The sequence below is a fragment of the Acinetobacter sp. YH12100 genome (assembly GCF_013419135.1).
Lineage (GTDB): Bacteria > Pseudomonadota > Gammaproteobacteria > Pseudomonadales > Moraxellaceae > Acinetobacter > Acinetobacter pseudolwoffii.
This window is the reverse complement of sequence record NZ_VPAQ01000014.1, coordinates 1-57,671: the sequence shown is the minus strand read 5'-3', so window position 1 is coordinate 57,671 and position 57,671 is coordinate 1. Positions and strand designations below refer to the sequence as shown.

Sequence of the window (57,671 nt, the reverse complement as noted above, 5' to 3'; positions counted from 1 at the left end):
ATCGAACGCCCTGACCGCTTTAAAACCGACTTTGTTTTTGAAGAATGGGAAAAAGAAGCAACCCTAGTTGGATTCTTTAAATATTTTACTGCCGAGACTTTTAGCGACAAAGGTACCGAAATTAAGAAATTAATTCCTAAAATCGGCAACCTTACAGTTCCCATGGATATTAGCCCTGACTTTAAAAAAGTGAATGCAAGCATTTACATTGATATTGAACAAAGACGTAAATGGCCTCAACTTCACTACTTTGTCGCTATCGGAGATTTTTCTACGGCTAGAAAGCTCATTGAAGCTGGTGCAAACATAAATGCATTAACTTCAAATAAAGAAAGTATTGTACTTTTGGCATTGAACCACATTGCCGCTAAATCCGATGAAACGTACGCATTCATCCAATATGTATTCGAATGTGGTTTTGATAAAGAACTTTTAAATGAGCGTACAGCGAAAAAGCAGACTTGCCCTTTAAACCACGCTATTGAGGAAAATCTACCAAAACTTGCAAAATTGTTATTAGAGAATGAGGCTAATCCTAATGTTACAGGTCTCTATGGTATTTCCATACTTTACCAGAATTTAGGTGTGATCGGCATATTGAATGGTCATAAAGTTGAGCAAGCAAATGATAAATATCTTGCAGATTCGATTAGACGTCATTCTAACGGTGGTAGCGATATTGAAAGTTATAAGCAACTCCAGAGCCTACCAAGCCATGAGCCTAGAAAGGTATTATTTGAAGAGGTGAAAAAAATCTCTCTTGGAGACAAAAAAGTTTGCGATGCCTACGAGATTTTCGAGTTACTTTTACAATATGGTGCCGATCCAAATCAAAATACAGCTCAGTATCCAATAAAAGGCTATACACCCTTCATGCTAGCTGTTGAAAAAGATAATGCTTATGCTGTCGATCTTATGCTCAAGCATGGGGCTCAATTGGAACAAAGCTATGTAAAAGCAGATGAAGGACGTCGTGTGTTTTTACAGGAAATAGCTGAGTATTCTAAAGCTAATCAAGTTAAAACATTAATTGGAATTTGTTAAAATAAGTCTCCCCCCTTTAGCTTAAACTTAAGGGGGCATTTAGTAAAAAAACTACCATTTTTTACTATCCTTATAAAACATTCTCACATCACACAATCAACTAATTAAAGTTTACTTTTTCAATTTATTGATCTCTCTACTAAAAGTTGATCCAGGTAATCTTAGAAAATGATCAACCTGAAAATACATATCCTCTAACCATTTTAAATTTTCATCTGGTTTGTCATGTCTATATTTCCTAACCATAGTTTGAAAAATTTGCTGTGCTAAGCGTTCATTTTTATTTTTATCTAAATTTTCCATAGTTTTTAAGACTATTTCTAAATAATAAGTTTTTTGGCGTGTATCTATATTATTAGATTGAAGGATTTTTCTTGTTAAACAACCTAAACAATAACTTGCCTCTTCTACTGCTAATATACTCTTATCGCTATCATATAAATAATTTGAAGCAATAACCCAATCAGAACAATTAGACACTATATTGTAGACTAGGTAATCAAATTTTAATGGGAACTCTTGCCAAACTTCTGAATTTTGACTTCTGTCAATATTTAGCAAAATCTCGTCAAGAAAATACTCATAATACATCAACCACATGTGATCATCTATTTTTTTGTATATAGCACTTTTAACCATTACATCAAAAAATTGCAACCCTACAAAGATTGGACATTCCCATGGCTCATTTGTGTAACTGAAAGATTCACAATAATTATTATAAAAATTATCTTTCCCTTTTTGGTCTTTTATAAAAGCACATATATAATCTCCTATAGGTTTCCAAATATTAGCTTTTACAGCATTTTTAGGATTAGAGAAATAATAATCCAATATAACATTTTCTGGCTCTATACGGTAACCAGTTGAATACATGAAATGTTGATTATCCTTGAGCTCTCGATATAGTTGACTATTTTTTTTAGCGATAAGATTCTTAAAAAAGTTATCTGTAAACTCATCGATGCGCAACAAAATTGGGCTAGAAGTTAATTTAAGTGGAATTTGAGGATGTATTTCTACTAAATAAATCATGAATCCTGATGATTTAACTATTTTCTCGATCGATTTATAAACTATAGGTTTATAGCCAATTTCTCTAGGTAGAACCGACAAGACCTTTTTTAATAAGTAATATTTTATTTTACGACACTTTCCAATTTTAATTGGAGGAAATTTAAACATCTCATCAATACTTGGCATTGATTTTTCTTGAATATAGTTATAAAAATTTTCGTATATTGTTACCTTATTAATAATCTTGATAAATTGGTCTAAATATTTTTCAATCAAATAGCTTAAGATATGATATTTTCTTTCTCTCAATAAACGAGACGACAATTCACTCCATTTTCTATATTGGCTTTTAGGCAATCTTTTTCCAAAAAGTTTATAACTAAAACTTACTATCATTAAAATAACAAATGTTAATACAGTAGTTTTCTCATCAAAACCCCATAAATATGTAAACGGTTTAAATCCAAAAACAGTAATTATAATGCTTGAGTAGATTAAAACTAACGCCATTAAAATTAAAAACAAAAAATATAACCAAAAAAAAAATAGAGGCTCTAATAAAAAAATCTTGTCTTTTTTCTTCAGACATCAATGTAATTATCGCCACAAAAATCCCTAATACTGTAAATAATCCACTAGCATCCATATTTAAAATCTTAAAATTAAATCAATAAACTTAAAAAAATTAATTTGCATATAAAATGATTCAGAACCAGCCCAAATTATATGATTTTTAGGTCAACTTCATATTCGTAATCAATATAATTAACTCACCCACTTATCATCATTCATAGCTAAATTTTTAACTAGCTCAAAAACTGTTGAAACTTTTTCCTGAAATTGTGTCACGTCATAACTTACAGGCAGGTCTTTATCCAATACTTTTTCAATTTCATCTTTCACTAATGCTTGGGTCTGCCCATCTTTCCACCAGTCTTGAACCAAAACTTTAGGTGTTGTATTCAAAAGTGCTGTAATCAAATCTCTCGCTGCTAACTTGACCTGCTGTTGCTCATCTTTGGTGAGTTTGTCTTTTAAAAGTAGATCATAAATTTCCAATTCATCTTCAGTCAGACCTTCTCTGATATGACGCTGGTCTTCTTCCTGCAATCCTTTTGTGAACTTTTGAATTTCTTCAAACAGTTGTTCAGTCGCCGTAGCACCAGAGTTATAACGATCTATCATTTGCTGATAACGTTCAGCAAAATTAATACGTCCACCATTTTGCTTCAGCATTTGAATGATTTTCTTTTCAAGGAATGCTCGCATATCTGCGATAGCAATGTTCTTGTGCTTGGTTTCTTTAAACTGTTCTTTCAGCTTGTCAAAATCAACCGTGCTTAAATCCCATTTTTGACCATGGATCAAACTATAGCTTTGCTTAAAATCCTTAACGGACTTCGCTGTCTTTTCATCAACAATAACACTTTGATCTAGTAGCTCTACAACTGCTACACCTGCCTTTTCCAAATCCTGCTGTTGAATGGTAGCTTCAATAAATCCATGTAAAAATTGAATCACAGAGACTATCGGACGTGGCTGAGCTAAGATATTCGGCTTACATGCCTCATATAAGGCAGCAACCGTATTAAAATGAACATTGAAGGTTTTTCGATATTCATCTTTTTCTAGTAACCGATCAGCATATTCGCCAAATAACGCATTCTCTTTAAATATCCCGCCATTCTCATCACGAGTTTCTAAAATTTTATTGAGATCAATATCTTTAGACTCACAATATTCTAAGGTCTTCGTAATTGCTTCATCTAGCATTTGGAAAAGTACGGTTTTATCTTGAACAGGAGCATCCGTTTCCCCATCCTCACCAGTACCTTGACCATAATCTTTTAAAGCAGTTTTTAGATTTCTAAAGACATTATAGTAATCAATGACTTCACCATTTCTCTTTTCTACAAGTTCACCTTCAGTATTCTGAATGCGATATGCAGTGACTCGGTTCGCACGAGCAATGGTCTGCATCAAGGTATGACCTTTCATTGGCTTATCTAAGTACAGCGTAGAAACCGTTGGTGCATCAAAACCAGTCAGCCACATTGCACAAACAAAGACAAGTTGTAGCGGATGTGCAGGATCTTTAAAGTTATCCTCAATATCCGCACCATTCGTATCAACTTTGTTTAGACGGTCAATATGTGTCTGAATATCTAGACCTTGTTTATCAAAACGTTCTTTTTCTGCACTCGGATCACTAATGACCACCGCCATTTGCACCGTCTTCATATACTTTTGGCGTTGCTTTAAACGATATTTTTCAACATCATTTTTAGAGTTATGGATACGTGTTTGTAATTGTTTAAGCTCTTCTTTCCAAAGTCTTGAAACCTTGTCATACATACGCACAGCGGTAAATTGATCTACGGCGACCATCATACCCTTACCCAAATATCCACGGCGTGGGAAATGGTAGACAATATCTTGCGCAATACGCTCTAAACGGTCGTCTCTTTTAATCACTTCAAGTTCAGTTGAGAACTTACGCTCAAGCTTTTCTTTTTGAGCTTCATTTAACTCTTCATCTTCTAAGATTTCAGCAAGCTCTTCATTCAGATCATCATTTTGAAGTAATACTTCTGGAACTCGTTTTTCATAGAAAAGTGGAAGTGTTGCTTTATCTTCAATAGCTTGTTGGAAGGTATATTCTGAAACATACTCACCAAACCATTGCTTGGTTTTTTTCTGTTTAAGGATCGGTGTACCTGTGAAAGCTAGGAAATGTGCGCCGTCTAAACCTTTACGCATATTCTCAGCAAGAGATTCATATTGGGTACGATGTGCCTCATCGACAATAACAATGACTTCACGCTCAGCAGGATTGAATAGCTGTGGATACTCTTGACCTTTCTCGTATCTGAACTTTTGAATAAGGGTAAATACGATTTTGGTATTTTGGCTGAGTAAGGTGCGAAGATGAGTACTGTTTTTTGGTTGTGCGGCTTCTTTTTCTAGAACTGCTTTAGTCTGGATAAAGTTTTTATAAATCTGTGAATCCAAATCTTCACGATCCGTAATCACCACAAAGCTAAAATTACCTGTGACTTTACGATAAATTTTTCTGACATAAAAAATCATCGAGAAACTTTTACCAGAGCCTTGAGTATGCCAAAACACACCCAGACGACCTTGTAGCTCATCACGCTTCAGGAAGTTTTTAAAGGCATGATTCACCCCTAAGAATTGATGGTTCTGAGCGATAATTTTATGTTTTTCATTTTGGAATAAGATAAAGTTTTCAATATAGTCTAATAATCTTTCAGGACGGCAAAGACCACGTAACAAGTACTCAATACTTGTGCCTTGTTCCTCAATTTCTTCTTTATTGACCTTTTCTTTTTCATGGTCTACACGTAACCAATTAAAGAAATGCTCCCACTCGGCGGTAAAACTTCCGAGCTTGGTATCTGTGGCATTGGATAGGACACAAAAAGCATTGGTTAAGAATAGTTGTGGGATATCATTTTTATAATTTTTTAAATTGTCATCAAAGGCATTCTTAAGCTTTACATTAGAGTTTTTCAGCTCAATAAATACCAGTGGTAAACCATTGACATAGAGAATGAGATCAGGACGGCGATAAGCACAATGTGGCGTGCGTCCTGTCGATTGAATCCATAACTGAGACACCACCAAAAAATCGTTATTTTCAGGGTTTTCAAAATCAATCAGTTTTAATGGGACATTTTCATATTTCTCGCCGTTGGCATCTTCGTAAGTAATGGATGCACCATCACGAATCGCTGTATATAGTTCCATATTGGCTTTAATTGCCGACATTGAACCACGGCGATCCATCAATCTAGAGACAGCTGTTTCAATAACATCTAAAGGGACTTGAGGATTCAATTGCACGCATTTAGCAATCACACGATCTTTTAAGATGACATCTTTTTTGTCTGTACGACCTGAACCATCATTTAAGTCACTTGAATCTGTGGTATAGCAATTGAGATGCTGATAATCAAATTCTGTGCTTAAAATCTTGATGGCTTCTTGTTCAATGTCATCTTCACTGATGAAGTTACGTGTTACTTTTGCCACAATTTATCCCCTATATCCCTCTAAATATGTCTATTTTTTATAACTTACTGTTCTTGCATTGATGGTGGAAACTGAATATCTAAGTTTTCCACTGATAATTTTCCTGAAATTAACCGAGGCAATAATGCCGTTTTAGTTTGTTCAAGCCACTTGATTTGTTGCTGTAAGTTTTTAATTAGCAAGTATTGACTGTCATAAATTTCATTGAACTTTGAAATAATTAAATTATCAGGAATGCAAACTAGCATACGATTAATATAATCCTTATTTGCATGAGGAATAGCTGATCCTGTGTTATTCGATACAATTGAAGTTTTCATAGCTTTTAAGTACTCAAAAACATAGTTTTTGAACTTATTATTCACTTCAATGATTGATAGTGTTGAACCAACTATACCCATATTATTGGCCCTAAATACTAATCCAGATCTTGAGCCGTCCATAAGCATTAATAAATCACCAATACTACATTCAACGCTATTTTTTTGCTTTCTTGCATAACTTGTTCCTTCACCCGTTAATGATTCCATATTGATGTACATCACAGCATCATCAGGTGAATTTAGTATTTCTTCAGGATTTTTTCCTTTTTTGAATTTACAGAACGAATCAAACCTTACATTTTTCCAACCTACTGGGAGACCTTTTTCAAACTCTGTATTTTCCCAATTTGGAAAACGAAAACGTACAAACCATTCTTTATATAGCTCTTCAGCCATATTTTCTAAAATTTGGATACGCTTTTTATTGTTTTCGATGAGATCAAAATATGCCTTTAAAACAGCAATCACTTTTTTCTGATCAGCTATTTTTTCAGGATATCTAATAGGAATTCTTTTTAAAATTTCTGTATTTAGATTTGGCATGGTTGCGCCAATTGCCTGATTTTGAATATATGAAATAACATCAGGCATTTTTAAATATAGATGTAAATATTCTGGGTCAATAGGTGATTTTTTCCCAACAGTTACCCTTAAACAACCTGTTCCACATAACCAACCTTCTTCTTTTGAGGTAATTAAAGCTTGGCGTCCAATATCACCTCGACGACCATAAACAATATCACCGATAGCCAATTGATGACGTTCTAATCTCATTACATGATCTTCAGACACACGAGCAATTTTGGCTTCACTAATTTTCCCATCAATGATGTCTGCTGGCATAACAACAGGTGTACCTTCTTCAGAGTAATCAGCCTGATGTAGCTGTGAACCAAAAGGACCAGTTTGAATCTTTCCCTTGCCTAACTCACACAACTGACCTAATGTTTTCTCAATAAACATCTATCAAGCTCCTAAAATCACATTCAAATTATTAAAAATAACTTGCTCAATAGATTTAGCTTCTTCTGTCAGATTTTTGAATTCAGTATTAAGCTCATCAAGTTGGCTAAGAAATTCATCTTCGCTTAAACCATCTTCTTCAATCACCACACCTACATAACGCCCTGCATTTAAAGAGTAATCCTGCTCTTTTACTTCATCAGGCGTTGCTAGCTTACAAAGACCCGTCACATCTTCATATTCAGCGTCTGGGAAACGCTCTTGTAACCATGAAATATGATTAAAGAAATACTCAGCTTCACCACGGTCAGCTTTAATATCCGCAAGTAAAGCTTTCACTTCTTTAATATCTGCTGATAAAGCATTTAAAGCTTTAAGCTTCGTATCCTTCACTTTAAACAGATCTTTATTGTCATTTTCCTTAGCTTCAACAATTTCAGCACGAGTCTGTTTCACTAACTCATTGTGTACTTTCTCTTTTTCACGAATCGCTTTATCTAAAACTTTGGCTTCATCAGCAATGGCTTTAAAAAACGGCGTAAAACTTGCTCTTAATGTTTTTTGAGCTTCATTCAGTTGGACCACTAAATCTTTTGTGACCACTTGAGGGAAGTCTTTCACATAAGCATCAAAACTTTCTTTAAGTGGTTTAAGTGCATGCCAATGTGTATTTAGCGTATCAACACTTTGAACAATCGCTACATCATCTTTTAAAGCATCTTTGAGCCTCTTAAAGCTAGGCTCAACATGGGGAACAGTAGCTTCAAGCTTCGCCATACCTTGTCTAAAGTAATCATCCACCAAACTAATATATTCATGATTACGCCCCTTATGTAGCTTACTAATCATGGCAATATTCAGAATCTGTTCATCGGTAAAATCACGATGGGCACGGTCAATCTGTCTAAAGATATTTCGAGCATCAATAAACAAAATCTTGTCGTCTTTTTTATTTTTATCGAAGAACCATAAGGTTGCAGGTAACGTTACGGTATAGAACATATTTGAAGGCAAAGTCAGCATGCCATAAATCAAATTATTCTCGATCAATGTCTGACGTATATCAGCTTCTGAATTACGTGCATCTGAAGCAGAGTTAGGCATCACTAACGCTGCACGACCACTATTAGATAGCTTCGCTTGCTCTGCATTCTTCAAAGACGTGGCAAATAAATTAATCCAAAGGTAATTGGCATTAGGCACTGTTTCAGCCTTGGCATTATCATCTGCTTTTTTAGTTTTGGTTTTGTTACGTGGTAAACCATAGCTATTAAAACGAGGATCGTTTTCAACTGTCGCAAGTGCTACATCATCCACATTAAATGGTGGGTTTGCCATGATGTAGTCAAACTTTTCAAAGCCCTTAAATGGATCTTCTGCATAAGAGTTTGCTTGGCGAATATCACCTTTAAGGCCATTTACGAACAAGTTCATTTTGGCAAGTTTGCCAGTATCAAGCGTCTTTTCTTGACCGTAGACAAATAAGCTATTGTTTGTCTCAGCTTCACCAAGCTTCTTGCTTAATTCTTTACGACGTTCTACAAACTGTAAAGACTGAACGAACATACCACCTGAACCACAGGCAGGATCATATACAGAACCATTATATGGTTCGATCATTTCAACCATCAATCGCACAACTGAAGTTGGTGTAAAGAATTCACCACCTTTTTGACCTTCAGACAAGGCAAACTTACCGAGGAAGTATTCATAAATCTTACCGAATACATCACCTGAAGCATCAGAAGGAATATTTGAAAAACTACGGACTAAACCTTTTAACGCCTGTTTACTTTGAGGTAGACGGTTAAATGCCTGATAGTCATTTTTAGGCAAAACATCTTTAAAATCTTCTTGACCTTGATGATCTTCAATTGCCTGCATCGCTTCTTTGATTCTTGATGCTAAATCTTCACTTTCAGGAAGTTCGAGTAAGTAGTTATAACGGGCATTATCAGGTAGATAGAAACCACAATGTTTAATGGCTATTTCAGCCAGAGGCTTTTCACGGCGTGTCCCTTTAAGTTCATTAAACTCTTTTAAAATCGCTTCTTCAGCTGCGCCGTATTTGTTATCAGCGAACTTTAAAAAAATTAGACCAAGTACAGGGGTGGAGTATTCATTCGGTTTTAAGTCTGTATTTGCACGTAGACTATCGGCAGCTGACCAAAGTTGATCTTCTAACTGTTTTAACTCATTAAGGTTCATAGTTTTTCCAAATCAATTTATATATCTGATCTACTCAAAAAGTTGAGCAATTATTTTTTGAAATTATGTCTTTTGCAAAGACAAGATGAATTTCTGAATCATCTCTCTTTCAGACTCTGGTAAACCTTGGATTGATTTTGAAATTGGGTCAGTACCCAAATCTGAATATTGATCTGTACGACCAAGCAAATAGTCGGCAGAAACATTCAAAACAACCACAAGCTTGTAAAAATTCTCTAAAGATGGCTTTCGAGAGCCAGCTTCGATATGTGAAATAGATGTTGAAGGAATACCTGTTTTTTCAGAAATATCCTGCTGCGTCATTTTTCTTTGTGTTCTTATTTCTTTAAGCCGTGCACAAAACAGCTCAGAATCCATCTCAATCAACATAAAACACCATAAATAGACAATAAATACTTGACTACATAGACAAGTTTTCATATATATACATGACAGCATTTTATTGTCTATTTCGACAAAAAGACATCATCAAAAGAAATTAAAAGAGGAAATTTAATATGAAGAATAGTGTATGTGCATGAGTGTCTTATCTCGACAATAAAACACTCATGCGTTTCATATCAAAGCACTGACATGAAAGATGTAAAATTTCGACGTTTTACCTTTGCATTCTTTCATAACCGACCATTGAAGTAAATTCACTTTAGGAGTCTCTTATGAGCAGCTCACCGAGCCACCTCCCTGTTTCTATTCATCCAGCAATTCGAAATTTAAATGTACGTCAAATTTCTAAAATGATTGCAACAAAAATTATTGAAACTACGGCGTTACAGCTTCAATTTAATCCGAGATTTTGTAGTCAGCTAGACGTAGTTCAACATCTTAATACTTATGAAGCGGTTGCATACTTCATGGATAATCAATATTTTGAAAAATATGGATTTAATAGATGCACTCTCGTTAGCTTCCATAAAATCTATGAAGAGCTTTGGGTTGAATTTAGTTGCAGAGTGAACTATCAAACATCTATTTGAGCAAGTTGAGCAACATGAACAAATTAAATATAACCTAATGATTTATATAATATTTCAACTTGATAATCATATTGCTCATACTTATTTATTTTGAGCAATATGAATATTAATATATTTCAACTATTTACCCCCATATCGTCCAACTTGATCATATTGTTCAATGGATGAATTTGGGATTAAAAATTGCTGGGCTCGTCTAATTTATGAATTTTGGGCAATGACCAAAACCAACTTTTTTCGCCGTGAGGCCTGAATGGCTTGATATTTAACCTTTCTTGTGCGCGACGAATTGATGCTAAACTAAAACCCGCTTCCTTAGCTTGAGCTTGAACATCTTTAGAAGACATTTTATCAACAGTACTTAACAACTCAATCAAGAACTCTTTTGCTGCATCAACTACAGAATTATTTTCACACCCACTTAACTCTGCAGTATTTAACAGCTCCTTAGCAGCCCCATCAATCACACCCAACCAAGTTGTTTTTGTAGTTTCAATAATATTTTCAACTATCATAGACTCAAGATCATAACGAATTCCGCCATCTAAAGTAGAAATATTACTTTTTGCTCGTACGAAAATATAATCACCCTCAGTTTCTCGCCGAGCAGCTGTCCAAGCCATACGTGCCAATGCACTGAACGCTTGAGAGCCTAAAATTCTGTCAGCCGGATTATTATTTAAACTACCTTTAGCAAAATGAGTGATGCCCAAAATTGCAAAATTATATTGATTAGCCAAATCAACTAAAGGCTGTAAGGACCTTCTTACATCGTTTGCTTTATTCATATCCCCGCTTACAGCAGAGATGATGGGATCAATCATTAATAACTTAAGATCTGGATTATCCTTTATATACTTTTCAATTTTGGGAAAATCTTTCGCTGGATCAAATGGTTCTAATTTACCTTCATGATTTGTTCGTCCAGCAATGAAAGATACTTTGCTAATATCTGCATCATTTGCAATTAACCGAGGTTTTAATGTGTCTGCTGGATCATCTTCTGTTGAGTAGATTAAGACTTTCCCTGGATTTTCACATCGTAGGCCATCTGGAAAAAATCTGCCTGTTGTAATGGTTGCAATTAATGCAAGTGATAGATTTGTTTTACCACACCCACCAGCACCAGCCAAAATTGTCATCTTGCCTAATGGTAACCACCCAGGCCATAACCATAGAATTGGCAAGGCAGGAATATCATTCATATTTACGATGTTAATTGTATCTATTACGGTCTTATCAACTTGAGGATCTTCCTCCACAACCCCATACTGTTTAGTAAAATCAGTGTATAACTGTTGGAGATAGCTTTGTAGGTCTATCTTATTTTTTGCCTTTAAGATCACATCAGAATTAAACAAGCTTAAAGCATTAATATTAGTGTGTGATTTATCAACCATAATAGGGCTGTTATTTGTGGTATTTAAAAAAAAATCAACACAATCATCTAACTTACTCGCAAATGCTACACGCTCACCACACTGGGCTATTTTTAATGCAACATCCATTCTGTTCGTACAGTAATTGATTTTTGCATGAGCTGCATTTTTGTTAAATACAGCCACTCCACTGTGCCCTATCACACGCTGCATTAAATTCGTTGATTTATAATCACCTTTTTTTCTACCTAGAGCCAAAACCCCACAATGATGACCACTCTTACTATATAAATCTACTGCCAAAAACCCTTCATAGTCGAACTTTGCATTGTCTTTATCTAAATATGAATTTTCTCTAAACTCAAAAAATAGATGAGAAGTAGTAATATTAAATTTTACAAGTACGGGATTAGTATCGCAGGCAGTTTTTATATACTGTGATTTAAAGTCAGTAACTGTAGGATAAACTAGGCTTTCAATATCACCACCAATTTTCTGAATAAAAAATGGCTGTTCATCTAAATACAAAGACTCTTCAATATTTTTATCAATCAGGTACCCATCATAATCATGAGTCATGGCAACAGTTTTAATTTTTTGCATTTATATAAACCTAATAATTAGACAAAATCCTCCTCAAACTGCTTCAGAATAAGAAGCAGTTGTTTTTATAAAATTTAAGGAGGGATTAAATGATTGAGTTACTTAATTTCGCCTGCAAATCTTAAAATTTCATTACGATTCCAACGCAACAAACGACCATGCCGTTTTGGAGTAACCGGACCATTTTCATAAATTGCCCACTTCCTTAAAGTCTGTGGTTGCATGCCAAGCAGTTTGGCAGCGTCAGCAGTTGAGATTAATAAAGATTCATGCTTCATAAAGAAGCTTCCTGTTTCAATTGAATTAAGTATTTTTTAGTTGATTTTTCATTTGATGTTAATGTTCAATGTATCAATGAATAACTTGACAACATTTAGATATGAAATCCGTGGGACAACCGAAGAAAAATATTATTGATGCTCTTCAAACTATTTTTTGGTACAGATATCTTGAGACAAGAATAGTTGCGAATATATTTGATGATGAATTCAGTAAATTCTGTCTGGACAATAAAATTGATATTGCATATCTTGAAGTGGAAGACAGAATTTCATTACTAGAGAACTTTCAGTCTTCTAAACTCAATTCAAAAGAAATTACATTTTATCAAACGAACGCAAATAAAATCGGTCAGAGCTTAAATCAAGCAGATTCTAGAATCTGGTATAAATATTCAAAAGGCGAAACGAAACCAAATGCCGTAAAATTAAAAAGAATTGATGCAATTGTCGAAAATTCCAGCTTATATTTTAATCATCCAGTCTGGGATTTCTTAAAAATCAGACCCGCTACAAGATCTTATCTTGAATTTTTTTTATCAAAATTCGAAGAGGTCAGTATCGAGGCTATTAATAATAAAACCATTATCGAACCAACACTCTTCAATGAAAACGTTCACCTAGATGAATCTGAATTCTTAAAATATGGAAACATTTTAGATTTTTATAGCTATATATTATATGCATACCATAAAGCAAGATTTGATTTGGACTTAGAAAAAATGGACAACTGCATAGCTTTTTTTATTTCAAATTTAAAACCAATCTTAGCCAACCTATGCTTAGAAGGAATATTTTTCTTAAAATTGTGCCAAATACATCTGCAACCATACAAATCGTCAAAATTTGAAAATTTTGAAATTTTCGACCATTTCAAAATGTGTGAGTACTTAACAGAAATACAAAATCACTTAAAAAATGAAAATAATACTTATGAATTCCTGGATACGCTTAGTAAAGAGTTCTTGCTTGATTAATTTAGTAGTCTGATTTTTGTTGATCTATTTTGCTTACCATATGCTTACCAGAATCTAAAAACAAAAAAACCACTTACGATTAGTACACGTAAGTGGTTGATTTATATGGTGGGCCCAGACAGACTTGAACTGTCGACCAACGGATTATGAGTCCGCTGCTCTAACCAACTGAGCTATAGGCCCTACATGCTGAAAACTTTATTTATCAATAAGTTCAAGCGTCATGAATACTAGCTAAGATTTTTTTGAAAGACAAGTACTTTTATAACCACTTGAACACTTAGGCAGCAATCATCATGACTTGATTCGAAAGAAATTCTAGTTCTTTAATACTTCAGTCTAAAGACATGCAGAAAAATGGGTATATACAGATCAATTTAAGGCAGCCTAGCCTGAAATATTGACGTCAACCTCATAGAATAAAGCATACATTTGATAGATTTGACGTCTCAGTATATTTATAAAGTATCAAAAAATATTTGATAAAATATTAAAAATGATGGAAAAGTATATGAGCTGCAGAATAAAGAAAAATTAGAATTGAGACTTCATTTCTTTTTCTTTACGCAAATCCTGCTTAATTTCGATGAAAGACCATACAATTATAAGCACTAAAATCAATAAAGAGACTACAAAGGCTGTAATGTATGTCATAGTTTTCAATCTCAGAGTAGAAAGAACAACAAAATAGAAAGGATTAATACCCCTTCTCTTCTTCGACAAAAGTCTAATAACTAAATCTTGCTCTGGATAGTCATTTTTTCACCATTTTAAGACTTTTTTTATATCTAATAATACTTTTTTAATATCAAAATTTTTTATTTATACATTTTAGCTCTTAATATTTCAGTTTAAAAAGATCAAGAAATTATAGATTTCTACATTATTTACACGTTTTATTTGCCAGCCTATTGACTGAATGGCCGAACAAGAAGAAATTATGCAATTCTCCACATATGGCTTTTACTTAATCTGTGCTTATGCTAAATAAATTCATTGGCGAATCTGCATTTAAACTTGCGGGTTGGCAATATCATGTCGAACCAGATGTACTCGAAGACAAACAGGTCATTATTGGCTTTGAACATACTTCAATGATGGATGCGGTGCTGTCGATTGCCCTCTTCCAGATTTATGATCTTAAAGTTCATACCTTGATCAAAAAAGAACTATTTAAAGGACCTTTCAAACCGCTATTAAAAGCTGTCGGCGGTATTCCTGTTGACCGCAAGGCCAATAAAGATATCGTGACCCAGATGGTGGAGCATTTTCAGAATAATGAAAAGTTTAATCTGGTGATTGCACCAGAAGCGACACGTGCCAAGCAAGGTGAAGCACGTAAACCGATCCGTACCGGCTTCTGGCATATTGCCAAAGCTGCCAATGTGCCGATTGTGTTGCTATATGCCAATTCCAGAACCAAACAAGGTGGCATTTTAGGCAAGATTTATCCAACAGATCTGGCTCAAGATCTGGCCTTAATCAAACAGCTCTATAAAGATAAAGTGGATCTGGATATTGTCATTCCGGAATAAGCTCAGTAACAGTGCTCGACATGAACAGATCCTTTGCTGTTCATGTCCTCCTAAAGCATTTGTATAAATTTGAAAAATAAAATCAAAAACTGCACTATAGCATTCCCCTTTTCTATCAATTTAATACAATTTTTTTGTTTTATCCTGAAATCTCAAATCCAGACACTTTTTTTTAAAAAAAAGCTTATGGTAGAATTTCGGCATTCTGATAGGCATACAGCCAATCTACAAGGAGCAAAGTTCGCATGGCGGGTCATTCCAAGTGGGCCAATATTAAGCATCGTAAAGCAAAACAAGATGCGAGTCGTGGTAAGCTTTTTACCAAATATATTCGTGAATTAACCACTGCGGCAAAACTCGGTGGTCCAGATGCAGGTAGCAACCCTCGTCTGCGTGCGGTGGTTGAAAAAGCATTATCTGTAAATATGACACGTGATGTGATCAACCGTGCCATTCAACGTGGTGCGGGTGGCGAAGATAACGACGACCTGAAAGAAGTGACCTATGAAGGTTATGGTGTAGGTGGTGTTGCTGTTCTGGTAGAGACCATGACAGACAACCTGAATCGTACTGTTCCTGATGTTCGCCATTGCTTCTCAAAAACCAATGGTAACTTAGGTACTGCCGGTTCAGTGGCTTATCTGTTTACCAAACGTGGCGAGATCACTTTTGAAGATGTTTCTTTAGAAGATCAAATCATGGAAGTAGCTTTGGAAGCAGGCGCGGAAGATATTGAAATTGCTGAAGATGAAATTCTGGTAATTACCACGCCTGAAAGCTTTGGTGATGTACAGGATGCGCTCACTGCAGCAGGTCTGAAGTCTGACAATGCTGAAGTGGTGATGAGCCCTTCAACCAAAGCTGAAATTACAGATGTTGATCAAGCCAAAATGATTTTGAAAATGATCGATATGTTTGAAGATTTAGATGATGTTCAAAACGTATATACCAACGTAGAGTTTACTGATGAAGTGATGGCGCAATTAGACGCTTAAGCTTGATCAAAACTAAAAACGCACCCTTGGGTGCGTTTTTTATAGTTGTCTACTACTCTCGCCTAGGATCAAACTTTATTGAGTAATCCGCTACAGTTAAAGACATTATATTCTTTAATGACAAAGCTCGAATGCAGTGCAACCACATGCTCAATTTTCCCGATACGCTTGAGTAAAATTTCACTATAATTTTCCATATCTCGCGCCACTACTTCGACAATAAAATCCGCAGACTGGCCGGTGACCAAAAAGGCATTAATCACTTCGGGAATACTTTCCAGTTCTTCCAGAAATTTAGCAAAAGTATCACTATCATGTTTACTTAGCGACACCTGTAACAGTACATGCAGCGTGAAACCTAATTTCTGATAATTAATTTCACGCTTTAAGCCACTGATAATATTGTGATCGATCAAGTGTTTGATCCGGCGATGGACTGAACTCACAGATAAATTTACCCGCTCTGACAGTTCATTCAGATTGACATCCTCATGGGTCAATATTTCTAGAATATGTTTATCGAAACGATCCAGTTCCATTTTTATACTCTTTCTTAATAATCAATAAAAATAGCAAAATATTGCGCTCTCCCTGTTATACAATATTTATTTATTTTTCACAAAGTTTTCATATTCTGAAAATATTTTCCAAATCTTCTGCCATTTTATAAAGTAACTTTCAATCCTGAACCAGATAACCGTTAATCATATAATTCTAAAAAATGACCAATGGTAATTTTTTAGAATTATTTATTTTTTAATAGTTTAAGTTTAATTAGTCCAGCAAAATACAAGCCAGACCTTCAAGTACCCGCACAGTTCAGCCACTTATCTTTTACAAGTGTATAGAAATAGATTAAAACAAAGCCGCACTAAAAATAAAAATAGCATTTTTCAAAAATATTAAATAAGGAATGCTCATGGCTTCTAAAATTTTAAGTTTGATTAAAACCAAGGTGAGTCCTGTCTTAACGGCTGAAACACAAACTAAAAGCCTGTTAGGTGGCTTATTCGCTGGAACAGCCTCAGGTACGCTTAGCAATCTCATTGGCAGTCTAAACAGCTCTAATTCACAACCTTCCGTGAGCTCATTATTAAACAGCCTTCTCTCTGGACATAGTCTGAACAGCGCAAATCTGAGCAATTTATTAATTCAGTTGTCTGGTTCAAATGCTTCGAAGTTAGATATTCAGAGTCTGATCAGCAGCTTAACCCAATCCAATGGGGGCAGTTTAATATTGGCCAGATCACCAATTTGTTGAATGGCCTAATGGCGAAAATAGCAGCAATCTGGATATTGGTGCTCTTTCCAAACTCGTCGGCGGTCTCATCGGCGGTAATGGCGAGATTGATATTGCACAAATTGCCCAACTGGTCAGCGGCCTGATCGGCGGTTCTGGTGGTTTAGGTAATATCGACATTGCTGCGATTGCAAATCTGGTCAGCAACCTCATCGGCGGTAATGGCGAGATTGATATTGCACAAATTGCCCAACTGGTGAGTGGTCTCATCGGTGGTTCAAGCAACATCGACATTGCTGCGATTGCAGATCTGGTCAGCAACCTCATCGGCAGTAATGGCGAGATTGATATTGCACAAATCGTTCAGCTGGTTGGTGGTCTGATTGGTGGGTCTGGTGCACTAGGTGATATCGACATCGGCGCGATTGCAGATCTGATCGGCGGTTTAATCGGCGGCAATACAGGCAATGATTTTGATATCGGTGCTATCACAGATTTAATTAGCGGTTTTGTCGGTGAGAATGCAGCGGGGGATTTTGATCTCGATGGCTTTACCGATTTACTCAGCGGCCTGATCGCGAATGGCTCAAATGGCATAGATTTAGGAGGATTATTGGGTCATCTCAATCTAGATAGTGATCTGGATCTGGGTACTCTGATCGAAGGAATTTCCTCTGCTTCAAACGGGTTTGATCCAGGGAGCATTGCCGGAGGCATTGGGCAATTGATTGATAATAGCTCTTCGATTGAATTACCCGATCCAGGTGATCTGGTCCAAGATGTGGGTGCCACAGATTCCAATATTGACTTGTCTGCTATTCTGCCTGACATTCAAGATACGATTCAAAATATCAGCAGTGGTGGTGGTTCATCCAGCTTTGATTTTGGTTCACTGTTCAATCACTTTAGTAAAAATATTGATATCGACCCAAATAATCCTTGGGGTTAATCATCATCTCATTAAAAACGCGCAAATGCGCGTTTTTAATTTTAGGATTTGCCTTGAAGCTTATACACCACGCCAGTCTACTCGCGCATTGCGTTCGGTTCGGTAAATACGACAAATATATTCACCCAGAGGCAACGCATTTAAATGCTGCTGATAATCACGATATTCTTCGGACAAGGTTTCAAAATTTTCTTTTTCCCACGGCGTCCCCGGAATCGCCAATAATGGAGCAAGCATAGAACAGACAGCAATATCCGCCAGACCTAAACGATTTCCGACAAAATAATATCCACCTTGACTAACCAGCATCTGATTGAGTTGCTGTACAGTGACATCAATATGCTGTTTGGATTCCGCCACGGTTTCCTCATTCAATGCATAACCCTTGGCGACCATCGCTTTTAATAAAGGTTTAGAAAATTTTTCAAACTGGCGCAAATAGCCCTGCTCACCAATTAAAATATCGAGAGATTCATGATCGGAAGTCAGCGCTTGAGAGAGCATCCAGCGGCGGACATGACGACCCAGCTCCAGAGTAATTTCATTAATTTCTAAGGCTTTATTTCGAAAATGTCCTTCAGCATACAATAAACGATGTTCTGGATAAGTATCATCCAGATAAAGCGCAATCTGGGTTGAATCTGCAATCCATTTGTCCTGATCGCGCAAAATAGGCAGACGATTCTGTCCTGTTTTCAGTCGGGCAAAAGCCCGATGTACGCCGGGAATCAGGTTGTGAGCAACATAGTACAGCTCTTTATGGTCCAGCATCCAACGTGCTTTTTCGCAAAAGTGAGATAAAGGAAACTGGTATAAAGTTCGCATGCATGCTCCATGTTTATCGTTATTGGATCAGGGCGTATAGGCCGCTGTTTTATTCAGATACTTTAGTCACTCAATTTTAGAAAAACAATGTGATTTTTATCCAAAAGTACAATACTGGCTGATTATTCCTCTATATTCGGCGGACTCATAATAAATCCGGGAAAGCTCAGCGGAGCTTTTAAGTTATAAGAAGCATTTGATTGCAATAAACCACAAGTGCATGACCTGACTTTAGCCGTGCTTTCATGTAAAATCGGGGGCAATTTTTATATAACGCTTTTGTGAGTTATTTCATGGGTTTTAATTGCGGTATTGTCGGCTTGCCGAACGTTGGCAAATCTACACTTTTCAATGCTTTAACCAAAGCTGCTATTGCTGCAGAAAACTTCCCGTTCTGTACCATTGAACCAAATACCGGCATCGTGCCTGTTCCTGACCCACGTTTAGACAAATTGACAGCAATTGTTAAACCGCAGCGCGTGATTCCAACGTCTATGGAATTTGTGGACATCGCAGGTCTGGTCGCTGGTGCTTCTAAAGGTGAAGGCTTAGGTAACCAGTTCCTGGCCAACATCCGCGAAACTGATGCAATCGCTCACGTGGTACGTTGTTTTGAAGATGAAAACGTCATTCATGTGAATGGTCGTATTGATCCACTGGATGATATCGCCACGATTAATACAGAACTCGCGCTTGCAGATCTCGACGCGGTGGCGAAAGCGATTACCCGTTTGACTAAATCTGCCAAAGGTGGTGACAAAGAAGCAATTGCTACTAAAGCAGTATTAGAAAAAATCCAGCCTTTACTCGATGAAGGCAAACCGGCTCGCGCAGCGGATCTGGATGATGACGAACGTAAACTGGTACGTGGCTTTGGCTTAATGACGCTTAAACCAACCATGTATATTGCCAACGTTGCTGAAGACGGTTTTGAAAATAACCCGCATTTGGATGCAGTGAGAAAATTGGCTGCTGAAGAAAATGCAATTGTCGTACCTCTTTGCAACCAGATTGAAGCGGAAATTTCATTGCTTGAAGATGAAGACCGTGCTGAATTCCTGGAAGCGATGGGCATGGAAGAACCTGGTTTAAACGTGGTGATTCGTGCAGGTTATTCACTACTTGGCTTACAAACTTACTTCACCGCAGGTGTACAGGAAGTTCGTGCCTGGACTGTGAAAGTTGGTGCAACTGCACCGCAAGCCGCTGGTGTAATTCATACCGACTTTGAAAAAGGCTTTATCCGCGCAGAATGTATTGCTTATGATGATTTCGTGCAGTACAACGGCGAAGCGGGTGCAAAAGAAGCCGGTAAATGGCGTCTAGAAGGTAAAACCTATATCGTTCAGGATGGCGACGTTTTACATTTCCGTTTTAACGTCTAAGTATTTGCTGTGTGAAAAAGCCCCTTCTGGGGCTTTTTTATTACCTAGGAAATAAGATGACCGAGCGTAGAAAACTTACAGGCAACGCATAATTCACACATATTAACAATAATGATAATTATTCTCATATAAAAATATTAAATTCAGGCGTATGTTAAATCTAATGAAAAATAACATGACTTCATTCTAGCAAAGGAATCCTGACCATGAGCTATACCCTGCCTGTACTGCCATATCCCTATGATGCCCTAGAGCCTCATATCGATAGCAAGACCATGGAAATTCATCATAGCAAGCATCATCAAACCTATATTAATAATATCAATGCAGGGATCGCAGGAACCGAATGGGAAGATTTATCGGTCGAAGCCTTAATTAGCAAATTCAATGAAGTACCGCAGCAATTAAAACAGAACGTGATCAATAATGCCGGTGGACATGCCAATCACTCCCTGTTCTGGACAGTCATGAGTCCAGACGGTGGCGGCCATCCAGAAGCTGAAATTGCAAAGGCCATTGAACATGAATTAGGCGGATTCGAGGCATTTAAAGACACCTTTACCCAGGCAGCACTGAGCCGTTTTGGTAGCGGTTGGGCCTGGCTGAGTGTTGCGCCAGATCAAACACTTATTGTAGAAAGCAGCGCCAATCAGGACTCTCCACTGATGCATGGCAATATTCCCATTTTAGGTCTGGATGTCTGGGAACATGCCTATTATTTGCACTATCAAAACCGTCGTCCGGAATATATCTCGGCTTTTTTCAATGTCGTGAACTGGCAAGAAGTGAATCGTCGTTATCTGGAAGCATTGAACACGCTTTAGCTTTAAATATTTAAGGAGATCGACCATGTCTACACCTATTCTGATTAAACGCATAATTGGCAGCACACTCCTGATCTGTGGTGTATTTGTGATTTTATTAGAACATGTGTGGATACCCTCTTTTTAGAGTCTTGCTGTTGTCTCATCCTAAAAAAGCCAGTCTGAATGACTGGCTTTTATGCTTATAACTAAATGGCTAAAGGTTTATTGCATATTAGCAATCGCGGTGCCTTTTTGTTTGGGATCAGTATTTCCCAATTCAGGATTATCAATCGCATTCTGACATTGCAGTTTATCCCGCTCATAATCCGCCTGCTTTTGTTCCAGACTGCTGCCATTGTCGATCACGGTACGCGCCCAGATTTCCAGACTGGTTAAGGCTTTACGGCACAGAGCATATTTACCTTCAGTCACCGAATCGGTCATTTTGACATTAATACGCCAGTCTGTGCTCAGCTTACGTGCCGGTTGACGCACCTGGGTTTCCAGCTGATCCACTTCTTTATGATAAACCAGTGGATCGACTTTATTGATCAGTTGCCATGCCGCATTGGCATAGGTGGTCGCATCATTCGTCAGTTTAGGTGCCGGTTTAATTTCTGGCTTATCAGTCGATTGACTGTCATTCCCACACGCTTGTAACAACAATGCAGTGCTCATTAAAGCAGCTGTCAGCATCGTACGTGTCTTGAACATCCACATATCAGGCTCGCCAATTTAAACATTTCGGCACTATGCTATTAAATTCACGTAGAATACACAATCTTCATTTGACCCATCGTTCAACTCTCCTTCAAGGTGTGTCGTGTCTGAACAGAATCAACTCGCTACGCAACCTGCTGGCTTCTGGCAAGGTGCAAAAGATAGCCAAGCGATCATCTTCACTTATTTACCAGTGTCGTTTGCTTTTGGCGTTTCAGCCACTCAGTTTGGCTTTACGGCTTGGGAAGCGCTGTTTCTTTCCTGCTCGATGTATGCAGGTGCCAGCCAGTTCCTTGTGGTCGCACTTTTAGGCAGTGGCACATCTATCTGGATGACGGCATTAACGGTGATTGCCCTAGACATTCGGCATTTGCTCTATGGCCCTGCGCTGCAAAACCTGATTCAAGACCGGCTGAATTTAAAGAAAACCGCGATCTGGTCTTGGGGTCTGACCGATGAGGTTTTTGCTTCCGGCATGATCAAGCTCTCGCAACGGCGTCAGGAATGGTCTGAATCCTGGATGCTGGGTTTAAGCCTGTTTAGCTGGATGTCCTGGGCATTGGGATCTTTTCTCGGTGGTTTATTTGCCGATCAGGTCAGCAATCTGCCGCAATTCTTGCAAGCGGCTCTAGACTTCCTGTTACCTGCGCTGTTCCTGAGTTTCCTATTGGCTGCTTTTGAGAAGAAACATACTTTTGTTGTGGCTGTCACCATTCTGGTTTCTGCTGTGGCCTGTTACTTTATTGATCTGTCTGCCGCGATTTTCATTGGCATCAGTTCTGGTATTTTTGCCGGCCTGTTCAAGCACTATATCTTAAAACAGCCAGATCCTGAACATGCAGGAGATCAAGCATGAATCTAGAGATTATTCTGGTCGGCATTGTCGTCGGGATCGCCAATTTCGTCTCACGCTTCGGGCCTTTTTTTGTGATTCAGAAATTTCAGCAAGGCTCACAAAAACGCGGAGCATTGTGGCTAAAAATTGCCTTGGGTTCAATCGGCATTGCGGCAATCAGCTCCATGCTGGTAGTTGCTACCTTACCGCCATTATTAGCAACACCGAATAAAAGTATTGCGATGCTGGTCGGATTTATCGTACTCACTGCGCTTTACTTTAAATTCAAACGCATCGTGATGGCGACCCTGACCGCAGCACTGACCTATGGTCTGGTTTATACTTATGTGCCGATGACGTTTTAAGCTTGAACTGACTGATCAATCAAGATAAAGACTTATGCTTATGGAATAGTATAGGTCTTTATTATATAAAAATAATTAGCTGATCCCTATTATTTTTCCTGAAAGAAAAAGCTCAAATAAAATCATTTCCGTATTCTTTTATACTTTTTTAATACTCGACCAGTTGTAGATAGAAAAAAGCTATTGCCAAAACAGGATATACCGTCTTCAAATCAGTCTGACAGATCAGTGACATGACAATTACGCCTTACTTACCTCCAGAAAAACTTTATAAATAAAACTGTTGGACAATATCACAATTTTGTATGAATCTTGGCTTAACTGCCGGCTCAGTTCTGCTATGCTAAAAGTCCATAAAATCAAGCATGGATGACACACATGAGCGTGACTATTGGTACTCCCCTGCAAGCTTCTGCCTATAAAGTTCTATTATTGGGTTCTGGTGAACTGGGCAAGGAAGTGGTGATTTCACTACAACGTCTTGGGGTCGAAGTTCATGCTGCTGACCGTTATGAGCATGCACCTGCCATGCAAGTCGCGCATTATTCCTATACCTTGAATATGGCCGATGCTGAAGAATTAAAACAATTGATCCATCAAATCCAGCCGCATTTAATCGTTCCTGAAATTGAAGCCATTGCCACACAAGTACTGATTGACGTTGAAGAACAAAATATTGCGACCGTCATTCCTTCGGCTAAAGCAGTCAATCTGACCATGAACCGCGAAGGCATTCGCCGTCTGGCCGCAGAAGAACTGGGGCTGCCAACTTCAGCGTACCGATTTGCTGACACTTTAGAGTCCTTCCGTGCTGCCTGTGATGATGTCGGCTATCCAAACTTTGTCAAGCCGGTCATGTCCTCTTCTGGCAAAGGCCAGTCTCGGGTAAAAAGCTTTGCAGAGGTAGACGCGGCTTGGGAATATGCGCAAACTGGTGGACGCGTCAATCAGGGTACGGTGATTGTCGAATCGCAAATTGACTTTGATTTTGAAATTACCTTATTGACTGTTCGTGCAAAAAATCCGGCAACCGGCGAGATCGAAGCCTCTTATTGCGATCCGATCGGACATCGTCAGGACTCGGGCGATTATGTCGAAAGCTGGCAACCTCAGCCGATGACTCCGGCAGCGCTAGAGGAATCTAAACGCATTGCCCACAAAGTCACCACAGCACTGGGGGGGTGCGGAATCTTTGGTGTAGAACTCTTTATCAAAGGCGACCAAGTATGGTTTAGTGAGGTTTCTCCTCGTCCACACGATACCGGACTGGTAACACTTGCCTCTCAATTCCAAAGCGAATTTGAATTGCATGCACGTGCGATTTTAGGCCTGCCGGTCAATACCACACGGCATAGTGTGGCTGCCAGCGCGGTGATTTATGCCGGGGTAGATGACCGTAATCTTTCATTTTCTGGCCTGAATCTTGCTTTAGCAGACGGCAATACTGATTTGCGCCTGTTTGGCAAACCTGAAGGCTTCGAACGGCGTCGCATGGGCGTTGCGACTGCACGTGCTGAAAGCATTGAACAGGCACGCGAACTGGCACTTCAGGTCGCAAATCAAGTTAGCATTAATCAAAACTAAGCTGAAATACCAACGGACCACTGTTCATGATCAATACCTTACCTCTGCTGAATTACATTAAAAGTAACCATGACATTAAAGCCATCAATCAATGGCGTAGTGATGTCGAAAATCAGCTACAGGAGAGTTTTGAAAATGGACAGTCGATTCGGGATATTATTCTGGCACGTTCCAATCTGATTGATGAAGCACTGCAATTTCTCTGGAAATATGCCGAACTGGATCAAACCGATTTGGCCCTGTTTGCTGTCGGAGGTTATGGTCGCCGTGAAATGCTGCCTTATTCTGATGTCGACCTCATGATCCTGTCAGAAGACGAGATTAGTCCAGAGCAGGAACAGCTGATTTCTACCTTCATTTCATTACTCTGGGATGTCGGTAATTTCAAACCGGGGATCAGCGTGCGTACCATCAATGATTGTGTCAGTCAGGCCAGTAGTGATCTCACCGTTGCCACTACGCTAATCGAAGCACGCCTGATTATTGGCAATGAGAACCTGTGCAAATGGCCACGGCGCATCGTGTCACGCACCTGGACCGATAAAACCTTCTTTGATGCCAAAATGGATGAGCAGCATAAACGCTATGCTCAGCACAACAATACCGAAAGCAATCTGGAACCGGATATTAAAAATGCACCGGGCGGTATCCGCGACATCAACCAAATCGGCTGGATTGCCAAACGACATTTCCGCGTCAACCGGATTTATGATCTGGTACATCTGGGTTTTATTTCAGAATTTGAACTGGGTGTGCTCGAAGAAGCTGAAAGTTTTCTCTGGGAGATTCGCCATCACCTGCACCGCCTGACCAAGCGTGACGAAAACCGCTTATTGTTCGATTATCAGCGTGATATTGCGGCTAAATTCGGCTATGTGCGTGATGAGGCGCATCATCCGAACTATCCGATCGAACAGTTCATGAAGCGCTATTATCGCAGCGCACAGCAAGTCTCTACACTCAATGAAATGCTGTTGGCCTACTTCAATGAATCTGTGATTACCCCACGTTTACCGCAATATGAACGCCAGATTGAGGAAATTAATGAAAATTTCAAACTGGTCGATGGCAAGTTAGCAGTTCAGCATCACAAGATTTTCTCGGAAAATCCAAGCGCGATTCTGGAAATTTTCTACCTGTTGGCCAATCGTCCTGAAATTCAGGGCATTCGTGCGCGTACCTTACGCCTGCTGACCTTGGCAGGAAAACGCATTGATCAGGATTTTCGTGATAATCCGGTGCATCAGGCGCTGTTTATGGCGATTATCCGCTCACCGCATCGACTCTACGACACCCTGGTGACGATGAAGCGTTATGGCGTACTGGGTAATTACATCCCGGCCTTTGGGCAAATTCTGGGCCTAATGCAATATGACCTGTTCCATATCTATACGGTCGATGCACATACCTTATTGTTGCTACGCAATTTAAATCGCTTTAAAGCACCTGAATTTGCCAAGGAATTTCCTGTGGTCAGTTCAGTGTTCCAGCGCCTGACCCGTCGTGACATTGTATATCTGGCAGCTCTTTTTCATGATATTGCCAAAGGTCGTGGCGGTGATCATAGTGAGCTTGGAGCAGCCGATGCCATTAAATTCTGCCGTAGCCATGGCTTTACCGAACGCGAAAGTAATCTGGTGGCCTGGCTGATCCAGAATCATCTGGTGATGTCTGTGACTGCGCAGAAAAAAGATATTTCCGACCCGGATGTGGTCAAAGAATTCGCAGAAAAAATGGGCGATATGGAGCATCTGGATTATCTGTATACCCTGACAGTTGCTGATATCAATGCCACCAATCCCAAGCTCTGGAATACCTGGCGCGCATCCTTGATGCGTCAGCTCTATACTCAGGCGCGTGATGTGATCCGTTCTGGTCTCGGCCGTCCGGTCGATTATCAGATGCTGATTGAAGACACCAAGTTTGAAGCCAGTGAACGTCTGGTCGAGCATTTCTCGCTCTATGATGTTGAAAAAGTCTGGCAGGAACTGGGTGATGATTATTTCCTGAAAGAAACCGCGGATGAAATTGCCTGGCATACCCGCGCCATTTTACAACATGGCGATAATCCTGCGCCTTTGGTGCTGATGCGGGCGCATCGAAAATATGCTCAGGATGCGGTACAGATCTTTATTTATACTCAGGATAAACCGAACCTGTTTGCGACCACAGTTGCCATTCTGGATCGTATGAATCTGGATGTTCAAGATGCGCGGATTATTACCGCGACCAAAGCTTTTAGTCTGGATACCTATGTGGTGCTGGATCGCTTTGGTACCTTACTCACCGACCCTGAACGGGAAGCCACAGTCATTGAAGCCCTGAAAGACGCATTAAGCCATTCAGATGAATATCCGGGCCTGATGCAACGCCGGATTCCGCGTCAACTCCGTCATTTCGATATTGAAAATACAGTCGATATTACGATGAATGCGGCTCTGGATCAGAATATGGTCGAAATTGCGACTCTGGATCATCCTGGTTTACTTGCCAAAATTGGCGGTTTATTTATGATGCAAGGGCTGGATATCCACTCTGCCAAAATTGCCACACTTGGCGAACGTGCTGAAGATATTTTCTTTGTCACCAAAAAAAATGGCATCCCGATGAGCCCGACTGAGTCTCAAGAATTTGCAGCTGCACTTAAAGCTGCCCTGGATGAGGCTTCGCATCAGGTCAGCGGTCAACACTAACACTCTGCTCGGTAACATATTTCATGAACTCTAGCTTGTCTTTATTGCACCCTTATCCCTTTGAAAAGTTAAATCGGCTTTTTGCGGATATCCAGCCTGCAAATATGCCATTAATTCCCCTGTCGATTGGCGAACCAAAGCATCCTGCACCGGAGTTTGTGAAACAGGCGATTATTGATAACTTTAAACATTTATCGACTTATCCCAACAGTAAAGGTCTTCCCGAACTACGTGAAAGTATTGCCAACTGGTTAAGCCGCCGCTTTAAGCTAAATAGCATCAGTGCAGACAGCAATATCCTGCCTGTTTCTGGTACGCGTGAAGCGATTTTCTCGTTTGTACAGGCTTTGGTAAATCGTGAAGAGGCACCTTATGTGGTGATGCCGAATCCGTTTTATCAGATTTATGAAGGTGCAACACTGCTCGCAGGTGCAAAACCATATTTCATCAACTGTACTGAAGAAAATAACTACCTTGGTGATTTTGATGCTGTTCCGGCAGAAGTCTGGGAAAAAACGGCACTGTTATTTGTCTGTACTCCGGGCAATCCAACCGGTGCAGTGCTGTCTAAAGAACAGTTTAAAAAACTGATTGCCCTGTCGGATCAATATAACTTTGTGATTGCTTCAGACGAATGCTATTCGGAGCTGTGGTTTGATCAGGCACCTGTAGGTTTACTGGAAGTTTGTGCTGAAATCGGTCGTGATGACTATAAAAACTGTGTGGTATTCCACTCGCTGTCTAAACGTTCCAACCTGCCGGGCATGCGTTCAGGTTTTGTCGCCGGTGACGCAACTTTACTAAAACCGTATTTGCAGTATCGTACTTATCACGGTGCAGCGATGCCGGTACAGCACCAACTGGCTTCTATTGCTGCCTGGAACGATGAAGCCCATGTGGAAGACAACCGGGTGCAATACCGCGCCAAATTTGATTTGTTCCAGCAAGAACTCGGTCACCTGCTGCCACTGAAAAAACCGGATGCCGGTTTCTACTACTGGCTCAAAGTCGACAATGATGAAGCCTTTGCCAAAATGCTGATGGAAAAAGCCCATATTAAAGTTCTGCCGGGCCGTTATCTGTCTCGTAATACTGAACAAGGTAATCCGGGTGAAAATCATGTACGTTTAGCTCTGGTTGCTGATCTGGCACAATGTGAACAAGTCATTCAACGTCTAAAAGCGATTCTCTAGATTTAAGTCATAATCAAAAAAACCACTGTAAATACAGTGGTTTTTTTATAAAAATGCAATACGATCAATTTTAATCCAGCACTCAAAAATTCTTTCATGTCTCAAAATAAAGTTTAGAGTACTTTTTCGATTTCAACTTCAAGATCTTCAGGCTTGGTCGTCGGTGCAAAACGGCTCAAAACCTTACCATCACGTCCAATCAGAAACTTGGTAAAGTTCCATTTAATCCCATTTCCTAAAATACCTTTGGAATTATTGGTCAAATAACGGAAGATGGCATGCGCTTCAGGGCCTTTAACATCCACTTTGGAAAACATCGGGAAAGATACCCCGTAATTTTTCTGGCAAAACTCACCAATCTGTTCATTGGAACCTGGATCCTGACCGCCAAACTGGTTGCATGGAAATCCTAAGACCTCCAGACCTTGATCTTTATATTTCTCGTAAAGCTTCTCTAATCCTGAGAATTGTGGGGTAAAGCCACATTTACTTGCTGTATTCACGATTAAAAGTACCTTGCCTTCATAATCTGCAAGCTGTTTGCTTTTACCATCTAACAATTCAGCTTCAAACTGATAAATGCTGGTCATGGATAGGTTTCCTCATCATTTTTTTCTTGTGTTTCTAATTCTAAAGAAGCCGAGTTTACACAATAACGTAAGCCCGTCGGTTCTGGACCATCAGGGAAAACATGCCCTAAATGTGCGTCACAATGATGACAAACAATTTCAGTTCTGACCATCCCGTGTGAAGTATCAGGTAATTCTTCTATGACTGAACTGCTCAGGGGACGGTAAAAGCTTGGCCAGCCACAACCACTGTCAAATTTGGTTTCTGAAGTAAATAAAGGTTCACCACAACAGCGACATACGTAAACACCATCTTGTTTGGTATTCCAGTATTTCCCGGTAAATGCGGGTTCGGTTCCCTTTTGGCGTGTAATACGGAACTCTTCAGGTGATAACTCTCTTTGCCATTCTCTGTCTGTTTTATTGAGTTTTCCCATGATTGCGTACCTTTTTATCTTGCTATTTAAAATAGGATAATCCTATATTTACGTGATTCAATTTAAAAATTCTAGTGTTTATTTAACAATTTACAAAAGACCTATAATAGCCAAAAAAGCAAAAAGTAAGCAAATATGCAGAAACAAAGTAAGCAACTTATGTACTAAATGCTTTTTTGTGAGCAAATTTAGTGTTAAGCTTAGTCATATTCTTGCTCAGGATTAAAAAATGTCGCAAAAAAAGAGCGTAATTTTTCAGAATTTACTTCCTGTGATCAAACAGTATCAACAGCTAGGATTTACCCATGAAAGAATTGTTGCTTTACTCAGAGATGAACATCATCTCGATCTGGTAACAACTGAGACATTTAAAAGTTATTTATACCGTTATGCAAAAGTGACCTCCACTCTTTCCGAGAACATCAAAATGCCGAACACTCTCCAAACCCCTCGCGAAATTAAGAAATCGTCTAAGCTCGAGCATGTTTGCTACGACATTCGCGGGCCTGTGTTACGAGCGGCCATCGAGATGGAAGAAGCGGGTCATAAGATTATCAAACTGAATATCGGCAACCCCGCCCCATTCGGTTTTGAAGCACCACAAGAAATCATCAATGATGTGGCTTTAAATCTGCCAAATGCCATTGGCTATACAGATTCTAAAGGGATTTTCCCGGCACGTAAGGCGATCTGCCAGTATTACCAGCAAAAAGGCATTCTGGATATGCACGTCAATGATGTGTATATCGGTAATGGTGTCTCTGAACTGATTGTCATGGCCATGCAGGGTTTATTGGATGATGGCGATGAAATGCTGATTCCAATGCCAGATTATCCACTCTGGACTGCGGCAGTCAATCTGTCTGGCGGTACGGCGATTCATTATAAATGTGATGAAGAAAATCACTGGTATCCAGACATTGTCGATATGGAAAGTAAAATCACGCCAAATACCCGTGGTATTGTGATTATTAATCCAAACAACCCGACCGGTTCGGTTTATCCGCGTCATGTCTTGCAACAGATCGTGGACTTGGCCAAGAAGTATGACCTGATTTTATTTGCTGACGAAATCTATGACAAAATCATCTATGACGGTATCGAGCATGTCGCTGTAGCTGCCTTGGCAGGTGATCAGATTTGTGTATCATTTAACGGTTTATCAAAGGCTTATCGTATTGCTGGCTTCCGTTCTGGCTGGATGGCCATTACCGGCAATAAAACACGTGCAGCAGACTATATCGAAGGTCTGGACATGCTGGCATCTATGCGCCTGTGTGCCAACCATCAGGCGCAATATGCAATTCAGACTGCGCTGGGCGGCTATCAGTCCATTAATGACCTGATTCGTCCGGGTGGCCGTTTGTATGAACAGCGTAATATCGCTTGGGAAATGCTAAACGAGATTCCTGGGGTGTCCTGTGTCAAGCCTGAGGGTGCGATGTATTGCTTCCCGAAACTGGATCCGAACGTTTATCCAATTCAGGACGATGAAAAGCTGATGCTGGACTTGTTACGTGCCGAGAAAGTACTTCTGGTTCAAGGTACAGGCTTTAACTGGCCGACACCGGATCATTTTCGTGTGGTGTTCCTGCCGGCTGAAAATGAACTGCGTGAAGCCCTTACCCGTGTTGGCCGTTTCCTGGCCAAGATGCGTTAATTCCTGAAATAGACAACATAAAAAACCGCATTTCTGAATGCGGTTTTTTATTTCTCTCCATATTCAAAGTTTCGACTTATAACATTTTAAAAAGTACAAAGACTTCCTGAAGCACAAATTCCTGCACTCAACGGTTTCTTATCAAGTGATTTCTCCTTAATCACGAAGATTCATGTTATTTTTTAACCAAATATAAAACTTTATGAGTACACGGATGTCCTCACACACAATTAAACTCAGCCTGTTTCTCTGCCTTAGTATGTGCTTGGGGATTGGCATTCTTCGTTTCTCTTATACTGCGCTGTTACCGGGTACACGAGAAGCCTTTGGCTGGAGTACAGATTTTGCCGGGCTTTTGGGCAGTGCCAATTTACTGGGCTATTTAATTGGTGCCTATACCGCCATGCGTCTGCCTCAAGACCGCAGTATGAGCAGGTATATTCAAATTTCAGCTTTTGCCGGTATGTTCAGTCTGATGTGCTGTGCATTTTCTGGTTTCTCTGAAGTTTGGTATATCGTCTGGCGCGTGATTTCAGGAATCAGCGGCGGGCTGATGATGATCTTATCGCCGAGTGTAGTCGCGCAGTGCTGTGAGCTTCAGGATCGTCTTAAAATCAACTTTATCGGTTTTAGCGGAATCGGATTAGGTGTATTAATTGCAACCCTGTTTCTGCCTTATCTGGATCAGATTTCCATACAGACTGCCTGGCTGATCTTATGTGGCTTTGCCCTGCTCATTTGTCTATGTTTAAGTGGACTTATCCAAAAATTTAAGCCTTATTTGTCCGTACAAGCACCTTCGACTACCTCCAAGATATCTTTGAATAGCGTCTTTTATAGCTTACTGGCTGTCTACGCGTGTAGCGCCTTTGCCTATATACCGCATTCGCTCTTCTGGATTGATTATTTAAGCCAGCAGTTGGAATTGAGCTTGTTCTGGATTAACTTCAACTGGATTCTTTATGGATTTGGTAGTGCTTTAGGTGCCTTCAGTGCTTATGCACTGGCCAGAAAATTCGGTAACTTTGCTGCCCTGAAAATTCTTTATAGTCTTTATATTGTGGCTATTTTTATTGCGACTCTAGAGGGCCAAGCATTGCTCACGTTGAGCTCTTCCTTTTTGACCGGCATGCTAAACCCTGCTGTGGTCTTCCTGACCTCTTATACCATTTTGCAACTGTATGGGCTGGCGTATAAAAAACTCTGGAGCATTGCCACCTTGTGTTTCGCCTCTGTTCAGCTGATTGGCGGACTCAGTTTTAGTGCGCTGCAATATTTTGGCTTGAGCTATCATCAACAGTTCATATTAGCTGCATTTGTTCTTTTATTAGGAACATTACAATTATTCTGGTGTACCCGTCCTGCCAGATTCACTCCTGAAACACAACCCCATCCAGTTTCTGCTCAAGGAGAAGGCACGAAATAAGGATATGGATTGGTCGTCCCTTGCCCGCTCAGATAAATCCCGTAATGTAGATGTGGCGGAGTATTTTTGGCATTTCCAGTATTGCCGACATAGGCAATCACTTCGCCCGCTTCCACCCAGTCGCCTTCCTGAATATGCTCAGCATAATCATTCAGATGCGCATAGTAATGCTGACTCATATCAGGCCCTGTCACCCAGATAACTTTCCCACCCAGATTATTGGTGCCAATTTTACGTACAATCCCTTGGGTGGCACTTAAGACAGGTGTGCCACGTCGAGCAAAAATATCTGTCCCTTCATGTTTACGGCCTGCACTGCGCGCGGCTCCCCACGTATCATTAATTTGACGGACTGTAATACCTTCGACCGGAATCTGTAACGGTGCTTCTAATTGAGTCTTTTTCAGTTGCCAATAAAGATAAGGACTTTTCCATCCTGCTGCTTCACCTGAAGGTGGTGGCTGACAGGCGGTCAAGACAAAGCATACAGATAAAATTAAGCTTAAAATCTGAAAAAATTTCACCAATATTATTCGCACTTATTTTAGAAAGATGGTTTTTATCTTAAGCAGAACAGCACAATTTAAAGTCGTAATCTTGTAATTTTTTGAATGATATTTTTATAAAATCAATGATATAACAACGCCCTTATGTAAGGGCGTTGTTATGGAAGGTAGCTAGGAATTACTTACGTTTTTTTGCACGGGAGGGTTTGGCTGGTTGTTGCTGTTGCTGTTGTTGCTCTTCATTCTGAGCGCTGTCCTGCTTGTCCTTTTGTTGGACCTGCTTATGTTTCGCTTTAGATTTGGCCATATTATGTACTCCTTCGGAGAAACGTCTCTATCACTGGAAGTTCCATTGATCACTCTAACGTTTTTGGAAAATATGCCAATCATCGAGCTGTATCCAAATGCGTCAATGTAATAATAGGTTGGCTAAGTGATTCAACTCAGAACAAATCCTGTTCTGGCTCACTACAATCTTTACGCAAAGTTGCAGCTTGATACTCATTTTAACTTTTGGGCGTTTATCAATCAGAATTTAAGAAAATTTAATCCCCCTGAGAAACCTGCGATTAATATAGGTTTTAATTAGGAGAATCAGGCTTTAATGAGTTAAGTATATCTGCAATAGTAGGATGATCAAATTCAAAAAAAGCTCGCAGTCTTGCGCTTGACCTCCAGCGCAAGACTGCGTGAATGTTCGCTCTTTGGCTATTTTTATAGCTAAAATCTTCTTTATGATCAGGTCAGGACTTCTTTCTAGTAGTTCATGTTTAACGCACAATTTAGTTCAAGGTGATTCTAGTCATGTCCATTTTTTCTCTTTGATTAACTTAATAACCTTTTTTACTTCTGACAGATTCGATATCTATCTGATCCAAGCATTTGAGGGCTTACTACTCTATACTTTTAAACTGTAACATCTACCACAGCCTGTATTGTTGGTGTAATATCAGCACCAATTTCATTCCCTTTGATACATGGGACAATTGGATTATTTGCTAGGTTGAGTGACAGGTCTGCATTAACGGTAATTTGGCACCATCCGCAGGTACTACGATCTTTTGATATTCTATTCTTCATATTTTTCCGAATGCTACTGACAAACCTAAAAATAATTGCCAATTAGGCAATACTTTCAACTGTTCTTAACGCATAATATTCTAATCCAGATTCGTTGTTTTTGAGATTTATACGGGAAATAACCAAATTTCCCTTTAAAATAAGCCTCTACATTTTTTAAGTTTATGTAATTATAGAAGTTATTTCCTATGAAAATCGTCATTTTAAACAAACCCTATGACGTCCTCTCCCAATTCCGCCCAGATGAAAAACACCAAACCATGGCTGATTTCATCGACGACAAAGATTTACGTCTTGCTGGTCGTCTGGACATGGACTCAGAAGGTCTGGTTTTTTTAACAGATCACGGTGGTCTGAACCAGTACATCACCAATCCTGCCAATAAAAAGTTTAAAACCTATATGGTGCAGGTTGATGGTGATGTCACCGAAGAAGCACTTGAGCAGCTTCGTAAAGGTGTGGAACTTAAAGATGGCATGACCCTTCCAGCCAAAGCTGAAAAAGTATCTGAACCGGAATGGTTGTGGGAGCGTAATCCTCCTGTACGTTTCCGTGCATCTGTCCCAACGTCTTGGGTTGAGATTTCAATTTGTGAAGGCCGTAACCGTCAGGTTCGTCGTATGACCTCTGCGGTGGGCTTCCCTACACTGCGTTTAATCCGTACTAAAATTGGTGATATTGACCTTGTACGTATGGATATTAAACCGGGTGAAACCAAAGAAATTGAACCTTTACTTTATCCAGATTTCCAGAATGTTCCTGCTGAAGAGCCATACCGTTCACGTTCTTATGTGAAAAAACCGGGTGGTACGGGTGGTAAGCCAATGGTTCGCAAGAACAAAGATGGTTCAGTGAAAAAATCAGGTACCAAACGTATCTGGCAAATGGACGAAAGCGAAAAGCCGAAACGTCGTACCAATGGTACAACTCGTCCAAATACCAAAGCACCTCGTGGTCGCGGACGCGGTCGTGGTTAAGTTTGAATAGATTCAATCAAGCTCACTTCGGTGGGCTTTTTTTATTACATAACTTCAATATTTTTTATTTTTCAATCTATTAGAATAACTATAAGTATTCATTTTAATGTTAGTCTCATGAAAAAAATAATTTTTGCTTTAGCTGCGACTTCCCTTTCAACTTTTGGCTTTGCCAATCCACTAAGTGTTCATGTGCTTAATCAGGAAACTGGCCTGCCTTCTTCCAATGTCACGGTCACCCTAGAAGCGCAACAAGGTGAGAAATGGGTCAAGCTCAATGAAGCCAAGACAGATAGTAATGGTCGTATTAAAGAATTTTATCCTAAAGACACCGCGTTACAAAAAGGCGTTTATAAAGTAACGTTTAAAACGGGTGACTGGTTTAAGGCCAATAATCAACGGACGTTCTTCCCTGAAGTACCGGTGGTCTTTGTGATTGATGGCACTTTGGAACACTACCATATTCCGCTACGGCTTAGTTCTTATGGGTATTCGACGTATCGGGGGAATTAAAATGTAGGGCATGTTTTCACAAAATTTTAACGAATATTCAAGAGGCTATATTTTTCATTGACTTCATCCAAAGTGAAATATCTTTTAATTTGGCGTAAATTATTCTTTTCATAAGAAAATCCTGCGAAGATAACAGGCTGATTTTTCTTAATCGATTCTTCCTTCGAGATATGGATACTATTTAGCTCATAAAAATATGGTTCTTTACTAATGATTTCTGCAACCTTATCAAAATAACCTCTTTCAACCCCTCGACCATAGTCATTATAGTCAATCAAATTCTTTGGAATTAGATGAACTTTGTCTTTGTATTTTTGAGAATTTTGATAAATATCTGCTATCTCATAACAATCAAACTCATAACTATCCTCTTTTAATTTCATTTGATAATACTTAATACCTCTTCCTTTCAATACTTCCATAACTTGCTGTTGGCATACTTTTGCATAAGAATCAGGCAATTTGTTATTGTTTTTTACGAGATCAATTTTTGATTTAGGCATCCTCATTCCGAAGTAGATTGCTTTCACTGCCCTATAATCATAGTTAAATCTACCAAAAGGTTCGATACAAATCCTGTACTCTTCTTCGTGTCGCCATTTTATAGATTTAGTCCCTGTTGTAACTCGCAATAATTTTTCCACAGCTGTCGCTCCATTTTTGAATACATGATCAAACTTCAATTCTGGTCTTTGTTCAGCATAATCAATCTCAAACGCAGCACTTATAGATCTCAGTTCATCAAGCTTTTCAAAATCATATTCAATACAGAATCCTGTATGTGAATCGGCATAATATGCCCAAAGCAATTCGTCCTTTTGAATTCGACTTAGAGAGTAAATCCCGACCTCCTTCCTAACTTTTTGACATAGTTGATCAAATTCTTTCCTAATATCAGAAGTCGAAAAACTAAATATATTATGAAACAGCTCAAATACTTTATGAATGTCTTTTTCACTGAATAGATTCTCAGATGGATCATTCAGCTGTGTCGAATGTGGAGCATAAAAATAATTGTTCTGTAAAGCTTCCAAATCACGTTTTGAACCATATCTATATTTATATAATTTCATTTTATCCAATAAAAAACCCATACCTGAATATTGGTTTTACCTACTTTTTCTTATGTGTGCAAATAAGATTTCTGACTCTGCCCTCTTGTCATTCTGCCTACCCAATGCTATTTATGATTCATATAATTTATATTTTAAAATAAAACGTATCTAAAAAGGAGTTTTGCAATGGATCAGCAAGTCAGCCAGATGTTTAATCAGGACCGGTTAATTCAGCATCTTGGTGCTCATCTGGTTTCTTATAACCACAATTATGCAAAGATCGAATTAAAGGTGACTGAACAGCATTTACAGGGTCATCAGACCTGTAACGGCGCAGTGATTTTCGCGCTTGCAGATGCGGCATTTGCCATTGCCTGTAATACAGGTGAACATCCGGCTGTTGGTCAGCATTGTGGAATTCATTACTTAAAACCGGCAGTTCTTGGCGATACATTGACTGCTGTAGCAGAACATAGGGCCAGCAGTGGCCGTAGCGGAATTTACGATATTCAGGTGATAAATCAGCATGATCAAATTGTGGCAGAGTTCCGCGGTACCTCTCGACTGATCATCAGATAATTTTCAAAACTTGATACAATAAAAAACCGGTGTATCAACACCGGTCGTTTAAGTGAGTCACTCTTAATCAGGCTTTCAACCATTGTTCAGCTTTAGCCTGATCTTCAATTTTCAATTCAACTTCGGTCAGTTCAGAACCGCCTGCCTGAACGTCAAAACTCATTAGCTCGTCACGACGAAAAGCATGCATGGTATAAACACCTTCCTGTTTTGCATAACTTTCTATTAACTTCATCGTTGCTTTTAAACCATCAACGGCAATAATCACATCATTGGCAGAAAGGCCAGCTACTACAGCAGTACTATCACGACGCGCCGACTGAACCAGTACACCTTCCGGCTTATCTACCAGTTTTAAACCGAAAGGCAATGACTTGTCATTTTTCAGGTTATAACCGATACCAAACTCAGGCAATAACTGATCCAGTGGCAATTCATCTGTGGTATTAATCAAGTGATTAATCTGCTCTGACCAATCATCACCGGTCAGCTCTTTGCATAATTCAAAGATGGTACGTTCATGCACCTGAACACCCTTTTGTGCATTTTCATACAAACGGCGCATCAAGGCATCCAGACTTGAACCGCGTAAACGCAAACCTAAGTCTAGGCACAATGCAACCAAACAACCTTTGTTGTAATAGCTGGTGCCGGCATTATTCGAATTTTCATCCTGACGGTAGAATTTCACCCAGGCATCAAAACTGGATTCAGACACCGACTGAATCGCACGACCTGGATTCTGCAAGTAACGATCAATCTGCGCTTTTAACAAGCTGATATATGATTCCTGATTAATCACGCCACTGCGTAGCAAAATCAAATCATCATAATAAGAAGTGAAGCCTTCAAAGATCCACAGCAAAGACGTATAGCCTTCACGGTTCAAATCATAATTGACAAAATTTTCAGGGCGAATAAATTTCACCAACCAAGAATGGAAATATTCATGGCTACATAGGCCGAGGAAACGCTGATAATCTTTGGAAGGTTCTTCAGGCTCATTGGCCTTCGGCAAGTCATCGCGCGGTGAAATCAGGCTGGTCGAGTTTGGATGTTCCAGACCACCATAACTATTTCCGGTTGCCATGGTCATAAAAGTATAGTCAGCAAATGGCGCTGAACCGAACATGGAGATTTCTGTGCTACAGATTTTCTCAATGTCCTGCTGCATACGTGCTGCATTCATCGCATGCTTGCCGGACACCACAAACTCATGCGGAATACCATTCGCTTCAAAACTGAAACGGGTTTGCTCTGCCAGTTCAAACGGTGCATCAATCAATTCAGCATAGTTTTTGGCTTTCAGGGTGAAACGGCCCTTGACCAGACTTTTGGATTGCATGCCGGTTGCCAGTTGGAAATGCTTTAACTCATCTGGCAGGAAGATTTCTAATTCAATCTCTTTATTTTCCTGACCTTCTAGCCCCAAGCATGCACAGGCCGGGTTGACATAGAGACGGTTTTGATCCACATATGCACCACGAACAGACAGGTCGTAGGCATAGACATCATATTCAACCGTAATCAGCTCATGATCGGTATTGAATAAACGCCATTTGTTCTTTTCAAATTTCTGGATTTGCAGTTGACGTCCATCTTCATCATAAGCTTTGACCGCCTCAATGTGTTTGGAAAACTCTCGAATCAAATAACTTCCCGGAATCCAGGTCGGTAATGATAAGATCTGCGTCGGGTCTGCCAGAAAGCGAACAGTCACGTGAATAAGGTGCTGACGATAATCGTCAAATTCGATTTGATAATGCAACATAATGGGCGATATAAAATGAAAATAAATGAGGTATAGCTTAGCTTAGCATTTTTTAAGCCAAGATGGTTTAGCTGTCTTATTTGTCTACATTTACGACTAGCTATCTGTATAAAAAAGGCATAGCATGCCTGAAAATTTAATCGTTCAACGCCCGACGGGTTATTAAGGAACATCCTTGAAATACATCATCTCACTGATTGCGGTATTCAGCTTATTTATTTCTGCATTTTCACATGCTGCCTTACTCAATATTCTGCCTGAAAGCGTTGAAGCTGAAGCCTGGACTATTCTGGATTCACAGTCTGGTCAAGTTATTGCAGAACACAATGCCGATGTGCAACGTGCGCCGGCTTCGCTGACCAAAATGATGGTGGCTTATATTACCTTAAAGGAAATTGAGGCCGGAAAATTAGATAAAAATGAAGTTTTAACTGCCACATCTGTGGTTAAAAATGTCATGTGGGATGAGTCACAGATGTATCTGAAAGAAGGTGATCTGATTACAGTCGATCAGCTTCTGGCGGGTTTGATTATCATGTCTGCCAATGATGCAGCGTTGACGCTGGCTGAGAAAATCTCGGGGAGTGTTCCCCAGTTTGTAGAGCGGATGAATCAGGAAGCCAAAGCACTGGGCATGCAGCATAGCAATTTCCAGAATCCGGCCGGCATTACCATGCCCGAGCATTATTCGACTGCTGCCGATTTGGCCCGACTCTCTATGGCGGTGGTGAATGAAACCCCGGATTATCTGTATTATTCCAAACAGCCAAGTTTCACTTATAACCAGCATTTTCATCGTGCCACCAACCGTGTACTTCAGGTCGACCCAAGCGTAGATGGTTTAAAAACCGGTTTTACCCGTGCGGCCGGTTATAACCTGGCGCTGACAGCCAATCGTGTTACAGCAGACTTTGAAATGCCGAAGCGCCGTCTGATTGTGGTAGTGCTAGGCACTAAAAGCGCCACAAAGCGCGCTGAGATATCGCATAAACTGATGAATCTGGCTTATACCTATACCCGCAATGAAGTCGCGATCAAAGATCAGCAACTGTTGGCTGAATTACCTGTAATTAAATCCACCTTAAAAATGTTTAAAGTGCAAACCAAGCAGCCGCAGATTATTACTACCTCGCTTTATGATCAGAGCTATAGCATTGACCTGAATCAGTTTGATCAGGCCCATCAGCGCATCATGCTAAATACAGGTGATGGCGCTTTAAAAAGTATCGAGCCACTTCAAGAAACCCAGACCCATATCAATGTTGAAATGAAGGCATCTGAACTCATTGCGCCCTTAGCCAGCATGATGCCTTTGGCCACGATTCAGATTTATCAAAATAATCAGTTAATTCGCACCATTCAAATTGAAGATCATGTCGAAATTGAAGAAGCCAACCCGTTGCAGAAGTTCTTTAGCTGGCTGCAAGGTTTATTCAGTTTCTTTTCAGACTCAACACCCGGCGTAAAACTGTATCCTCTAGATCAATAATCCCTTTCAATATCAAGTAATTCTTTAAGCTAAAAGCGTTGATATAACCTTCTAGCTGATTCATGATCTATCCCAAATGAGGCACCCCGCCCGGAACGCAGCAATTATTACCCGCTCTCACAGAATTGCTACGTTTTGTAATGTGTATAACAATTTTAATCAAGACGCGATTTAGCACATGCCATAGTATATTTTCTCTCTATTTCTCTTATTTTTATTAAAAAAATAAACAGGTTAAGAACGCATGACAGTACATAAAATCGTGATTGTGGGTGGTGGCGCTGGTGGTCTGGAACTGGCGACACAACTGGGTGATAGCCTGGGTAAAAACGGCAAAGCCCAGATTATTTTGATTGATCAAAAACTGACACATCTCTGGAAACCGCTGCTACATGAAGTCGCCGCAGGTACCTTAAATCCACATCAGCAAGAAACCAATTATTTTGCCCATTCTGCCGCGCATCATTATGAGTTTGTTTTGGGGACATTCACAGGTCTGGATCGCGAAGCGAAACAGATCATCGTCGAAACAGAATATTTCTCTAAAAAAAGTGAGCCCAAGAAAAATCAGCGTATTGGCTATGACACACTGGTACTGGCTTTAGGTTCAACCTCAAATGACTTTAATACCGAAGGGGTCAAACAGTTCTGTCATTTTCTCGACAGCCGTCAGCAGGCAGATATCTTTCAGCAGGATCTGCTGCACCTGTATTTAAATGCTCAACATGAGACTTCAAGTCGTGAGCTGAATATTGCTATTATTGGTGCCGGTGCGACTGGGGTAGAACTGGCAGCGGAGCTGGTAGAAGCCAAACAGAATTTCTTTCAATATGGCTTAAACAAGGTCGATCCCAACAAAGTCAAAATCACCTTGATTGAAGCCGCAGATCGTATTCTGACTGCACTCTCGCCTAACGTTGCTGCAAATACCATGAAACAGTTAGAACAGTTCGGTATTGAAGTCTTGACCAGTCATCGAGTGGCCAAGGTCGACGAAGACAAGATTTATTTTGCCGATGGTTCCAGTCTGGATGCTGAAATCAAAGTCTGGGCTGCAGGGATCAAAGCACCGGAAGTCTTGGCACAACTCGACGATATAGAAAAAGACCATATTCATCGGCTCAAAGTTTATGCCACGCTGCAAACCAAATCTGATCCAAGTATTTTTGCATTTGGTGATTGTGCGCATTGCCAGCCTGCGGCAGATCAACCGGTATTAGGGCCGCGTGCTCAAGTGGCCAGCCAGCAAGCAAGCTTTCTGGCCAATGCTTTAAAAGCCCATGTCAATGGAGATAGCTATTTGCCGATGTTTAAATTTTCTGACAAGGGCTCCCTGATTTCCTTAAGTCAGAATAAAGCTGTGGGGGAATTGCTGGGTCAGGTCAATGTGCAAGGCTTTGTCGCCAAAACCATGTATATCTCTTTATACCGGATTCATCAGGCGACCATTCATGGTTATGCACATGCCGGTATTCTGACTGCAAAAGATTTAGTTACACGAAAAATCTCTCCAAAGCTGAAATTGCATTGAAATTCCAGAATTTGGCCCAATCAATGAAAAAATCGTCAATAAAATTGTCAAATTGCGTTTTTTTGCTAATTTTAGTCTACAAAAATGCAATTTCACTTTATGATGTACCCTTAAAAAATTGAATGGATCAATTCACATGACTGCTATTGCAAATAACCTCGTGGTTTCTTTCCACTACACATTGACTAACGCAGAGGGTGAAACTCTCGACCAATCTCAAGGTGAACCACTTGCCTATTTGCACGGTGCAGGTAACATCATCCCAGGTTTAGAAAACGCGTTAGAAGGCAAAACTGTGGGTGAAAAATTCACTGTTAATGTTCCTGCTGCTGAAGGTTATGGCGAATATAACCCTGACCTCGTACAAGAAGTTCCTGCGCAAATGTTCCAAGGCGTAGACAACATTCAAGCAGGTATGCAGTTCCAGGCTCAAACTGATGACGGCGTGCAAATCGTAACTGTTAAAGCAGTTGAAGGCGACAATGTTGTTGTAGATGCGAACTTCCCGCTTGCTGGTCAAGACCTGACTTTCGAAGTTGAAATTGTATCGATTCGTGAAGCTTCTCAAGAAGAATTAGATCACGGTCATGTACACGGTGCAGGTGGTCACCAGCACTAAGATCTTCTGATCGAGTGTAAAAAAGGCAAAGTGAAAACTTTGCCTTTTTTATTGCCGCCAAAATATTCATTTTAAAATGGAGAATAAAAAAGCAGGACCATGGCCCTGCTGTTTCAATCCGATCAAGAGATCCCTTTAGAGAATAATCGCTGGATTATTTGCGTTGATTATAAATCTGCATGGCTGCTGGTAACTGTTGACGCATTTGTCCAATACGCTGGCTGTTCGATGGATGCGTAGACAGGAAGGTTGCGCCATTGCTGCCACCGAGTTTGTTCATTTTTTCCCACAAGGTAATCGCTGCATTCGGGTTATAACCTGCACGTGCCATCAGCATCAAGCCACCCTGGTCAGCACGGCTTTCCAGATTACGCGAGTATGGCAGGCCAATCCCGATCTGACTTCCTAATTGCGCTGCTGCTGCGCCACCCTGGCCCACACCAGCTGCATTCAGACCAATGCCTAAAGCCAGGTCGGTGAGCGCCTGGGCACCAATTTTCTGCTTAGAATGCTCTTCTAAGGCATGTACCATTTCATGACCCATAATTGCTGCAATTTCAGCATCGGTCAGATTCAGCTTATTCACAATACCGGTATAAAATACCACTTTACCACCCGGTGCAACAAAGGCATTAACCTGATCGGACTTGAGCACAGCCAATTGCCACTGGAATGCTGTACCAGTCTGGTTCATTTGGTTCGCAATCGGCTTTAAACGGTTAAATACGGTATTAATACGTTTATAGGTCGCTGAACTGGTGTCCAGTTGACCTTTATTTCTGGCATCAGTCACCATAGCATTATAGCTTTGTGTCGCAGATGCATTTAAGGTCGCAGAATCAGCCCCGGCAATATCCGCAATAGTGGTACAACCCGACAATGTCACGGCTGCGGCAGCCGCCATACCCAATAAAAATTTATTCTTCATTATAATCAACTCTACCTTAGCCCAAGCTTAATTTACATTGTAAAAATTATAAGTGAAAGCATACAGGAGCTAAACGCTTAATTACTCCATCTTCTTATAAATTCTGTAATTTTTAAGCCAAGTACTGTATCGCCAACCAATAAATCAGACAGATAATGTTCAAGCCCAGATAAACCTGGCTTAAGGGTTTTATTTTTTGTTCCAGAATTTCATCTTTACGTTTAAAAAATAAATAGGCGTTTTGCAATAAAATAATAGGCACTAATATACAGGCGATAATGACACTCAGACCAATCAGCGCCGCATAAATCACCTCAGGATTTTGGGTTTGCGCGCGAATAATCATCATGGCAATTGTTGGCGCCCCGCCCATCGCGAATAACAATGAATAAAACATAGTCGCCGATATATTTTTTTGCATCCTGCTGCTCATTTTTCTTTCTTTATATACCGCTATGTTAAAGCACATCACGTAGTATTACCGATGCAACTTTAGTCTTGAAATAGCTGCATAAATTCAGGATATAAAAAAACCCATCCGGAGATGGGTTTTATCATTCAAGCTTTAATCAAATGAAGATCAAGCATCAAACGGGTGGCGAAGAACGATAGTTTCTTCACGGTCTGGACCGGTTGAAATGATGTCGATTGGACATTCAATCAGTTGCTCAAGACGTTTTACATAGTTCAATGCAGCTTGTGGCAACTGATCCAGCGATTTTGCACCGAAAGTTGACTCAGACCAGCCTGGCATTGTTTCGTAAATTGGTTTTAAAGTTTCGAATGCAAGCGCATCAGAAGAACCGACACAACCAGAATCTGCAGCTTCATAACCGACACAGATTTTCACTTCTTCTAAACCATCAAGAACATCAAGTTTAGTCAGGCAAATACCAGAAAGTGAGTTTACGTCAACTGAACGGCGTAGAATTTCAGCATCGAACCAGCCACAACGACGTTGACGGCCAGTAGACGCACCAAACTCATTACCAATGGTACCAAGGTGTTTACCAACCGCATCACCCACATCGTTTGCAGCGTCATAAACCAATTCCGTTGGGAATGGGCCTGCACCGACACGAGTAGTATAGGCTTTGGTGATACCCAGTACATAATCAAGGTGCAAAGGACCCAGACCTGAACCTGAGCTTACGCCACCAGCAGTGGTGTTTGAAGATGTCACATACGGGTATGTACCATGGTCAACGTCAAGAAGTGAACCTTGCGCGCCTTCAAACATGATGTTGTCACCGTTTTTACGGTAGTTATGCAGTTCAGTTGTTACGTCTACAACCAACGGCGCAACAACCTTACGCCATTCGTCGCAAAGTGCCAGTACGTCTTCTAGCTTAACTGCTTCAACACCATAGTATTGAGTAAGCTGGAAGTTATGGTAATCCAGAAGCTCAGTTAACTGGGCAGTAAGATGTTCACCACCACGTACCAGATCAGCAACACGGATTGCACGACGCGCCACTTTGTCTTCGTATGCAGGACCGATACCACGACCTGTTGTACCAATCTTCGCATTACCACGTTTTTTCTCACGTGCTTGGTCCAGTGCGATGTGGTTTGGAAGGATCAGTGGACAGTTTGGAGAAATACGTAAACGCTCTTTAACAGGAACGCCTTCTTTTTCAAGAATGTCCATCTCTTTGATGAGCGCTTCAGGAGAAAGAACAACACCGTTACCAATTAAGCACAATACGTTTTCACGTAAAATACCAGATGGAATGAGGTGTAAGACAGTTTTCTTACCACCCACCACCAGAGTGTGACCTGCGTTATGTCCGCCTTGATAACGAACGACCGCTGCCGCTTGATCTGTGAGCAGGTCGACGATTTTACCTTTACCTTCGTCGCCCCATTGGGTACCAAGTACCACAACATTCTTGCCCATAATAGCCTCATTGCATCATGCTGTTAAAGTTGAAAGCCCCGCTCAGTGACATGAACACTGAGCCAAGCAATTTAAATCGTTTTGACTGTCCACTCACCATCTACGTTCACCAGCTGGTGCGTCGCATATGGAATTGAGTTTAAATCATCATTACCGAGTAACTGAATTACACTTAAGCCTTGTGCTCGAATACTCTGAATCGCATTCAGAAGTTCTGCATCGACACCTTTAGGTGCAACTACCACGTGTACAGCGTCAAACTGACCTGCGCTTAACGCATATAAGTCACAAGAGAAACCTGTGGCAGGACGCGCACGACCGAAATGTTCACCAATGCCATCATAACGACCGCCTTGTGCCAGTGCTGCTGCACGATTCGGTGCATAGACTGCATACATCAGACCAGTATGATAATGGTATGAACGCAATTCAACCACATCAATCCCAATACTCAAGTTTGGCCAACGGGCTTGAACCTGATCTTTGGTAATTTGTAAGGCATCAAAAGCTTGCTTGAAGGCTGGATTCGCCAACACTTCAGCACTTAAATTTGCCTGTAATGCGTCCAGATCGCTGGCATAGCGGCCCAGTGTATAAAAGTCCTGACCAAATTTCAGTTCTGCCGTAAATTCTTCCAACTCTGGCAAGGCCTTACGTTGGTATAAATCAGACAGTTTACGTTCAGCAACTTTGCTTAAACCAGCTTGAGCCACCAGACTGCGGAATAAGCCGACATGACCCAAGTCCAGATGGATTCCGTCTGCCAGACCTGTTTCCTGAATCAGACTGATCATTAAATCGACCATTTCTACATCGGCATCGATGCTGTCTGAACCAAACAGTTCGGCGCCTAACTGCAAAGGCGCACGCGAGGTATTAAAACCGCGTGGTTTGGTATGCAGAACGGTACCTGCATAGCAGTAACGCGCCACACCTTCCACTGGATGTACATGTGCATCAATACGCGCCACTTGTGGTGTCATATCGGCACGCACACCAAGCAAACGACCAGAAAGCTGATCGATGACTTTAAAAGTGGCTAAGTCTAAATCTTGATTCGATTCTGAGAGAGAAGAGAGAGATTCGATGTATTCAATGAATGGCGTGTACACCAACTGATAACCTCTAGATGCAAGGAAATCCAGTGATTTACGGCGCAAACTTTCAATGACTTGCGCTTGTTCTGGTAATACATCAGCTACACCATCAGGTAATAACCATGTCTCTGAAATGGGCATGTTGTAAACCTAAATTCTTGTCAGCGCGGAACGAATCCGCATAAAAAAATCGGGAGCACACCCGATTTCTCCTAGTCTAGCACGATAGTTTTGGCTGTGCATCGCAAAATTTTATAATTTTTACTCTCTTATGCAATGAGCCACAATTGCGTCAACTATCAGCGTTTTATCGTGTATGACCAGCACGCGCTATAAACAAAAAATCATTTTAGACCAATGGCAATGCGGTGGTGCTTTTTACCGTTTGCAATGGAATTTCAGTTTTTACACTTTGGATGCAGGGAATTTGAGTCAAATGATGAATCTGAAATTTACGGTAGGCATCCAGATCGGCCACCACAATTCTTAAAAAGAAATCACAATCTCCCGCCATTAACTGGCATTCCACCACTTCCGGCATCTCCTTGATGGCTTCAACAAATTGATCGACCACGGCGGCTTCTTGAGATTTAAGCCAAACCCGTGCAAATACACTCATCGCCAGATTGACTTTTTGCGGATTGAGTAAGGCGACATACTGTTCAATGACCCCATCATCTTCTAGTTGCTTGACTCTTCTTAAACAGGGGGACGGCGACAAGCCAATTAATTGAGCCAGTTCATTATTTTGCAATTTTCCGTTCTTTTGCAGTTCATGCAAAATGCGTTTATCAATTTGATCCATCTTGTTACTTTAGTATTTAAAACCCCTTTAAGCCAATTTAGCGCAATTTAATTCCAAATCAAATTTAAATTGCATGCACTACAACAGAAAATAGCCCGATTATCGCTATAAAATACGGTTCAATATTGAAGTCCTCAGGTCACTGACATGCTTTTGCTCAGACAAAGCAGCACGCCCGCGCTCGCACATACAGATTTCAGCGAATTTCAGCGCGGCATGAAAGATTCTATTCCTATGCTTTTAGGAATTATTCCCTTTGCTTTGGTGCTAGGTGCGACTGCGATTCAGAAAAATTTCAGTGTGCTGGAAGTGCCTTTGCTGACTGGACTCAATTTTGCCGGCGGTTCTGAATTTGCCATTCTGGAAGTCTGGACCAGTCCACCCAATTTATTCATGCTGCTATTTATTACCTTTTTGGTGAATAGCCGGCATTTGCTGATGGGTGCAAGCCTAGTCCCGTATTTAAAACATCTCCCGAATCGCAAAGTATTGCCGGCCCTGTTTTTTATGGTTGATGAAAGCTGGGCCTTAAGTCTGGCGGATGCGCAAAGAAAACAGGCGCAGTGGGGTTGTCGGGCTGCGTTTAGCATGCCCTACTATGCCGGTTTATGTTTCTGTCTTTATCTGATGTGGGTCGGTTTTACCACACTGGGCGCGATGCTTGGACCTGTTTTAGGCGATATCAACCGCTGGGGCTTTGATATGGCCTTTCCTGCTGTATTTCTGGTGTTGATGCGAAGCATGTGGAAAGGCTTGAGTGCAGCCCGGCCATGGCTAGTAAGCCTGATCTGTGCTGCCCTGGCTTATTTATATTTGCCTGCTGGCTGGTATGTGCCGATAGGTGCCCTAGCCGGCATTGTGTCTGCTTTTTTCTTGATTGGTGAGGAGGAAGCATGATTGAGATGAGTACATTACTGGCCATCCTGCTGATTGCGGCAACCACCTATCTGACCCGGATTCTGGGCTATGTCTTATTAAAAAATAAAACGCTGACACAACGTCAGCGTAAAATCATGGACGTTGTGCCCGGCTGTGTCCTGATTTCAGTCATCGCACCGTATTTTGTACGCGACAACCCTGCAGATCTGATCGCTTTGGCTTTAACCCTGTTTGCCGCTACGCGTTTTGGCTTGCTCCCCACAGTTGCCATCAGCATGGTGTCTGCAGCCGTCTTAAGAACTTTTCTTGTCTAGCCCTCAAACAGAATCCTTTATATGATTTCTAAAGGGATTCTGTTTATTTCTGTGGGTCTACGACCTTGGTGAGCAGGCTGACCAGCTCTGCATTTTGCAACTCGACCTGCTGCAGTTTGGTTGTAGTCTGATCCAGCACTTCCTGCTGTACATGCATTTTTTTAGCCAAGTCCTGCATGATTTCCAGGGTCTTTTTTAAATTTTCTTCCAGATGCGCGACTTTCTCTTCTACCGGCACGCCCTCCATGACACCTGAACCATCATTCTGATTGAACTGCAGCCAGATTAGAAAAATCACTGCCAATGTGAGCAGTATAATAAATCCCCAAACCACCATCATATGCTTGCTCTTATTTCATTTTATTGGCTTTATCTTAACGAAAAATCATGCAGATGATGCAAATAATTCAAGCACTCACGCTGCTTTTCGATCAATTACGCGCAAATTCTATTAAAACAACGCATATCAAGAATGTTTAAAGCAAAAAAAGCACCGTATATCGGCACTTTTTAGGCTTAGCAAAGTCAAACTTAATGAAAAGATTCACATAAATCCAGCAAGCGGTTGGCATAACCCCATTCATTGTCATACCAGGCAAAGACCTTGGCCTGTTGCCTCACCACTAGGGTTTGGGTCAGATCAACGATCAAGGAATAAGGGGAATGATTAAAATCACTCGACACCAAAGGTTCATCCGTCACTGACATGATTTCGGCAAAATCCTGTCGCGCAGCCTTAATTAACACTTCATTCAGTTTGTGATCGGTAATCGGTGACTGGGAAACAAAGGTCAGGTCAATTGCTGCGACATTAATGGTCGGCACCCGAATTGAATAACCGTCAATCCGATCTTCCATTTTTGGCATAACCCGCTTTAATGCACCCAGCGCACTGGATGTGGTGGGAATAATATTGTGTCCTGCTGCCCGTGCACGACGCAAATCGCGATGCGCCTGATCCAGCACAGATTGATCTGCGGTCACCGCATGGATTTCGGTCATTAACGCACTGCTGATGCCAAAAGCATCATCGAGAATTTTGACCAGCGGTACTAAGGCCTGAGTGGTACAGGACACACTGGAAATGATCTGGTCTGTGGCTTTGACCTCATGATGATTGACACCATACACAATCGCAGCATCGACAGTATCAAAGGGTGCTGCTCCAATAATCACCCGTTTCGCCCCTGCCTCAATATGCTGGGTCGCAGCTGCACGGGAACGGAACAGCCCGGTACATTCCAGCACTACATCTACTTCAAGTTTTTGCCAGGGAAGCTGCGCCGGGTTGGCTTCACACAAAACCTGAACTTTTAAGCTGGCATCCTGATAGCTGAGATGCAGATAAATATGTTCGGCATCATAGCTGACGTCTACCTGTCCCGGAAAACGGCCATGGGTTGAGTCATATTTAAACAGATGAATTAAGGTTTCAACATCAGCAATATCGTTAATGGCAACGATTTCAAATTTAAAATCTTTCGGATTTTCAAACCAGGCACGCAATACATTACGTCCAATACGCCCAAATCCATTGATTGCCACTCGTTGCATGACTCAACCTTTTATATGCCTATTTTAAAACTCCTCTATGTTAAAGGATTTCTTGCGCAGTACATGAAAAACTTCAGTGAAAATATTGATTTTCGATTATTTTATTTCTGATACATCGCCCAGTATTCAGATCTTTTAAAATTCTGATGCTGTGTAAATAGATGGATATAACCGAATTGTTCTGAATAGAAAATTCATTTTATGAATTCAGCACTAAACCCGAGTCAATAATTCCTTGGCAATTGGTTTTAAAATGATTGGTGCATACCGCTTTTTCCGTTATAATTTGGCGTTTTAAATTTTTAAGCCCCGCATTGCAGCAGAGCTCTCATGTGCTTGTCAGACTGTGGTGTTTTAGCCAAATCGGAAATTATGGAGTGACTTGGTTGTGAGTACTCGTTTTATGACATCAGCTGAAATTCGTGAAGCATTTTTGCGTTACTTTGAATCGCAAGGGCATACACGTGTCGCGTCGAGTTCACTAGTACCCGCCAATGATCCAACTTTACTGTTCACCAATGCGGGTATGAACCAGTTTAAAGATTGCTTCTTAGGTCTAGAAAAACGCGATTATGTCCGTGCCGTATCATCACAAAAATGCGTACGCGCAGGTGGTAAACACAACGACTTGGATAATGTCGGTTATACCGCGCGTCACCATACCTTCTTTGAAATGTTAGGAAACTTCTCGTTTGGTGATTACTTCAAACGTGATGCGATCAAATTTGCCTGGGATTTTTTGACGGGCGATGACTGGCTAGCGCTACCTAAAGATAAGCTTTATGCCACTGTTTATCATACCGATGACGAAGCATTCGACATCTGGAACAAAGAAATCGGCCTAGATGCATCTCGCATTATCCGTATTGGTGACAACAAAGGTGGTCAATACGCATCAGATAACTTCTGGGCAATGGGTGACACCGGTCCTTGCGGTCCATGTTCTGAAATTTTCTTTGACCATGGCGATCACATCTGGGGTGGCCTGCCTGGCACACCTGAAGAAGATGGCGACCGTTTCATCGAAATCTGGAACAACGTTTTCATGCAGTTTAACCGCACGAGTGATGGCGTACTTCATCCGCTTCCAGCGCCTTCTGTAGATACTGGTATGGGTCTTGAGCGTATTTCTGCAGTTTTACAGCATGTCAACTCAAACTACGAAATTGATTTGTTCCAGCACTTACTCAAATCTGCGGCTGAGATCATTGGTCTGGATACTACTACACTTGAAGCTGAAGCGGCTGAAAAAGGCACACCTGTACAATACCCTGCTTCACTTAAAGTGGTTGCTGACCATGCACGTTCATGTTCATTTTTAATCGCTGATGGCGTAAATCCTTCAAATGAAGGGCGTGGTTATGTACTGCGTCGTATCATCCGCCGTGCAGTGCGTCACGGTAACAAACTGGGTGCGACCGGTTCATTCTTCCATAAAATGTTGCAGCCGCTTATTGAAGTGATGGGCGAAGCATATCCAGAACTTGCAGCACAACAAGCACGTATCGAAGCTCAACTGCTCAAAGAAGAAGAACAATTTGCCAAAACACTTGAGCAAGGTTTGAAATTGCTTGAAGGCGAATTGGCACAGTTAAAAGGTTCTGTGATTCCGGGTGAAGTGGTTTTCAAACTTTACGACACTTACGGTTTCCCGACGGACTTAACTGCGGATATCGCACGTGAACGTGAATTAACGATTGATGAAGCTGGCTTTGAAGTTGAAATGGCAGCACAGCGTCAACGTGCGCGTGATGCAGGCAAATTCGCAATCGACTACAACAGTGTTGTCAAAGTTGAAGGCGAAACTCAATTTGATGGTTATGATGCAACTGCAGGCGAAGGCCAAATCATCGCAATCTATAAAGATGGCGAGCAAGTAGATGAAGTCGTTGAAGGCGACGAAGCTTTAATCGTACTCAACCAGACTCCTTTCTATGCAGAAAGCGGTGGTCAAATCGGTGATACAGGGATTTTCAAAAACGATACCGGGATTTTCGAAGTTCAGGACACGAAAAAATCTGGTGGTGCATTTGTACACCAAGGCATCGTGACCATGGGTAGCTTAAAAGCAACCCAATCTGTTGAAGCGACTGTGAAAGCAGACATCCGTGCAGCAACTGCGCGCAACCACTCTGCGACTCACTTGTTACATGCTGCGCTGCGTCAAATTCTGGGCTCACATGTACAACAAAAGGGTTCATTGGTCGCATCTGATGTGTTACGTTTTGACTTTGCCAATGATCAACCGGTTAGCTTTGAACAGCTGCAAGAAATTGAACGTCTGGTCAATACTGAGGTGATTGCTAATACGGCTGTTTCTACTGAACTTCTCGACATCGAATCTGCCAAAGCCAAAGGCGCGATGATGCTGTTCGGCGAAAAATACGGTGACGAAGTCCGTGTATTGTCGATGGGTTCAGTGATTGAAGAGAAAAATTTCTCCATCGAGCTTTGCGGTGGTATTCACGTAAAACGTACCGGTGACATCGGTCTGTTCAAGATCACTTCTGAAGGTGGTGTTGCAGCAGGTATACGTCGTATTGAAGCAGTGACAGGCACCAAAGCAGTTGAAGTTGCACAAAAAGCCGATCGTGACATCAATACGATTAACGGTTTGCTCAAAGCGCAAAAAGACCAGACTTTAGAAAAAGTTGAAGCGTTAGTTGATACTGCATCGAGCTTGCAAAAACAGATCGAACAACTGAATCAGAAACTTGCTAGCCTGCAAGCCGGTGAACTTCTAAGCCAAGTTCAAACCATTGCAGGTCGTGCAACCTTGATTACAACCGTTGAAAATATGGATGCGAAAGCACTACGCAACCTGCATGACGGTGTGAAATCAAAATTAGAAAATGCAGTCATTGTGCTTGCAGGTGTAGAGGGTGACAAGGTGAGCTTGATCGCATCTGTAGCAAAAGACTTTACTGCATCTATAAAAGCGGGTGACATCATCAAACATCTGGCAACCGAGCTGGGTGGTAAAGGTGGTGGTAAACCTGACTTGGCACAAGGTGGCGCGCCACTTAACGAGAAGTTTGCTCCGGTGATGGCAGATTTAACTGCCTGGCTGGCAGCAAAATAAAACTTCAATTTTGTGTAACTGACCCTGATAGGACTATCAGGGTCATGGCTTATATGGAACAACTATGGCACTAATCGTTCAAAAATATGGCGGTACCTCTATGGGTACTCCCGAGCGCATTTTAAATGTTGCTCGTCGTGTGAAACGCTGGCATGACCATGGCCACAAGGTGGTTGTGGTTGTATCAGCGATGAGTGGCGAAACCAATCGTCTGCTTGCTCTCGCGAAAGCCATTACCGAAACCCCTGACCCACGTGAACTAGACCAGATGGTCTCTACGGGTGAGCAGGTTACGATTTCTATGTTAGCGATGGCGCTCAACTCTATTGGCGTTGAAGCAAAATCACTGACAGGTCGCCAGGTTGGCATGAAAACCGACAGCTCATTCAATAAGGCACGTATCGAATCAATTGATACTGAAGTCCTGAACTCGAATCTGGATGCTGGCCGTGTACTTGTAGTTGCAGGTTTCCAGGGTTTTGACGAGCATGGCAATACCACCACTTTAGGCCGCGGCGGTTCTGATACTTCAGGTGTCGCGATTGCTGCTGCACTAAAAGCCGATGAATGCCAGATTTATACAGACGTTGATGGCGTATATACCACTGATCCACGTGTTGCACCCAAAGCCAAGAAAGTTGACCGTATTTCCTTTGAAGAAATGCTTGAAATGGCGTCACTGGGTTCAAAAGTCCTGCAAATTCGTGCAGTTGAATTTGCCGGTAAATATCAAGTACCTTTACGCGTATTATCCAGCTTCGACAATGACAATGATGGCGCATTCGACGAAGAATTTAAGCAAAACGTGGGTACACTTATTACGACTGAATTGGAAGACAATATGGAACAGCCAATTATCTCCGGTATCGCATTTAACCGTGACGAAGCAAAATTAACGATTTTAGGTGTACCTGATGAACCGGGCATCGCCTCTAAAATTTTGTGCCCGATTGGTGATGCCAATGTTGAAGTGGATATGATTATCCAGAACGTTGAAGAAGATGGTACGACTGATTTTACTTTTACAGTCAACCGCAGCGAATTGAACAAGGCCAAAGCCATTCTCGAAGCAACCGCTCAGGAAATTGGTGCACGTGAAGTCGCTACCCGTTCAGATATCGTCAAAGTTTCTATCGTCGGTGTAGGCATGCGTTCACATGCAGGTGTTGCAAGCAAAATGTTTACCGCACTGGCAGCTGAAGGTATTAACATCCTGATGATCTCTACTTCTGAAATCAAAATTTCAGTGATTATTGAAGAAAACTATCTGGAACTTGCAGTTCGTTCACTGCATACCGCCTTCGGTCTAGACCGCGAACAAGGTGAATCAAGCGTACGCGCTTAAGAGGAATGACAAAATATTGTCATTGTTTGACAGTATTCTATAAATCTCTACAAAAATTCAGAGCCACTATAGTTTTTTTTATAGTGGCTCTGTTATATTAAGCCTGAGGATTTTTAAAAAACTGAGATAGATTAAAATCTTTCACCCAGATGACAGAATTTCTATCCAGATTTTATTTTTTAATTTTTGGTTGTGTTTTTGTTTTATATTCAATAGATTGCAGGTTTTGCATTTTGCAAGGAGAGAAACATGCTGATTTTGACTCGACGTGTCGGGGAAACTTTAATGATTGGAGACCAAGTCAGCGTGACTGTGCTTGGTGTAAAAGGTAATCAGGTTCGTATTGGGGTCAATGCTCCGAAAGAAGTCTCTGTGCACCGTGAAGAGATTTACCAGCGTATCCAGCATGAACGTGCAATGCATGAACATCTTCAGCATATCGATCAGGATTTCCAACCTTCGTATGAAGATGAAAACCAAACACAAAATAACTTTAACCGTTAATTTTTGTGTAAATCATAAAGCGGCTTTGAAGCCGCTTTTAATTGATCTATACTTTAATGAATACACATTTCAATATTCAGAACCTTTAAATTAAATAAGAATTAAAGTTCTGCGCCCTGCTGTTCCAGCAATGCTGCAACTACCTTTTTTACCGGCCCAAAACTACGACGGTGCTCATCAATCACCCCATGCAAGGCAATCGCTTCAAAATGTGCTTTGGTTGGATAGCCCTTGTGCTTGGCAAAACCAAATTGTGGATGCTTTAGATCCATCTCAATCATTTGATGATCACGGGTAACTTTGGCCAGAATACTAGCAGCAGAAATTTCTGCATGCAAAGCATCGCCACCAATGATCGCGTCACAGCTCATCGTTAGCCCCTGAGGGACTTTATTGCCATCGACCAGCACATGCTCAGGTTGAATCGCTAAAGCTTCTACAGCACGGCGCATTGCCAGTAAGGATGCCTGCAGAATATTATGCTCATCAATTTCTGCTGCTGACGCCTCAGCAATTGCCCAAGCCAGCGCTTTTTCCTGAATTTCGATAAAAAGTTTTTCACGTTTCTTTTCAGTCAGTTTTTTAGAGTCATTTAAACCTTCAATCGGGTTATTTGGATCTAAAATTACCGCGGCCGCCACCACTGAACCGACCAGCGGTCCACGCCCTGCTTCATCTACACCAGCAATTTTCATGTCATTTCCCATAAAAAATAGGCTGAACCTGTCAGCCTATTTCAATTTAATCTTGGCTTAGTTTACAGCTTCAGCCACACAAGCGTTAATGGTTTTTGCAACCACATTGCCCACGATTGTGGTACGTGCCACCGGATCAATCGCAGCAGTCGCCAAATCAACCGCTGTCACATTTTGCGGTGCTTTTTCGCTGACACAGCCACAAATTTCAGACTGGATATTTTGCTTTTGTGTTGTGGTCATTAAACGTGTTGCCGTTTGCCACGCTAGAATATTATTCAGTTCAGTGGTGCATTTTGCATTGATCGCGATTTTAAGCGCAGTGCCGCCCAGTTGTTGAGTGGTACTTGGCGCCTCAGAAGTGCCTGTCGCTGTACACGCTGATAAAACCAGAGTCAGTGGTGCAAGTACAGCCAATAATTTTTTCACAGATATATTCCTTATTCATTCATAGATGAAGACTGTCGCTATTGTGCCGAAATTCACCTGAATAAGAAATCTAAAAATCACTAAGCATGTTTAATCTACAGCCAACCAATTTAATAGATGTTGCATGAAAGCCACCATAGCGTTGCAGATTTGGAATTGCTGAATTGATTCACCCTTTGCTAAGGTTCGGCCTTATTGAAGAGCAACGGAATATCTAGATGAATAAATCACTGTATTACACACGAACAGCGCAATGGCTGCATTGGATCATGGCGGTTATTTTTATTGCGGCCTGGCTCATCGGTTTTTATAGTGGTAATTTTTTAAGTTATGAGGTTGATGGCAGCTTTAAGGGTGATGTGATTTCACTGCATAAAAATATTGCAACCACCATTATTTTCCTGCTCGTTGTTCGAATTTTCTGGCGCTATACCCATCCGGCGCCGTCACTGCCTGAGAGTATGTCACCGCGGATGAAAACGTTGGCACATGCTGGTCATCTGGCGCTGTATTTCATGCTGATTGCCCTACCCCTTACAGGTTGTTTGTATAGTTGGAGTTTGGGTTATCCAGCACCGGTGCTGTATTTATTTAACCTGCCACCCCTCATTGCCGAAAACTCGGCTGTGACCGCTATTGTTAAGCCCTTGCATATCTGGCTTTCCTGGGCAGTCGGCATTCTACTGGTTGGCCATATTGCCGCAGCCTTTAAACATCATTTTATCGATAAAGATCATGTATTAAAAAGTATGACCCAACAGGATAAATAGTTAGACCATTAATATGGGCTAAATAATGTTCCCAGTCTGTGCTTGCAGGCTGTTTCATTAAATAACCTGAGTTCGACATAAAAAATAAATAAAAAAAAGCCTTAGCATCTGTAATATCTTGGTTACGAAGACAAAACATTTCAGAGCAAGGCTTTTTCATGGACTATATTACCGAATTATTTTGTATCT

At 40.7% G+C, this 57,671-nt stretch carries 51 protein-coding genes, 1 tRNA gene and 2 pseudogenes (1 of these 54 running past the window's edge); 27 read left to right on the top strand and 27 right to left on the bottom strand.

Annotation, left to right across the window (positions count from 1 at the left end):
* Positions 1 to 1,044, top strand: the 3' end of a protein-coding gene (locus FTU40_RS10935; protein ID WP_180040849.1) for an ankyrin repeat domain-containing protein. Its footprint begins 1,224 nt before the window's first position; only the last 1,044 of its 2,268 coding nucleotides appear in the window; its start codon lies off the left edge, out of view; the stop codon is at positions 1,042 to 1,044.
* A 111-nt stretch (positions 1,045 to 1,155) separates the two neighbouring features.
* Here FTU40_RS10935 and FTU40_RS10930 read toward each other — a convergent pair whose 3' ends face one another.
* The 5 genes from FTU40_RS10930 to FTU40_RS10910 form a co-directional block, all read right to left on the bottom strand.
* Entirely contained in the window at positions 1,156 to 2,571 is a 1,416-nt protein-coding gene (locus tag FTU40_RS10930; RefSeq protein WP_257223538.1) for a hypothetical protein, read from the bottom strand.
* A 255-nt stretch (positions 2,572 to 2,826) separates the two neighbouring features.
* Positions 2,827 to 6,117, bottom strand: coding sequence for a type I restriction endonuclease subunit R (locus tag FTU40_RS10925; RefSeq protein ID WP_180040847.1), 3,291 nt, complete (start codon positions 6,115 to 6,117; stop codon positions 2,827 to 2,829).
* Between the two features lie 44 nt (positions 6,118 to 6,161).
* Positions 6,162 to 7,403 (bottom strand): restriction endonuclease subunit S, encoded by a 1,242-nt coding sequence (locus tag FTU40_RS10920; RefSeq protein ID WP_180040845.1) that lies wholly within the window; start codon positions 7,401 to 7,403, stop codon positions 6,162 to 6,164.
* A 3-nt stretch (positions 7,404 to 7,406) separates the two neighbouring features.
* Positions 7,407 to 9,611 (bottom strand): class I SAM-dependent DNA methyltransferase, encoded by a 2,205-nt coding sequence (locus FTU40_RS10915; protein WP_180040843.1) that lies wholly within the window; start codon positions 9,609 to 9,611, stop codon positions 7,407 to 7,409.
* A gap of 63 nt (positions 9,612 to 9,674) precedes the next feature.
* Positions 9,675 to 10,001: a helix-turn-helix domain-containing protein gene (locus tag FTU40_RS10910; protein WP_180040841.1), complete on the bottom strand. Its 327-nt coding sequence runs from the start codon at positions 9,999 to 10,001 to the stop codon at positions 9,675 to 9,677.
* 287 nt (positions 10,002 to 10,288) lie between these two features.
* Between FTU40_RS10910 and FTU40_RS10905 the strand changes: the two genes are divergently transcribed.
* Positions 10,289 to 10,606, top strand: a complete 318-nt coding sequence (locus FTU40_RS10905; RefSeq protein WP_180040839.1) for a hypothetical protein — start codon at positions 10,289 to 10,291, stop codon at positions 10,604 to 10,606.
* A 176-nt stretch (positions 10,607 to 10,782) separates the two neighbouring features.
* On the opposite strand, the gene FTU40_RS10900 is transcribed toward FTU40_RS10905, so the two are convergent.
* Both FTU40_RS10900 and FTU40_RS10895 read right to left on the bottom strand, forming a co-directional pair.
* Positions 10,783 to 12,588 carry an AAA family ATPase gene (locus FTU40_RS10900; protein WP_180040837.1) on the bottom strand — a complete coding sequence of 602 codons (1,806 nt, stop codon included), beginning with the start codon at positions 12,586 to 12,588 and terminating at the stop codon, positions 10,783 to 10,785.
* 98 nt (positions 12,589 to 12,686) lie between these two features.
* The gene (locus FTU40_RS10895; RefSeq protein ID WP_168416337.1) at positions 12,687 to 12,866 is read right to left on the bottom strand and encodes a helix-turn-helix domain-containing protein; all 180 of its coding nucleotides are present in this window, start codon (positions 12,864 to 12,866) and stop codon (positions 12,687 to 12,689) included.
* 101 nt (positions 12,867 to 12,967) lie between these two features.
* Here FTU40_RS10895 and FTU40_RS10890 point away from each other — a divergent pair, with 101 nt between their 5' ends.
* Positions 12,968 to 13,843 (top strand): hypothetical protein, encoded by an 876-nt coding sequence (locus FTU40_RS10890; protein ID WP_180040835.1) that lies wholly within the window; start codon positions 12,968 to 12,970, stop codon positions 13,841 to 13,843.
* A gap of 106 nt (positions 13,844 to 13,949) precedes the next feature.
* On the opposite strand, the gene FTU40_RS10885 is transcribed toward FTU40_RS10890, so the two are convergent.
* Positions 13,950 to 14,026, bottom strand: a tRNA-Ile gene (locus FTU40_RS10885).
* A gap of 797 nt (positions 14,027 to 14,823) precedes the next feature.
* Here FTU40_RS10885 and FTU40_RS10880 point away from each other — a divergent pair.
* On the top strand, positions 14,824 to 15,378 hold the full coding sequence (locus FTU40_RS10880) for a 1-acyl-sn-glycerol-3-phosphate acyltransferase (protein WP_005097390.1): 555 nt from the start codon (positions 14,824 to 14,826) through the stop codon (positions 15,376 to 15,378).
* Between the two features lie 245 nt (positions 15,379 to 15,623).
* On the top strand, positions 15,624 to 16,373 hold the full coding sequence (locus FTU40_RS10875) for a YebC/PmpR family DNA-binding transcriptional regulator (RefSeq protein WP_005097391.1): 750 nt from the start codon (positions 15,624 to 15,626) through the stop codon (positions 16,371 to 16,373).
* Between the two features lie 68 nt (positions 16,374 to 16,441).
* Here the strand turns inward: FTU40_RS10875 and FTU40_RS10870 are convergent, their stop codons facing one another.
* Positions 16,442 to 16,912: an Lrp/AsnC family transcriptional regulator gene (locus FTU40_RS10870; RefSeq protein ID WP_005097392.1), complete on the bottom strand. Its 471-nt coding sequence runs from the start codon at positions 16,910 to 16,912 to the stop codon at positions 16,442 to 16,444.
* Between the two features lie 380 nt (positions 16,913 to 17,292).
* Here FTU40_RS10870 and FTU40_RS10865 point away from each other — a divergent pair.
* Positions 17,293 to 18,562: pseudogene (locus FTU40_RS10865) on the top strand (hypothetical protein).
* A 60-nt stretch (positions 18,563 to 18,622) separates the two neighbouring features.
* Here FTU40_RS10865 and FTU40_RS10860 read toward each other — a convergent pair.
* Positions 18,623 to 19,387 carry a glutathione S-transferase family protein gene (locus FTU40_RS10860; protein WP_005097394.1) on the bottom strand — a complete coding sequence of 255 codons (765 nt, stop codon included), beginning with the start codon at positions 19,385 to 19,387 and terminating at the stop codon, positions 18,623 to 18,625.
* Between the two features lie 293 nt (positions 19,388 to 19,680).
* On the opposite strand from FTU40_RS10860, the gene ychF reads away from it, so the two are divergent.
* The gene (gene ychF / locus FTU40_RS10855; RefSeq protein ID WP_005097395.1) at positions 19,681 to 20,772 is read left to right on the top strand and encodes a redox-regulated ATPase YchF; all 1,092 of its coding nucleotides are present in this window, start codon (positions 19,681 to 19,683) and stop codon (positions 20,770 to 20,772) included.
* Between the two features lie 206 nt (positions 20,773 to 20,978).
* On the top strand, positions 20,979 to 21,596 hold the full coding sequence (locus FTU40_RS10850) for a superoxide dismutase (RefSeq protein ID WP_005097397.1): 618 nt from the start codon (positions 20,979 to 20,981) through the stop codon (positions 21,594 to 21,596).
* Between the two features lie 204 nt (positions 21,597 to 21,800).
* Here FTU40_RS10850 and FTU40_RS10845 read toward each other — a convergent pair whose 3' ends face one another.
* Entirely contained in the window at positions 21,801 to 22,298 is a 498-nt protein-coding gene (locus tag FTU40_RS10845) for a hypothetical protein (RefSeq protein ID WP_005097400.1), read from the bottom strand.
* Positions 22,299 to 22,401: 103 nt separating this feature from the next.
* Here FTU40_RS10845 and FTU40_RS10840 point away from each other — a divergent pair, with 103 nt between their 5' ends.
* From FTU40_RS10840 to dapC, 5 genes are all read left to right on the top strand, one after another.
* Positions 22,402 to 23,154: an AzlC family ABC transporter permease gene (locus FTU40_RS10840; protein ID WP_159138591.1), complete on the top strand. Its 753-nt coding sequence runs from the start codon at positions 22,402 to 22,404 to the stop codon at positions 23,152 to 23,154.
* On the top strand, positions 23,151 to 23,498 hold the full coding sequence (ygaH, locus tag FTU40_RS10835; RefSeq protein ID WP_100328993.1) for an L-valine transporter subunit YgaH: 348 nt from the start codon (positions 23,151 to 23,153) through the stop codon (positions 23,496 to 23,498). Before FTU40_RS10840 ends, ygaH begins: the two co-directional genes overlap by 4 nt.
* A gap of 369 nt (positions 23,499 to 23,867) precedes the next feature.
* A complete protein-coding gene (gene purT / locus FTU40_RS10830; protein WP_180040833.1) occupies positions 23,868 to 25,082 on the top strand; it encodes a formate-dependent phosphoribosylglycinamide formyltransferase in 1,215 nt (404 codons plus the stop codon).
* Positions 25,083 to 25,108: 26 nt separating this feature from the next.
* Entirely contained in the window at positions 25,109 to 27,775 is a 2,667-nt protein-coding gene (gene glnD / locus FTU40_RS10825) for a [protein-PII] uridylyltransferase (RefSeq protein WP_005097404.1), read from the top strand.
* 23 nt (positions 27,776 to 27,798) lie between these two features.
* Positions 27,799 to 28,968, top strand: a complete 1,170-nt coding sequence (dapC, locus tag FTU40_RS10820; protein WP_005097405.1) for a succinyldiaminopimelate transaminase — start codon at positions 27,799 to 27,801, stop codon at positions 28,966 to 28,968.
* Between the two features lie 113 nt (positions 28,969 to 29,081).
* Here dapC and FTU40_RS10815 read toward each other — a convergent pair whose 3' ends face one another.
* Positions 29,082 to 29,558, bottom strand: a complete 477-nt coding sequence (locus tag FTU40_RS10815) for a glutathione peroxidase (RefSeq protein WP_005097407.1) — start codon at positions 29,556 to 29,558, stop codon at positions 29,082 to 29,084.
* On the bottom strand, positions 29,555 to 29,974 hold the full coding sequence (gene msrB / locus FTU40_RS10810) for a peptide-methionine (R)-S-oxide reductase MsrB (protein ID WP_005097408.1): 420 nt from the start codon (positions 29,972 to 29,974) through the stop codon (positions 29,555 to 29,557). Before msrB ends, FTU40_RS10815 begins: the two co-directional genes overlap by 4 nt.
* 229 nt (positions 29,975 to 30,203) lie before the next feature.
* Between msrB and FTU40_RS10805 the strand changes: the two genes are divergently transcribed.
* Together FTU40_RS10805 and FTU40_RS10800 are read left to right on the top strand one after the other, a co-directional pair.
* Positions 30,204 to 31,634 carry a pyridoxal phosphate-dependent aminotransferase gene (locus tag FTU40_RS10805; protein WP_180040831.1) on the top strand — a complete coding sequence of 477 codons (1,431 nt, stop codon included), beginning with the start codon at positions 30,204 to 30,206 and terminating at the stop codon, positions 31,632 to 31,634.
* Between the two features lie 214 nt (positions 31,635 to 31,848).
* The gene (locus tag FTU40_RS10800) at positions 31,849 to 33,060 is read left to right on the top strand and encodes a YbfB/YjiJ family MFS transporter (protein ID WP_180040829.1); all 1,212 of its coding nucleotides are present in this window, start codon (positions 31,849 to 31,851) and stop codon (positions 33,058 to 33,060) included.
* Here FTU40_RS10800 and FTU40_RS10795 read toward each other — a convergent pair.
* The 3 genes and pseudogenes from FTU40_RS10795 to FTU40_RS15240 form a co-directional block, all read right to left on the bottom strand.
* Entirely contained in the window at positions 33,039 to 33,584 is a 546-nt protein-coding gene (locus FTU40_RS10795; RefSeq protein ID WP_180040827.1) for a M23 family metallopeptidase, read from the bottom strand. The two genes, FTU40_RS10800 and FTU40_RS10795, sit on opposite strands and share 22 nt — an antisense overlap.
* Positions 33,585 to 33,744: 160 nt before the next feature.
* Positions 33,745 to 33,873 carry a hypothetical protein gene (locus tag FTU40_RS15245; RefSeq protein WP_005170281.1) on the bottom strand — a complete coding sequence of 43 codons (129 nt, stop codon included), beginning with the start codon at positions 33,871 to 33,873 and terminating at the stop codon, positions 33,745 to 33,747.
* A 602-nt stretch (positions 33,874 to 34,475) separates the two neighbouring features.
* A pseudogene (locus FTU40_RS15240) lies at positions 34,476 to 34,639 on the bottom strand (NADP-dependent isocitrate dehydrogenase); the annotation flags it as partial.
* Positions 34,640 to 34,834: 195 nt separating this feature from the next.
* Between FTU40_RS15240 and FTU40_RS10785 the strand changes: the two are divergent.
* Positions 34,835 to 35,623, top strand: a complete 789-nt coding sequence (locus FTU40_RS10785; protein ID WP_005170277.1) for an rRNA large subunit pseudouridine synthase E — start codon at positions 34,835 to 34,837, stop codon at positions 35,621 to 35,623.
* Positions 35,624 to 35,740: 117 nt separating this feature from the next.
* Entirely contained in the window at positions 35,741 to 36,136 is a 396-nt protein-coding gene (gene uraH / locus FTU40_RS10780) for a hydroxyisourate hydrolase (protein ID WP_100329000.1), read from the top strand.
* A 26-nt stretch (positions 36,137 to 36,162) separates the two neighbouring features.
* On the opposite strand, the gene FTU40_RS10775 is transcribed toward uraH, so the two are convergent.
* The gene (locus FTU40_RS10775) at positions 36,163 to 37,209 is read right to left on the bottom strand and encodes a DUF2971 domain-containing protein (protein ID WP_249449791.1); all 1,047 of its coding nucleotides are present in this window, start codon (positions 37,207 to 37,209) and stop codon (positions 36,163 to 36,165) included.
* A gap of 168 nt (positions 37,210 to 37,377) precedes the next feature.
* Between FTU40_RS10775 and paaI the strand changes: the two genes are divergently transcribed.
* Positions 37,378 to 37,770 (top strand): hydroxyphenylacetyl-CoA thioesterase PaaI, encoded by a 393-nt coding sequence (paaI, locus tag FTU40_RS10770; RefSeq protein ID WP_180040825.1) that lies wholly within the window; start codon positions 37,378 to 37,380, stop codon positions 37,768 to 37,770.
* Between the two features lie 67 nt (positions 37,771 to 37,837).
* Here the strand turns inward: paaI and FTU40_RS10765 are convergent, their stop codons facing one another.
* Positions 37,838 to 39,541 carry a M61 family metallopeptidase gene (locus tag FTU40_RS10765; RefSeq protein WP_180040823.1) on the bottom strand — a complete coding sequence of 568 codons (1,704 nt, stop codon included), beginning with the start codon at positions 39,539 to 39,541 and terminating at the stop codon, positions 37,838 to 37,840.
* A 175-nt stretch (positions 39,542 to 39,716) separates the two neighbouring features.
* Here FTU40_RS10765 and FTU40_RS10760 point away from each other — a divergent pair, with 175 nt between their 5' ends.
* The 3 genes from FTU40_RS10760 to slyD all read left to right on the top strand — a co-directional run bounded on the left by FTU40_RS10760 (position 39,717) and on the right by slyD (position 43,180).
* Complete coding sequence (locus FTU40_RS10760; protein ID WP_180040821.1) at positions 39,717 to 41,030, top strand: D-alanyl-D-alanine carboxypeptidase PBP6B; 1,314 nt, start codon at positions 39,717 to 39,719, stop codon at positions 41,028 to 41,030.
* Between the two features lie 244 nt (positions 41,031 to 41,274).
* Positions 41,275 to 42,561 carry an NAD(P)/FAD-dependent oxidoreductase gene (locus FTU40_RS10755; protein ID WP_180040819.1) on the top strand — a complete coding sequence of 429 codons (1,287 nt, stop codon included), beginning with the start codon at positions 41,275 to 41,277 and terminating at the stop codon, positions 42,559 to 42,561.
* 136 nt (positions 42,562 to 42,697) lie between these two features.
* The gene (gene slyD / locus FTU40_RS10750; protein ID WP_005097432.1) at positions 42,698 to 43,180 is read left to right on the top strand and encodes a peptidylprolyl isomerase; all 483 of its coding nucleotides are present in this window, start codon (positions 42,698 to 42,700) and stop codon (positions 43,178 to 43,180) included.
* Between the two features lie 154 nt (positions 43,181 to 43,334).
* Here slyD and FTU40_RS10745 read toward each other — a convergent pair whose 3' ends face one another.
* From FTU40_RS10745 to FTU40_RS10725, 5 genes are all read right to left on the bottom strand, one after another.
* Complete coding sequence (locus FTU40_RS10745) at positions 43,335 to 44,108, bottom strand: M48 family metallopeptidase (RefSeq protein ID WP_005097433.1); 774 nt, start codon at positions 44,106 to 44,108, stop codon at positions 43,335 to 43,337.
* Positions 44,109 to 44,220: 112 nt separating this feature from the next.
* Positions 44,221 to 44,529, bottom strand: a complete 309-nt coding sequence (locus tag FTU40_RS10740; RefSeq protein WP_100355850.1) for a hypothetical protein — start codon at positions 44,527 to 44,529, stop codon at positions 44,221 to 44,223.
* A gap of 159 nt (positions 44,530 to 44,688) precedes the next feature.
* On the bottom strand, positions 44,689 to 46,008 hold the full coding sequence (locus FTU40_RS10735) for an adenylosuccinate synthase (protein ID WP_005097435.1): 1,320 nt from the start codon (positions 46,006 to 46,008) through the stop codon (positions 44,689 to 44,691).
* 71 nt (positions 46,009 to 46,079) lie between these two features.
* Complete coding sequence (locus FTU40_RS10730) at positions 46,080 to 47,246, bottom strand: ATP phosphoribosyltransferase regulatory subunit (protein WP_180040817.1); 1,167 nt, start codon at positions 47,244 to 47,246, stop codon at positions 46,080 to 46,082.
* 208 nt (positions 47,247 to 47,454) lie between these two features.
* The gene (locus FTU40_RS10725) at positions 47,455 to 47,910 is read right to left on the bottom strand and encodes an Lrp/AsnC family transcriptional regulator (RefSeq protein WP_004645552.1); all 456 of its coding nucleotides are present in this window, start codon (positions 47,908 to 47,910) and stop codon (positions 47,455 to 47,457) included.
* 147 nt (positions 47,911 to 48,057) lie between these two features.
* On the opposite strand from FTU40_RS10725, the gene FTU40_RS10720 reads away from it, so the two are divergent.
* Together FTU40_RS10720 and FTU40_RS10715 are read left to right on the top strand one after the other, a co-directional pair.
* The gene (locus tag FTU40_RS10720; protein WP_180040815.1) at positions 48,058 to 48,807 is read left to right on the top strand and encodes an AzlC family ABC transporter permease; all 750 of its coding nucleotides are present in this window, start codon (positions 48,058 to 48,060) and stop codon (positions 48,805 to 48,807) included.
* A complete protein-coding gene (locus FTU40_RS10715; protein ID WP_005170250.1) occupies positions 48,804 to 49,103 on the top strand; it encodes an AzlD family protein in 300 nt (99 codons plus the stop codon). The genes FTU40_RS10720 and FTU40_RS10715 overlap by 4 nt, the downstream gene beginning before the upstream one ends.
* Before the next feature lie 43 nt (positions 49,104 to 49,146).
* Here FTU40_RS10715 and FTU40_RS10710 read toward each other — a convergent pair whose 3' ends face one another.
* Both FTU40_RS10710 and gap read right to left on the bottom strand, forming a co-directional pair.
* The gene (locus tag FTU40_RS10710; protein ID WP_159138600.1) at positions 49,147 to 49,443 is read right to left on the bottom strand and encodes a hypothetical protein; all 297 of its coding nucleotides are present in this window, start codon (positions 49,441 to 49,443) and stop codon (positions 49,147 to 49,149) included.
* 191 nt (positions 49,444 to 49,634) lie between these two features.
* Entirely contained in the window at positions 49,635 to 50,657 is a 1,023-nt protein-coding gene (gene gap, locus FTU40_RS10705) for a type I glyceraldehyde-3-phosphate dehydrogenase (protein ID WP_180040813.1), read from the bottom strand.
* A 388-nt stretch (positions 50,658 to 51,045) separates the two neighbouring features.
* Between gap and alaS the strand changes: the two genes are divergently transcribed.
* From alaS to csrA, 3 genes are all read left to right on the top strand, one after another.
* Positions 51,046 to 53,739: an alanine--tRNA ligase gene (gene alaS, locus FTU40_RS10700; RefSeq protein WP_180040811.1), complete on the top strand. Its 2,694-nt coding sequence runs from the start codon at positions 51,046 to 51,048 to the stop codon at positions 53,737 to 53,739.
* 64 nt (positions 53,740 to 53,803) lie between these two features.
* Positions 53,804 to 55,084: an aspartate kinase gene (locus tag FTU40_RS10695; RefSeq protein ID WP_005097443.1), complete on the top strand. Its 1,281-nt coding sequence runs from the start codon at positions 53,804 to 53,806 to the stop codon at positions 55,082 to 55,084.
* Positions 55,085 to 55,333: 249 nt separating this feature from the next.
* Positions 55,334 to 55,588, top strand: a complete 255-nt coding sequence (csrA, locus tag FTU40_RS10690; RefSeq protein WP_005097444.1) for a carbon storage regulator CsrA — start codon at positions 55,334 to 55,336, stop codon at positions 55,586 to 55,588.
* Positions 55,589 to 55,689: 101 nt separating this feature from the next.
* On the opposite strand, the gene rnhB is transcribed toward csrA, so the two are convergent.
* Together rnhB and FTU40_RS10680 are read right to left on the bottom strand one after the other, a co-directional pair.
* Positions 55,690 to 56,283, bottom strand: coding sequence for a ribonuclease HII (rnhB, locus tag FTU40_RS10685; protein ID WP_005170243.1), 594 nt, complete (start codon positions 56,281 to 56,283; stop codon positions 55,690 to 55,692).
* Between the two features lie 57 nt (positions 56,284 to 56,340).
* The gene (locus FTU40_RS10680) at positions 56,341 to 56,712 is read right to left on the bottom strand and encodes a hypothetical protein (protein ID WP_100329010.1); all 372 of its coding nucleotides are present in this window, start codon (positions 56,710 to 56,712) and stop codon (positions 56,341 to 56,343) included.
* Between the two features lie 218 nt (positions 56,713 to 56,930).
* Here FTU40_RS10680 and FTU40_RS10675 point away from each other — a divergent pair, with 218 nt between their 5' ends.
* Positions 56,931 to 57,482 (top strand): cytochrome b, encoded by a 552-nt coding sequence (locus FTU40_RS10675; protein ID WP_074383302.1) that lies wholly within the window; start codon positions 56,931 to 56,933, stop codon positions 57,480 to 57,482.
* Positions 57,483 to 57,671: the final 189 nt, after the last annotated feature.

Bases quoted from the DNA above. Each gene is read 5' to 3' on its own strand.
- FTU40_RS10930 (WP_257223538.1), bottom strand. From the start codon at position 2,571: ATGGCGTTAGTTTTAATCTACTCAAGCATTATAATTACTGTTTTTGGA.
- FTU40_RS10920 (WP_180040845.1), bottom strand. From the start codon at position 7,403: ATGTTTATTGAGAAAACATTAGGTCAGTTGTGTGAGTTAGGCAAGGGA.
- FTU40_RS10915 (WP_180040843.1), bottom strand. From the start codon at position 9,611: ATGAACCTTAATGAGTTAAAACAGTTAGAAGATCAACTTTGGTCAGCT.
- FTU40_RS10910 (WP_180040841.1), bottom strand. From the start codon at position 10,001: ATGTTGATTGAGATGGATTCTGAGCTGTTTTGTGCACGGCTTAAAGAA.
- FTU40_RS10905 (WP_180040839.1), top strand. From the start codon at position 10,289: ATGAGCAGCTCACCGAGCCACCTCCCTGTTTCTATTCATCCAGCAATT.
- FTU40_RS10900 (WP_180040837.1), bottom strand. From the start codon at position 12,588: ATGCAAAAAATTAAAACTGTTGCCATGACTCATGATTATGATGGGTAC.
- FTU40_RS10895 (WP_168416337.1), bottom strand. From the start codon at position 12,866: ATGAAGCATGAATCTTTATTAATCTCAACTGCTGACGCTGCCAAACTG.
- FTU40_RS10890 (WP_180040835.1), top strand. From the start codon at position 12,968: ATGAAATCCGTGGGACAACCGAAGAAAAATATTATTGATGCTCTTCAA.
- FTU40_RS10880 (WP_005097390.1), top strand. From the start codon at position 14,824: ATGCTAAATAAATTCATTGGCGAATCTGCATTTAAACTTGCGGGTTGG.
- FTU40_RS10875 (WP_005097391.1), top strand. From the start codon at position 15,624: ATGGCGGGTCATTCCAAGTGGGCCAATATTAAGCATCGTAAAGCAAAA.
- FTU40_RS10870 (WP_005097392.1), bottom strand. From the start codon at position 16,912: ATGGAACTGGATCGTTTCGATAAACATATTCTAGAAATATTGACCCAT.
- FTU40_RS10860 (WP_005097394.1), bottom strand. From the start codon at position 19,387: ATGCGAACTTTATACCAGTTTCCTTTATCTCACTTTTGCGAAAAAGCA.
- ychF (WP_005097395.1), top strand. From the start codon at position 19,681: ATGGGTTTTAATTGCGGTATTGTCGGCTTGCCGAACGTTGGCAAATCT.
- FTU40_RS10850 (WP_005097397.1), top strand. From the start codon at position 20,979: ATGAGCTATACCCTGCCTGTACTGCCATATCCCTATGATGCCCTAGAG.
- FTU40_RS10845 (WP_005097400.1), bottom strand. From the start codon at position 22,298: ATGTGGATGTTCAAGACACGTACGATGCTGACAGCTGCTTTAATGAGC.
- ygaH (WP_100328993.1), top strand. From the start codon at position 23,151: ATGAATCTAGAGATTATTCTGGTCGGCATTGTCGTCGGGATCGCCAAT.
- purT (WP_180040833.1), top strand. From the start codon at position 23,868: ATGACACACATGAGCGTGACTATTGGTACTCCCCTGCAAGCTTCTGCC.
- glnD (WP_005097404.1), top strand. From the start codon at position 25,109: ATGATCAATACCTTACCTCTGCTGAATTACATTAAAAGTAACCATGAC.
- dapC (WP_005097405.1), top strand. From the start codon at position 27,799: ATGAACTCTAGCTTGTCTTTATTGCACCCTTATCCCTTTGAAAAGTTA.
- FTU40_RS10815 (WP_005097407.1), bottom strand. From the start codon at position 29,558: ATGACCAGCATTTATCAGTTTGAAGCTGAATTGTTAGATGGTAAAAGC.
- msrB (WP_005097408.1), bottom strand. From the start codon at position 29,974: ATGGGAAAACTCAATAAAACAGACAGAGAATGGCAAAGAGAGTTATCA.
- FTU40_RS10805 (WP_180040831.1), top strand. From the start codon at position 30,204: ATGTCGCAAAAAAAGAGCGTAATTTTTCAGAATTTACTTCCTGTGATC.
- FTU40_RS10800 (WP_180040829.1), top strand. From the start codon at position 31,849: ATGTCCTCACACACAATTAAACTCAGCCTGTTTCTCTGCCTTAGTATG.
- FTU40_RS15245 (WP_005170281.1), bottom strand. From the start codon at position 33,873: ATGGCCAAATCTAAAGCGAAACATAAGCAGGTCCAACAAAAGGACAAG.
- FTU40_RS10785 (WP_005170277.1), top strand. From the start codon at position 34,835: ATGAAAATCGTCATTTTAAACAAACCCTATGACGTCCTCTCCCAATTC.
- uraH (WP_100329000.1), top strand. From the start codon at position 35,741: ATGAAAAAAATAATTTTTGCTTTAGCTGCGACTTCCCTTTCAACTTTT.
- FTU40_RS10775 (WP_249449791.1), bottom strand. From the start codon at position 37,209: ATGAAATTATATAAATATAGATATGGTTCAAAACGTGATTTGGAAGCT.
- paaI (WP_180040825.1), top strand. From the start codon at position 37,378: ATGGATCAGCAAGTCAGCCAGATGTTTAATCAGGACCGGTTAATTCAG.
- FTU40_RS10765 (WP_180040823.1), bottom strand. From the start codon at position 39,541: ATGTTGCATTATCAAATCGAATTTGACGATTATCGTCAGCACCTTATT.
- FTU40_RS10755 (WP_180040819.1), top strand. From the start codon at position 41,275: ATGACAGTACATAAAATCGTGATTGTGGGTGGTGGCGCTGGTGGTCTG.
- slyD (WP_005097432.1), top strand. From the start codon at position 42,698: ATGACTGCTATTGCAAATAACCTCGTGGTTTCTTTCCACTACACATTG.
- FTU40_RS10745 (WP_005097433.1), bottom strand. From the start codon at position 44,108: ATGAAGAATAAATTTTTATTGGGTATGGCGGCTGCCGCAGCCGTGACA.
- FTU40_RS10740 (WP_100355850.1), bottom strand. From the start codon at position 44,529: ATGCAAAAAAATATATCGGCGACTATGTTTTATTCATTGTTATTCGCG.
- FTU40_RS10735 (WP_005097435.1), bottom strand. From the start codon at position 46,008: ATGGGCAAGAATGTTGTGGTACTTGGTACCCAATGGGGCGACGAAGGT.
- FTU40_RS10730 (WP_180040817.1), bottom strand. From the start codon at position 47,246: ATGCCCATTTCAGAGACATGGTTATTACCTGATGGTGTAGCTGATGTA.
- FTU40_RS10725 (WP_004645552.1), bottom strand. From the start codon at position 47,910: ATGGATCAAATTGATAAACGCATTTTGCATGAACTGCAAAAGAACGGA.
- FTU40_RS10720 (WP_180040815.1), top strand. From the start codon at position 48,058: ATGCTTTTGCTCAGACAAAGCAGCACGCCCGCGCTCGCACATACAGAT.
- FTU40_RS10715 (WP_005170250.1), top strand. From the start codon at position 48,804: ATGATTGAGATGAGTACATTACTGGCCATCCTGCTGATTGCGGCAACC.
- FTU40_RS10710 (WP_159138600.1), bottom strand. From the start codon at position 49,443: ATGATGGTGGTTTGGGGATTTATTATACTGCTCACATTGGCAGTGATT.
- gap (WP_180040813.1), bottom strand. From the start codon at position 50,657: ATGCAACGAGTGGCAATCAATGGATTTGGGCGTATTGGACGTAATGTA.
- FTU40_RS10695 (WP_005097443.1), top strand. From the start codon at position 53,804: ATGGCACTAATCGTTCAAAAATATGGCGGTACCTCTATGGGTACTCCC.
- csrA (WP_005097444.1), top strand. From the start codon at position 55,334: ATGCTGATTTTGACTCGACGTGTCGGGGAAACTTTAATGATTGGAGAC.
- rnhB (WP_005170243.1), bottom strand. From the start codon at position 56,283: ATGAAAATTGCTGGTGTAGATGAAGCAGGGCGTGGACCGCTGGTCGGT.
- FTU40_RS10675 (WP_074383302.1), top strand. From the start codon at position 56,931: ATGAATAAATCACTGTATTACACACGAACAGCGCAATGGCTGCATTGG.